This is a genomic window from Dyadobacter koreensis (genome assembly GCF_900108855.1).
GTDB lineage: Bacteria > Bacteroidota > Bacteroidia > Cytophagales > Spirosomataceae > Dyadobacter > Dyadobacter koreensis.
This window is the reverse complement of sequence record NZ_FNXY01000010.1, coordinates 128,704-186,374: the sequence shown is the minus strand read 5'-3', so window position 1 is coordinate 186,374 and position 57,671 is coordinate 128,704. Positions and strand designations below refer to the sequence as shown.

The window sequence follows — 57,671 nt, the reverse complement described above, 5'->3', positions numbered from 1 at the left end:
ATACACGAAGGGAACGGTTTACCTCTACAGTAAAGTCAACGTGACCCGGTGTATCGATAATGTTAATGTGATATTTTTCACCGCGGTAGTTCCAGTCAACTGTTGTAGCCGCCGAAGTAATGGTAATACCACGCTCCTGCTCCTGCTCCATCCAGTCCATTGTAGCAGCACCATCATGTACTTCTCCAATTTTGTGGCTTACTCCTGCGTAATAAAGGATACGCTCGGTGGTTGTAGTTTTACCCGCATCAATGTGCGCAGCAATACCAATATTTCTTGTTAATCTTAGATCACGTGCCATGGCAAATGGTGCTGTTATTTATATTCGTTGTGCAATTCAATTCTTACAGGAAGCTCTGAATAATAGTAGGGCATTTTCACACCACTGCAAAAAATTCAGAGTGCAAAAGTATAAATAGTTGATTATAAAAACAATGAATAAGAAAGTTATTTTTTTAAGAAATAATAAAAAAACTGAAAGTCCGCGACTTTCAGTTCCATCAATTCAAAATCATAGTAAATTTTTGATGCTCAGTTACATTTAACATAGCTAGCCCCAGCATCTTTCTCCCAATAAGTAAAATCCGTTTCAGTCAATGAACTCACACAAATTGTACTCAAACCAGTTCCGAGCAGTTTGCAATATTTAAGTATTTTGTTCTTACTCAAATCTAATCGGGTCACAGCCCAGTCACCGTGTCCGTAAACTTCGAGATTCGTCAGCTTTGAACATGCTGTTAGATCAAGAGCAGGTGAGGTAATTTCATAGATCAAAAGTGATTTCAATTCAGGATTATGTGAGACATCTACACCACTTGACCCAACAACACCCAACTCCCACTTTTCAAGCGCCGGAGATTTTGAAACGTCTGCTGTATAGGGGCTAGTTAATTCCACAAGTTTTGGATGACTTCCCAATTTTAATTCTACCTTTTCAAGCGCATATACCTTTTCGAGAAATGTAGATGTGGAAAGATCTAGTTTTTTTAGATACATATTATTGTAAAGAGTAACCGAGCGAAGCATTTTAGATTGAGTCAGATCCAAAGAACTGACACTTGTTCCACGTAATTCAAATTCCTGAAGACTGCTAATCTTGCCAAAATTCAAAATCTTCAGAGATGCACAGGTCATGCAATGTGCATAAGGCAGGTATTCGAAATGTTCCAGTTTAGTGTTTTTACTAAAATCGAGTGTGTCTACCATTAATCCCTCACTTTTAAAATAGCGAAGATTAGTAAATCCTTCTATCCCTTTGAGAGAAGTGCTGCCCTCTATGGGTACATCAAAATGTAATGAATCAACATCCTTAATATATTTGTATAAAACGATGCCATCCAATTCGCTTATCGGATCTATACCTTTTTCAATTAGATATTTTTCAAAGTTTGGAAATAAGCTAACTCTTGAAGTGTCTATCAGCTCGACATCAGCAATAACCTCAACCGGCGGGTCTATTGTATTTTTGTCTTTTTTACAAGAAAAAATAAACAAACATAAAAGGAAGAAATAAGGATAAAGAGATTTCATGTCTTACAACATTGAGGTGAGCAATACAGCCACTTAGCGTTTTAAGTAACCGATTGAAAAGTTAAAGTAAATTTCATTAATTACAAAAAACATTTTTCCTAAACTTCTCTAAATCTGGCATTAAACGAAAAAAGGGTTCCGGTATAAAACCAGAACCCTTTTTCAAATATTCTTCCCGAAGGAGATTTCCTAGAAACGGAAATGCGAGAATGCTTTGTTCGCATCCGCCATACGGTGCGTATCGTCTTTTTTCTTAACAGCAGCTCCTTCACCTTTCGCAGCAGCAACGATTTCGCCAGCCAGACGGTCTACCATAGTTTTTTCTCCACGCTTACGTGCGTAGTTGATCAACCATTTCATACCTAAAGCTTGTTTACGTTCCGGACGTACTTCAGTTGGAACCTGGAAAGTAGCACCACCAACACGACGGCTTTTTACTTCAACAGATGGAGTTACATTGTTCAATGCTTTTTTCCAAGTTTCTAGACCACTTTCGCTGGTTTTTTTCTCAACCACTTCTAATGCGTCATAAAAAATTGTGAAAGCAATGCTTTTCTTGCCTTGAAGCATCAGGTTGTTTACAAATTTTGTAACCTGTACATCTCTGAACTTAGGATCAGGCAGGATATATCTTTTCTTTGGTTTGGACTTTCTCATTTTTGTACTTAATGTTTTACACGAGGTTTCGTTTTGCAACTTATTCACCCTGAACAGAATCCAGGATTACTTCCCTTTTATTTATCAGAATAGTTCTTTAATAAAAGCAGAGAGAGTTACTTTTTATTTTTTCTTACCTTTTACCGGTGCTGCAACTTGTCCTGGTTTAGGGCGTTTTGCACCGTATTTAGAACGACGTTGTTTACGTCCGTTAACACCAGCTGTATCCAATGCACCACGGATAATGTGGTAACGCACACCTGGTAAATCTTTAACACGACCACCACGGATCAAAACGATCGAGTGCTCTTGCAAGTTGTGGCCTTCACCCGGGATGTAGGCATTCACTTCTTTGTTGTTAGAAAGACGAACACGCGCAACTTTACGAAGTGCTGAGTTCGGTTTCTTTGGCGTTGTGGTATATACACGAGTACATACTCCACGACGCTGAGGGCAAGAATCCAAAGCCGGTGACTTGGATTTCCATGTAATGGTCTCTCTACCTTTACGGACTAATTGTGAAATAGTTGGCATTTAATGAATTGATTTTAATCTAGTTAATCAACTAATCGATTGTTTTACAAACGGTTTTCCCGAAAAATCGGACTGCAAAAGTAACAGACTAAGACTGATTTACAAAATGTTAATACTTTTTTTTATATATCAATCATCTAAAAAATTCAGAATCGCTTCTTTTATGTAAGAAATTATTGCGATTTAGAGGTGATATTCGTATTAATCCGCCGCTGCTGCATTCGATCCGGGGGTTAAAATTATTTAACTGCAACACAAATAGTTATTAGCTCGTATTCCGTTTTAACACATAAATCATCACTTACTGCCTTGGGTAAGTTCTAACAAATTTATCACGCAAGACTGGCAACAAAAGATTATCATTAGTCAATAATTGGAATCTCATAACTATTTTATGACAATGAATGACTATTTTGGGAGCACTAAATGTTTTTTGAATAAAAAATTTTACGGTCCATATCCAGAATTTTATTTCCAAACGTTGTTTAGTAGTATTGTCTTTTGTAACCCATAAACGCCTATCAATTCGTTAGCATTTATACATAACCTTATGAAAATATTGCGGTGTTATTTTACCCTCGTTATTAGTATCCTGGTACTAGGCACGTTCCTCGCTGGCTGTAATTCTGCCATGCAGGCATATAAAGATGGAGTTAAGAAATTTGATAACGGCGAATATGACCTCGCCATCAAAGGCTTGCAAAAAGCAGAACAGGCGAACTACGAACCTTTGCAAACAAGCTTTCTGATCGCTGAATCGTATCGTTTGTCAAATCGCTTCAAAGAATCCATCCCTTATTATAAAAAGGCGCTGGACGGCGGGATCACAAACCCGGAAGCTCAATTCCAATATGCATATGCTCTGAAAACAACCGGACAATACCAGCAAGCTTCCAATCAGTTTGCGTTGTTTGCCAAAGCACCAACCAGTCCGAAGAATTTACAGGAAAGAGCACTTCGTGAAGTCGAGATCCTGAAAATCACTGACAAGCTCCGCATTGAAAAAATGCCTGACGTGCAGCTGAAAGATATTCCGTTTAATGGTACAGGCTCTGAATTCTCACCCACTGTACTGGGAAATGAATTGGTTTTTTCTTCTTCAAAAAAAGAAAAAGTATACAAAAATAATGGTCAGCCAATGCTAGGCCTTTATAAAATAGCTATTGGAAAAGATGCTGGCGACACACAAGGGACAGCTGAATTATTTAGTAAGGAAATTTTCGATCCTGAGGCAAATGAAGGCTCCCCCGCTTTCAGTCCGGATGGAAAAACACTGATTTTTGCTCGTGGAAACACGGGTAAGAAAAAAGGAACAGCTGATGTTGATTTATATCAGAGCCGCAATGTCAACGGACAATGGACAACGCCGGCCATTTTACCAATCAATGATTCTCTGGCCTGGGATGGCTCTCCTTCTTTTTCAAGAGACGGAAAAACATTATACTTTGCATCAAACCGCGCTGGCGGTGCGGGTGGAATCGATTTGTACAGAACTAATATTGATGCTTCCGGGCGTTTCAGTAAGCCTGTAAATATGGGGCGCGACATAAATACTGCAGGAGATGAAATGTTTCCATATGTAGCTGAAGGGGGAGTTCTATATTTTGCTTCTGACGGCCATCCGGGATTAGGGAAACTGGATTTATTTTCAGCGACCCGTACCCAGGGAATTATTACGATCGAAAATCTCGGATTGCCTTTTAATAGCCCGCAGGATGATTTCGGACTGGTTTTTTACAAAGATAAAGATCAAGGCTTTTTTGCTTCAAACCGTGAAGGTGGCAAGGGAGATGACGATATCTACTATTTTTTCAAACCAAAAGCACCGGATAGTACTATCGCACAGAAAGATCCGATGGATCCTTTGAATCCTCAAAATCCGAATTATATCGAAGGAAAATTGAAGTCTGTCCGCTATTTCTTGGCGGGAGATGTATATGATAATTCAACGAACCCGACACCGATTGATTCGGCTATCGTGCACATTTTGCCGGATACTTCCGATACACAAATTACCCAGCTAAAAACAAATGCTGCCGGAAAATTCGGAACTCAGCCGGTGGAGGAAGGAAGATCCTATGTTCTTTTGGTAGAACGCAAAGGGTTTATAAGCAAAAGAGAGCCTTTCTCGATGAATGGCCGCAGTATCCCTCCGATTTTCCTTACAAAGGCGGTTACAGATACTACGTTCCAGGTTTCTATCAAACTTGACAGACTGGAATTGAACAAAACTTTCGTATTGGATAACATTTATTACGATTTAAATAAATACAATATCCGTCCGGATGCGGCCATAGAACTTGACAAACTTGTCCAGATTTTGAAAGATAACCCGACAATGAATATTGAGCTGAGTTCTCACACGGATGCTCGTGCAACGGATGCATACAACATGACACTTTCTCAGAACAGGGCTGAATCCGCCATCAAATATCTGAATCTGAAGGGTATTGATGCGGAAAGATTGACTGCGAAAGGTTACGGAGAGCGTCAGCTTATTATTCCGAACGCAAAAACAGAAGAAGAACACCAGCGTAACCGACGTACAGAATTTACGATTTTGAGTTACTAAGAGCAGAAGATTAAAATTTTTCCGAATCCAACAAAGTAGTTTTTGAACGACTATTTTGTTGGATTCGTTGTTTTGTTACCTCGGACTGAAAATCGCTTGTATTAAAAGATCGGCCGGTCACCAGAGCAAAATTTATTATACTTGCAATAACAACAATAAAGTTTCCTTTCTATTATCTCCTTCAATGATTCACCGTATTATCTATTGGTTTCGTAACGACCTCCGAATTCAGGATAACGAAGCCTTTTTTGCAGCCACAGAAATTGCCCGGGAAGTTGTTCCAGTTTATGTCTTTGACCCACGTCAATTTGGTAAAACTAAATTTGGCTTTCGCCGGGCAGGAGCATTAAGAGCACAATTTTTGCTTGAATCTGTTTTGGATTTAAGAGAACGCCTGCGGGAAAAGGGAGGTGATTTATTGATCCGCGTGGGAGAACCTGAAAAAATCGTGGCCGAGCTTGCAGAGGAGTATGGAGCTCAATATATCTACACGAGTAAGGAAATTGCACCCGACGAAACGAGTGTTGAAACTTCGCTCAGCAAAAATATTAAAATTATGAACGTAGATATCAAGCTTTTCTGGATGTCTACTTTGGGAGGTGTGCTTGACCTTCCATTTTCAATCGCTAAACTTCCGCTTGATTTTCCTGATTTCCAGGAACAGATTAAGGCCCACTTTAAGGTAAAGCCTGCTATTGTTGCACCTGAAAAAGTGATTCTGCCACAGGGATATGAAGCGGGTTTGATCCCATCGCTTCCTATGTTATCGATTGATCCTCTGGAAATCGAGGCAAGCCAACAAACGTCTGCCATTAGTGTGAAAGGAGGCGAAACAACTGCTTTGGTGAAGTTGCAATCGTTTGTTGAAGAAATTATTAGATCCGGGACAGCTGTTAATTCAGGGGAACCAATAATCGATTATGGGCTCTCAACCTGGCTTTCTCTGGGTTGTCTGTCTCCGAAATCTATTTACGCAGCCTTATTACCATACCACGAAAACTCGGAAGCTCAGAAGGTAATTACCGATCTTTTGCAAAGAGATTTTTCGCACTGGACCTTACTTCGTCACGGATCGAGACTATTCAAGCCGGGAGGAATCAAGCATGAAATCAATAAACGCTGGCTTAACGAGCTCGCAGAGTTTGAAAAATGGACCAATGCGAAAACAGAAAATACCGAGGTAAATGCTATAATCGGCAAACTGGTTGCAACCGGCAATTTAACAGCCGCAGAAAGGACACTGGCTGCTGATTACCTGGCTAACGAAATGGGCATAAACTGGACTTGGGGAGCGATGTACTATGAGAGCTTCCTGACTGATTACAATGTATCAGGTAACTGGTCACGCTGGAATCATATTGCCGGGGTGGGCAGCGTCTAGGCCTATCATCATACCAGGCAACGCTACATAACGATAAGCTGCCGGTTATGTAGTTTTTCTTAAAGATTTTGCTAGCTTTGGCCAACTTTGAACCCAATCATTAACACTAAATCAAACAATTCAATGTCAAAAGGACTAATCGCAGTTGTTGTCATTCTTCTTATTTTCGGATTTGTAGGATGTGGCAAATATAATGGCCTCGTAGGAAAAGACGAGGTTGTAAAGGAATCATGGGCGAAAGTAGAAAGTCAGTACCAACGTCGTGCAGACCTTATTCCAAACCTTGTTAATACAGTAAAAGGTGCGGCAGAATTTGAAAAAAGCACTTTAACAGGCGTTATAGAAGCACGGGCAAAAGCAACTTCGACAACAATCAACGCAGATCAGCTTACACCTGAAAATATCGCGAAATTTCAGGGAGCACAAGATCAGTTAAGCGGAGCACTTTCCCGTTTGCTGGTATCTGTTGAAAGATATCCTGAACTGAAAGCAAACCAGAATTTCCTGGAACTTCAGGCTCAACTGGAAGGTACTGAAAACCGTATCACCGTTGCGCGAAATGACTTTAATACTGTTGTAAAAGATTACAATCAGGAAGTAAGAACATTCCCGACAAACCTGTTTGCAGGCATATTCGGATTTGCCCAGAAAGGTTATTTCACTGCAACCGCAGGTTCAGAAAAAGCTCCGACAGTACAGTTTTAATATCAGGGCGGCAGTGTTGACGTAAGTCAATACTGCTTGTTTTGGCTTCGCGGCGCATACTTTCCATACAACCTTTTCAACTTTCTATTCCCATGCCTACTGATTCACTTTTTTTCGGAGAAGAGGAACAAAAGCAAATTATCGCTGCCATAAAGGAAGCTGAGAAACAAACTTCCGGCGAGGTAAAAGTGCATATTGAAAAGAAATGCTCGTCATCCGACGTGCTGGAAAGAGCCAAGGAAGTTTTTGGCTTATTGGGCATGCATGCGACTAGTGAGCAAAATGGTGTGCTTTTTTACCTGGCCTACGAAGACCGGAAATTTGCAGTACTGGGAGATAAAGGAATTAATGAAAAAGTGCCTTCCGATTTTTGGAATAGTACGAAAGATCTGCTCCGATCCTATTTTTCCCAAAGTAAATATTCAGAAGGACTTTGTGCCGGAATAAAAGAAGCAGGCCTGCAATTAAAAACACATTTCCCATATCGTTCCGACGATGTCAATGAACTACCTGACGATATCTCGTTCGGGTAATAATTCTTATGAAAAAATATATCATTTTTTCTTGGCTGTTTCTGATGGTCCTTTGTCGCATTGCGGCTCAGGATATACCGGCAAAGCCAAACCCTCCGCGCCTGGTCAATGACTTTGCAAAACAGCTGAATCCAACCGAAGTCAGTGCACTTGAACGAAAACTGGTTGCCTACAATGATTCAACATCAACACAGATTGTTATTGTTGTAGTACCTACAACCGGAGATTATCCTATTGCTGACTACGCATTAAAACTAGGTAGAGAGTGGGGTGTTGGCGGTAAAGCCAAAAACAATGGTATCGTGATACTTTGGGCTTCCACAGATAGAAAAGTGTATATCAGCACGGGATATGGTATGGAAGGAGCTATTCCTGATGCCATTGCAAAACGAATTATTACGCAGGAAATCACACCTGATTTTAAAAATGGAATGTACTATCGCGGCCTTGATAAGGGTGTCGATGTGATTTTTAAATACGCAACCGGCGAATATAAAGCTGATCCAAAGGAAGAAAGTGATAACAAGGGAACATCTCCAATCGTCATTGTTATCATTATTTTCGCCATAATTCTTATCATCATCGCCAGAAACAAAGGTGGTGGAGGCGGTGGAGGTTACCGTAATTCCGGTGGTGGAATGGGACCGATTTTCTGGCCTTACACAACGCATTCGAGCGGCGGAAGTTCGTCAGGAAACTGGGGAGGTGGTTTTGGCGGTGGAGATGGCGGTGGCTTTGGAGGTTTTGGTGGCGGTAGTTTTGGTGGCGGGGGTGCAGGCGGAGATTATTAATTGAGGAATTATTCGGCAAATTGTCTGAAACATAATTTCCCGTTTTACAAAAAACGGTTATAAGAATGATTAAAACGGGTTCAAAGTTTAATCTTTGAGCCCGTTTTTGTTTTGACATGCTGAAAAAACACAAAACGTATAAGGTGGCACAGTTCTTTCATGTAACATTAACAAGATTAAGTTTAACCTAAATTAAATGTTATGGAGAATAAGAATAATACCGGTTTAGTAATTGGATTGATTATCATGACCGTAGTAGCAGCCGTTTTTGGGTATCTTTTTTATCAGGAACGTAATATCACAACAAAACAAGAGGCAGACTTAGAAGTTCGTGTAAATGAACTGGCAATGAATGAGATCAAACTTGACTCGATTGCCAAACAATTGGATGCAAAAATCATTGAAGTAAAAGGGCTTGGCGGTAATATTGAAGAGCTTGAAAAAGCAAAAGCTGATTTGATCAAAGACCGTGTGGCTTTACGCCGCGGGACTATTACTTTAGGAAACAAAATTAAGGAATACGAAAGCTTCCTGACTCAAAAAGATCAGGAGATAGCGACACTACGTGAAGAAAACCAGCAGTTAATCAGTAAAACTGAAACATTGACACAAGAAAAAGCGGAACTTGAAACGAGCAAAAAAGCAGTTTCGGATTCACTTTCAGGCGTAGTATCTAAAAACGCAGAACTGGAATCGAAAGTTACGATGGCCGCTGCCCTGAGAGCCCGCAGTGTTAAAGTGTATGCGATTTCGTCAAAGGGTAAGGTGCGTGAAGGCGAAAATGTTAAAGCTAAACGTGTTGATAAAGTACGTGTAGATTTCATTTTGGAAAAAAACCCGCTAACACAGAACGATACCAAAACAGTATATATGCGTGTAATCGATCCTAGCGGAGCAACAATTTCAGATGATGCTACCGGATCTGGCAAATTTCAGTACGAAGGGCAGGAACAAGGATATACGATCAGCCAGGATGTAATGTATAGTAATAACAACCAGGATGTAAGTATCCTTTATGACAAGAATAGTCCATTCAAATCCGGTACTTATTCTGTTGAATTGTATGCCGAAGGATTCAGAGTTGGTGAAGGATCTTTTTCTGTAAAATAGGAGATTTAGGTTCTCTTTTCAAAGCCGTATGATCAGATATTGACCTGATTATACGGCTTTTGTCTTGTAACAATTCTCGACACTGCAACACACAAAAAAGCAACCTTCTCATTTCTATCGAAATAATTGTTTAAACAAAGAATTGTTTAAAATTTAGGCATATTACACTATCTTGCGCCATTAAAATCACCTGGCAGAAACGTTATTGCCAAATAAAACACCTCTTTTTGTTTTATGACTTCGACTATATCCCAGAAGCACCCGCGCGGTCTTTATGTTTTGTTTTTTGCTGAAATGTGGGAGCGTTTCAGTTTTTATGGTATGCGGGCCATTCTTTTACTTTTTCTTCTTGATAACGTACGGGGAGGTATGGGCCTGGAAGCGGCAGAAGCTGCGGCCGTCTATGGGCTTTATACATCATCCGTTTATTTATTGACACTCCCTGGAGGCTGGCTTGCTGATAATATTCTGGGGCAAAAAAAAGCGATATGGTATGGTGGGATTGTCATTATGCTTGGTCATATTATTCTTGCAATTCCTGGAGGGACTTCAACCTTTTTTATTGGGTTGGTTACAGTAGCTATTGGAACAGGACTGCTGAAAGCTAATATCAGCTCGATTGTTGGCGAGTTATATCCGGAAGGAGGAGCCAGACGTGATGCGGCTTTTTCAATTTTTTACATGGGGATAAACCTTGGCTCCGTACTAGGTATTACGATCGTCGGTTATCTTGGGCAGAAAATTAACTGGCATATGGGCTTCGGAGCCGCTGCCGTAGGTATGTTATTAGGACTGGTCGTATTCCATTTTGGAAGTAAAAAATATCTTAAAGGATATGGTGAGGTTCCCCCCGTCAAAATCAGTACACCCGAATCCGATGCAAAATCGGGCTCGGAAAAAAAGCTGGGTTATGGTCTTGTTGCAATGCTGGTTCTATTTTTATCCGCCTTGCAGTTGAAAGGGCTGATCGATATGACCACCGCTCAGGGGCTTGCTCAAGGTGCCGGGATCATCATTGTAACGGTATCCTTATTTTATTTCATTTATATCTTAGTAGCTGGTGGTCTAACGCCTGTTGAAAAGAAAAGAATTTACGTTCTGATTGTCTTCTTCCTTGCAGCTGCTATCTTTTGGTCTGGTTTTGAACAGGCTGGTTCATCACTTCAGATTTTCGCTGAACGTTATACACAGCGTACTTTTGGAGGCTGGGAAATGCCGTCAAGCTGGTTCCAGAATTTCAACGGAACATTCATTTTGATCTTCGCCCCTGTCATGGCGAGTTTGTGGATCTTCTTATCTGCGAAAGGTTACAACCCGGCAACTCCTGTGAAGTTTGCAATCGCTCTTCTACTGGTCGGTGCAGGTTTCTTTATCATGGAAATGGCTTCCAAGATTGCAGTTACCGGCCAACTAGCGTCTCCATTATTCCTGACCTTTACCTATATGGTTCACACAATCGGTGAGCTTTGTCTTAGTCCCGTGGGTTTAAGTTCTTACACTAAACTTGCCCCAAAACGCTATGTAAGCCAGCTTATGGGAATCTGGTTTGTTGCTGCTTCTCTTGGAAATTTAATCGCAGGATTATTTGCCGGAGGTTTTGACGAAGAAAATTTACAGCAAATGCCAGCCCTGTTTCAACAGGTAACATTATTCTCAGTGGGTTTTGGAGTTTTGCTTCTGATATTCTGGAAGCCGGTTAAAAACTGGATGGGAGGGATTCAGTAATTGGCTTTTATCTGAAAGTCAGGTTTGGAGATTTAAGTTTCATAAAAACAGGGTGGCAACTTTCTAAGATTGCCACCCTATTTTATGTGATCAGGCAAGTTTATTTACCCATTGATTTATCTCTTATGGCTTTAAATTCAGAACCCGTCTTCCAGCCTGGAAAAGTTGATTCGTTGCTCAACTTGTAACCCACGTTAAACAATAACTGCATATCTTCAATAATTCCTGACAAGTCCCAGGAAGCTGAATATTCATCAGCAGGTGAATGATAACGGTTATCATTGTAATCTTTTTTCTGCGCTTCTCCCCACTCCTCTCCATGCTCAACTGATACCGAGCCGTTTTCAATATATAATGAAGGAATCCCGACTTTCGCAAAATTGAAATGGTCAGAACGGAAATACCAGCCACCAGAGGGATCCGGCTCGCCACGTGTCGTACGTCCTTGTTTTGCTGCCGCTTCATCCGCATATTCATCAAGATCTGACTGCCCCTTTCCTACAATAATTATATCTTTCATTTTGCCGAAAGGCTGCAGAACGTCCATGTTAATATCAGCAACTGTTTTATTAATCGGGTAAACCGGGTGAGATGCGTAATAATCCGAACCTAACAATCCCTGCTCCTCTGCTGTAACCGACAAAAACAAAATAGAGCGCGACGGCCGTTTTCTCTGTTTGGTGAAAGCACTGGCAATTTCCAACAAAGCCGCAGTTCCGGAGGCGTTGTCAGCTGCACCGTTGTAAATAGAATCACCATTGATCGCTTCTCCTTTTCCGAAATGATCCCAATGCGCAGAGTAAATGATATACTCGTCTTTTCGGTCTGCTCCCGGCAGCAGTGCCAATACATTATTGGAGGCCGATTTTTTTATTGTGTTATCAACAACCAAAGATGTCCGGGCTTTTAACAGCACAGGTTTAAATCCTTTTTTACCGGCAGCGATCATCAATGTATCTGAAACACCTGTCAGCTGAAACAATTTCTTAGCTGACTCCATCGTGATCCATCCCTCTACCAAAGCTCGTGATTTGTTATTATCGTCCGAATCCAGATATAACTTCGACTTCGACCAGCCACTCCTTACAACGGCCCAGCCATAACTCGCCGGTTTTGTATCATGTACGATCAGTACCCCGGCAGCTCCCTGACGCGCGGCCTCTTCAAATTTATAAGTCCAGCGGCCATAATATGTCATGGTTTTTCCTTTAAATAAAGTGCTGTCAAAAAATCCCGGGTCATTCACCAGAACTACTACCGTTTTTCCTCTTACATCCAGACCCGCGTAATCATTCCAGCCATATTCCGGAGCAACAATGCCATAGCCTGCAAAGATCAATTCAGAATCCGCAAGTTTTACCTGATCCTTGACATGCCGAGAGGCTGCTACGAAATCATCCAGATAATTAAAGGCGACAGAACCTTTATCATTTTTTATAATCAACTGCCCGACCGGTTTCGAAAGTATATCCACCATCGGCACCTTTTGAAAATAGCTGTCACCGTTTCCAGGTTTTAATCCCAGCTTTTCAAATTCTGTTTTAAGATATTGAATCGTTTTTTCTTCTCCGGCAGAAAAAGGTTTCCTGCCTTCCAGAGAATCCGACGCTAGAACTGCAATTTCCTTTGCAAATATTTTGCCATCGATATCGGAAGCTGTCTCTTCCTTTTTTTCGTTTTTTGCACAACCGGCAGAAATCAATCCGGCCAAGAAGAGGATGTAAAAGGAGTTTTTTATTCTCATATTAAAGTAAAATGGTTAGCACGAAAATGTGGTTAAGGTACATTCAAGATTTTTGATACCGTAATACATAAAGATAAACCGATCGTCACTATGTTAATAAACATATTTGACGAAATAATTACATTTGTTTATATAGAACACCCAAACCAAATAATCATCACATATGAAATCAGCTTTTTTAAAGTGGTCCCTGATGGCATCCGTTGTTGCAATGACCTCCTGCGGCAGCGACAAAGAAAATACCACTTCGGTGGAAAAAGTACCAGGATTTGATTTAAGTTCTCTTGATTCTACCCAAAAAGCGTGCGACGACTTTGACAGCTACGCCAACGGGGGATGGAAAAAGAAAAACCCGATTCCAGGAACGGAAAGTCGTTGGGGCGCATTCGGAATTTTAGATAAAGAGAACAAAGAAGTTCGCCTGAAAGGAATTATCGAAGAAATTACAAATCTGAAAGATCGTAAAAATGGTAGCGAAGAACAGCAGATCGCAGATTACTATAAATCATTTTTAGATACTGCAACGGTTGAAAAACGTGGTCTCGAACCGTTAAAACCATATCTGGATAAAATTGAGTCAGTCCAGTCGCTTAAAGATCTTGCTTCGGTAACAGGAGAACTGCAAAAAGTAGGCGTTTCAACTGTTCTCGGTTTCGGCGTTGAAGGCGATTTGAGAAATAGTAAAATGAACGTGCTTTACGAAGGACAGGATGGTTTGAGCCTTGGTGAAAAAAGCTATTACGAAAGAACGGATTCCAGCACCGTCAAGGTTCGTAATGAATTTGTAAAACACGTCGATACCATGTTTGGTTTTGCAAGTTTTAAAGATGCTGATCCTGGGAAGACGGTCCTTGATTTTGAAACAAAACTGGCCAAACTTCAGCTAACCAATGTCGAGCTGCGTGATCCTATTAAGACATATAATAAAACGTCGTTTTCTGATTTTACGAAGTTAGCTCCTGACTTTGATCTGAAAACATTTGCGGACAAACAGGATATCAAAACGGATACGGTCATTGTCCAGAATGTTGCTTATATCAAAAATGTGAATGCTTTATTGAAAGCAACTCCGCTTGCAACATTGAAACTTTACACGCGCTGGCAGTTGCTTTCTAACTTTGCTGGTTACCTGCCAAAAAGTTTTGATAAAGAAGATTTTCGCTTTTTCAGTACCGTTATGCGTGGTACAAAACAGCAGAGAGCACGCGTAGAAAGAGCGATTCGCTCGACCGATGGTCTGTTGGGTATGCCACTGGGCAAACTTTTCTCTAAAAAATATTTCCCGGAAGACGACAAGAAAAAGGTGTCTGAAATGATCGAAAATGTGCGTACCGTTTATGGCGAAAGAATTGACAAACTTACCTGGATGAGTGATTCGACCAAGGCAAGAGCACATAAGAAACTGAAAGCTTTCACGTATAAAATCGGTTATCCTGATAAATGGAAAGATTACTCTTCTATTAAAATTGAGGGTGATAAATTATTTGAAAATGTGATTGCAGCTTCCTTGTTCCAGAATGAAGAAAATGTAAAAAAAATTGGTAAGCCTGTTGACAAGAGTGAGTGGCATATGACACCGCAGACGGTGAATGCTTACTACAATCCTTTAAATAATGAAGTAGTATTCCCGGCGGGCATTTTACAACCTCCTTTCTATAACCGCGATGCGGACGATGCGATCAATTATGGTGGTATTATTGCTGTAATCGGTCACGAGTTTACCCACGGATTTGATGACCAGGGTTCACAGTTTGACGAAGAAGGAAACCTGAAAAACTGGTGGACCGCTTCAGATCGCGCTAACTTTGATAAATTGACAAAAAAATACATCGACTATTTCAGCGGTATCGAAGCACTTCCTGGTTTTAAAATAAACGGAGCTCTGACGATCGGTGAAAATGTGGCGGATTTAGGGGGGCTTACGCTAGCTTATTACGCTTTGGAAAAATCGTTGAAAGGCAAGCCCGAACCAGCTCCGATCGACGGCTTTAACTGGAAACAGCGTTTCTTCTTAGGATGGGCGCAGGTTTGGCATATGAACACAACAGATGAAGCCTTACGTAACCAGGTGCAAACGGATCCACACGCCCCGGCGAAGGATCGTATCAACGGACCTCTTCCCCATTTGAAAGAATTTAAAGATGCATGGAGTTGTGGTGAAGGAAGTAAAATGGTTTTACCGGAAGCGTCGAGAGTCGTGATCTGGTAATTAAAATACTATTCTAACAAAGACAGGAGCGGGCTTTTGAAAGCTGGCTCCTGTTTTTTTTTGTCAATTCATTTTATTTCCCGGCCAGATGTTTATCTCGATACTCGCTTGGATTACATCCCTTGACCTGCCGAAACTGACGGGCAATATTTTTGCTGTCCGACAACCCCATATCGAGGGCGATCTCAAAAACGGACATATCGGTATCGAGCAGTTTTTGCGTAAATTTTTCGATGCGCAAATTATAAATGTACTTATAGATCGGATAACCCATCACTTCAATAAAACGTTTTTCGAGTGCTCTCCTCGACAAAGGAACTTGTTTTACGACTTCATCGACATGCAGATTTTTATCAATATTCTGATGTATGTATTTTAAAGATGAAGCGATATGCTCATCGTTGGTAGCATAAATATCTGTTGAATGTCGCGTAATTACCTGTGTTGGTTTGACTACAATATCATAAAAATCCCGCATCCCATTTTTAATCAGATGATCCAGTAATTTTGCTGCATCATAGCCGCCTTTTTCCGCATCCTGGCCAACACTTGACAACGGAGGATCGGAAAAATCGCAGATCATTTCATCGTTATCGACACCTAAAACGGCCATTTCTTCCGGAATCCGGATACCATAAAGGCGGCACGCCTCAGTGATATGTTGTCCCTGATTATCATCGCAGGCCATCAAAGCAATTGGCTTCGGCAAAGATTTCAGCCATTTGCCGATAGAAGCCGGCCGGTAAAACCATAGCTCCGACGGACGCGCCATTTTATGTTCAAAATAATGCACCTTATATCCCGCACGCGTTACTCTTTCCTCAAATCCCTCTGCCCTTTCCTGTGACCAGACGATATCTTTAAATCCATAAAACGCAAAATTCTTAAATCCTTTTTTCAGGAAATAATCCGCACCCATTTCTCCAGCTTCATGGTGAGCTCCCGTGATATTAGGAATTTCGTCAAAACGTTTTTTGAAATCCTGCGCGATAACGGGTATGCCTGCATCAATGATTTTCCCAATATTCGGATCATTGTAAAACTGGCCAATGATACCATCCGCACCCCATTCCAGCGCCCATTTCAAAATACCTTCAATTCCCACGGTTTCCCTGTGAAACAGCGGCATCCGGCAAAATATCCACGGCCCGTGCTCTCTGGAATATTTAGCAATTCCTTTCAAAAGTGCCTTACTATATTCCTCAGCAAAATCGATTAGTAAAATAATTTTATACATATCAGACTACCCGATAATGAATTTGGAAGAAGTTAAGAATCAATAAATGGATTGTTATGCAAACAATTCTTTCAGGTTTTTTACTGTATCATTATTGACCAAAGGCTTTGCCCAAAGACCAATACTCAAAATATAACCCAGGGTTACTAACAGAAAAAGCATGGCTAATTGTAAACCGACTATTTCCCCCAAACCGCCGATGATCAAGGGTACAACTGCACCTCCCGCGATACCTGCACATAAAATTCCTGAAAATGTTCCGTGGTGATCAGGCACCGAATTAAGTGCGAGAGAGAAAATAACGGAATACATAACCGACGCGAAAAAGCCGGTAAGCGGAAATGCATACAGGCTCATTTCTTTCGATCCGAATAATGCAGCGAACAAGGAAACGATAGCACCGAGTGTAAAAAATATTAATACTTTTCTGCTGTCCAACAATTTCAAAAGTATAAGTCCGAGAAAGCAGCCGATTGTGAGCAATCCCCAAAAGTAAGAGATTACCAAAGCACCTGTTGTGGCCGGATCAACGTTATGATAAATTTGCAGAAATTTGGAAATCCAGTTTGCTATACCTTGTTCAGTGCCGACATAAGCGAAAATCCCGAGAAAGAAGAGCCAGACAGAACGGTTGGATGAGAGGTCTTTAAAAGCTTTTCCTACATCAATTCGCTCGTCTTCTTTCAGATCTACTTTCGGAAATTTCACCAATGCGATGACAAGTACCATCAGCATTGAAATTATAGCGAAAACCCAGTACAACGAAACCCATTTCAAGTTTTCCGGAACGAGTTTGTTAAGTGTTTCAATAAAAAAACCAGAATTCCCGGAATGAACATTCAAAACGAGATAACTATATAGAAGCGGGCTCAAAAAAGACGCAGCTCCGAAAAATAATTGAGCCAGAACTGAATTAAAAGCAAATTTCTCTTCGCCGCCAGCAACGCGAAGCAACGGATTGATCACGACCTGCAACATGGCCATTCCGACACCAATTAAGAAAAGAGAGCATAAGGCAACGGTAAATCCTGGGTTAACGGCAAAAAGTAAAGCGCCTGCAAAGGCAAGCGTAAACGCAATCAGCAGAACTGTTTTTTCACCATATTTTTCAACCATCAATCCGGCTGGAATCGACATTACTCCATAAGCGACAAAAAAAGCGAAGGGAAGAAATCCGGCCAGACCGATACTGAGGTCGAAGCTTTGAACGATATCGGGAATAATCGGCCCCAGGATATTGGTCAGAAACGATATCACGAAAAAGATTAGCAATATCAGGATAACGATAAATGCGTTTCGCTTCATAAGTAGGTTTGGAGGATGGGCTTGAAGTTATAATGTACTTGAAATAGGGAATTTTAAAAAGCAATTTATTGCATGCATAAAGAGCCCATGCTATTTTTCCATCAAAGCGGCTGCGCCTAAAAGTGCTATATTTTCATTCTCAGAAAGCAATAGTGTGAGTTTTTTTATGGATTCGGGATAGGCAAAATCTTTCAAACTTTCCAGCATACTGGGTTTGAAAAATCGTTCGGCTTTGGCAATGGAACCGCCCAGCACAATGGCTTCCGGATCGTAGGTATAAAGAATAGTTTTTACGACGACCCCCAAATGAATCCCAAATTCCTTCCAGGTCCTTATCACTTTTGAATCGCCGCGAATTGCCGCTTCATGCGCTTCGTAAGCATCGCATCCCAGGGAATCCTCAAAAAAACGATTGCAGACATAGTTTTCCAGAATTGAATCGCGATAAGGCAACATCCCTATTTCTCCGGCACCGCAATTGTTTCCTGAATAAAGTTCGTTATTAATAATGATGCCGGAACCTAGCCCGGTACCAATGGCCATACCGACAACAGATTTATACTTTTTGGCGAGCCCGAAACGATGCTCGCCAAGTGTAAAACAATTCACGTCATTGTTAATGAAAACAGGTAGGTTGAATTCTTTTTCAACGATATCGCGCAGCGCAACTTCTTCCCAGGAAGGAATATTCATCACATTGTAAACAATTCCTTTATCCACATCAACTACCGAAGGAACACCAATTCCGATTCCCTTAACCGGATATTCTGTAAAGGGACGGATCAAATCCATGAGTTGTGACAAGGTAGAGGAAAGCGATTCTTTATTTTCAAGTAAAATATTGCTTTGTCGCGTGATAGACCCACCCAACTCAATTCCTGCCCGCATATTAGTGCCTCCGATATCTACACCTATATTCATTAAAAACTGACTAATTAATTTCGTGTGTTTTTATCATTTAATACAAATTACACTTACTTGCCTTCTACAATGCTGGTCCGGCTTGATTTCCCGGCTTTATCAAAACTTTTCAGCTTAACGGTTCCAGACACCTTTACGGGATTGCTGTACAATGCAGACTGGACAGTAGGCTCAGAACCGTCCGTTGTATAACGAATTGCCAGGCCTGGTAAATCAACATTTGCCTTCAGCATACCATTTTCCACAATAGCCCCCGGCAAAGGAAGCCGGTAGTTGTAGCCGCCGTTCAGATAACTCAATCGTGGAATTTCCTTGCTGGCAATAGAATTGGCAAATATATTCCAGCCAGCCGCGATCGATTTATCACGTGCCACTTTGTCTTCGATCGTTTCCCAGCTTCTTTGAGCAGACCAGGCGCTTTCTGCAAATCCGAAAAGCTTAGGCAGAATAGAGTACTCCATCATATCACGACCTTTAATTGTTTCGCTCCAGAGCTCCGCTTCCAGACCGTAAATATTCTTCCTCGCTTCCGGTTTTAACTTTTCTTTTCCCACAAATTCTTCCGCCATCGGTTTTCCCAATGCAGTTGTGTAAGTTGTTTTAAACATATCGAACGGTGCGAAGGCCCAGTTGTCCCAGGTATTCACAAAACCTCCCCAATACAACCCGGGCTCTTTGGGATCATTGTTATAAGCCATATCGAAATAGAAATTGGTCACGTTGCAAAGAATCACCGGATATCCTGCATTGGCTAACCGGTTACCCAAATCCACATCAAATACGTTGTTCCAGATATAAGGGACTACTTGTTTTCCAATAAATTCCGGATTCGCAAGATATTTACCATCTGCCGTTTTCGTTAAAGCAACCTCTTCCCAGCCGTGGATTTTCAGATTACGCTTCGCAAGTCTGGGAACCAGTCTTCGGAAGAAATAGGATTGAAGATTTTTAGCACCTTTTATTTCAGGATTTTCTTTCAGCAATTTTGCCGCCATAGGTGATTTTTCCCATACGCCGTCAGCAACCTCATCGCCGCCTGTATGGAAAGTATCCATCGTCAAACCGGCTTCTTTATACATCTTGGCCATTTCATCCACCACTTTTTCAAAGAAGTGATACGTTGACTCACGGGCTACACTGACCACATTATCCTTGTAACCCTGCGCAGAAATGTATACCGATTTGTCGTCGGGATCTATCAGGCGATATTCATTCGCTTCTGTCTCTTTTCCTTCTTTCATTAAACGCTCATAGCGCGCTTCCATCGACTTGATCGCAGCACGTGCATGGCCTGGAAAATTCAATTCCGGAATCACATTGACATGCCTTTCCTTTGCATATTTCAAAATCTCTACAAAATCAGATTTGGTATAATATCCGGCGCCAAATTTCCCTTCTTCATTAGCCACAGGGCCAGATCCATAAGACGGATGCAAAACGGAGGTATTCATACTGGTCGTATGCTGACGTTGTGCGCCGACTTTCGTTAATTCAGGCAGCCCGTCAATCTCTACGCGCCATCCTTCATCTTCCGCTGTGTAAAACAAAATGTGGTTAATCTTATAGGTAGCAAGCAGATCGATAATACGTTTTACAGATTCTTTGGTTTGGAAATTCCGGGCTACATCCAGGTGCATACCACGGAAATAAAATCTTGGAGCATCTTCAATTTGTGTAAAGCCAAAATTAATCGAGGCCGCAGGTTTTTGAAATGCTTCTAACGGAACAAGTCCCAGCAAACTTTGCACACCGTAAAACACACCAGCAGCATCGCTCCCAGTAATCGTAATCCCGTTTCCATTGATGCCAAGCGTATAGGCTTCTCTGGAAATACCGTTAACCTGAACTTTACCCGATTTTAGAATAATGCTGTTGGCTGCGACCATTGTTGGCAGACCACTTTTTGCCTGGAACTCTTTTCCGGTAACCGTCTTTAATTTTTCACTTAGATATTTTGCTTCTCCCTCGAGCCCGGCTTCATAATAAAGTGCCGTTTTGTTGTTAAGCGTAAAAGTCCCGGCACTATTCGTGATTTTCACCGGTGCCGGAATAATCTTCTGAAGCTGATTGGAATCGATCGCCGACATAACCAGATTTTGGGTATATCTCAATGCAGCCGTTTGGATAGGTTCCAGATCTCCTTTTCCCCGCAGAATCTGCTCTTTTGTAAGAAATGGCTCGATCGTATAATTTGCTACCTGAACGATATCTTTTTCTTTGCCTTCATCATCATAAAAAACGAAATACAACCCAAGCGGCGCATCCGTTTCTTTGATCACGCCACTAGTTCCGGTATAGTTGACTGTTATTGAATCACCGGCATTTAGCTTGAAGTCTTTTTCCGGAACCATCTTATACCAGTCCCCATTGATATGCTCAACTTTTGCGGGTTCAGGAGTTTTATTTGCTTGAATTGGCCGTGGCGACATACTGAAAAACAACGTCCAGTTTTTGTCATTTAGAACGACATCTCCACCATTTTTCAGGGTAAATTTTGCTTTAAACGCCCCGTCAACTTCCGTGAAGTTGGTGACTAATTTCCATGAAACACCAATCTTCTGTGCTTCTTCTTTAGAAAATTTGCCGGAAGGACTGCAAGCCGTCAGAATGACAAATGATGCAATAATTAATAATAACGATTTCTTCATCAGGTAAATTAATTGGATTCTTTAAGCGTTTTCGAAGTTGTTTTTTAAGAAATAAAAACATCCTGACTATCTTTATTTATAGTACTGCAAGATGGGCAAAACATACCATTTAATAAAAGATTTTAAGATGTTCTCAAAACAAATTATCAGCTTAATTAGCAGTTTACCAAACTATTTCCCGTCACCCTTATGCATCATCAGGGTCTCAATTACCAACGACAGATCCTTGAAAGACATTTCCTCGGTCAGATAGGCATGCGGCCCCATAGGATCATCACGCCACTCGTTACTACCGCCGTTGATTATAATTTTACCTCTTTTTAAATCAAAATAATGCTGAGCTCCCCGAATGGCGACTAAAACTGCCGTCTGGTCCCAACTCATGCGACCTTCCTGATCATTTTTACTAAGTGGAATGGCGAGTGTATAAACGTCCTTGACAGGACTTTGCAGACTTTCATTTGATACAACTTTAAGACCCGTTTTTATACCATTCCCAATCTCGAAACCGCTGAAAGTGATCTGCGTCGGCCATTTGGTGAACACATTTTCAGAGGCAACCGAATCGATCATGATATTGAATTCACGGCCTTTCGGGAAACCTCCGGCCATGGAAACTACTTCCTTCACTTTCCGTTTGATAAGATCCAAACCTGATAGTTTCGAGATCTCGTCCGGTTCTGATTCAAGCAGATTCGATAAATTCGTAAGAAAACCAATTGTCACAATCGTCACGCTTTGGTCTGGTTGAGCTGCTAAAATTTTTCTATAAGTCTGAACAGCATCCGGTACTTCGTCGGTTGACTTTATTTTATGAGGATATTTCTGAACCAGCATTTCAGGCCACTTCTGAGATGCACCCATATCTGGTGCTTTCCCTTTTGGTGCCGCAATCGGAAGGTCAGGGCGACCAAAATAATTGTTTATAATTTCTATCGTAGGTGCAACGAGTGCATTTTTATTACTCGCAATCACCGCAAGCGGCTTCACTTCACCCCGGTCTGCCAAAGCATGCATGACGGCCATTGCGCCCACATCGTCATAATCCGGACCGATATCCGTATCAAGAATCAGCGAAACCTGTTTTGTCCGTGAAATCTGAGCGGACGTATATAGACTCGTAAAAAGAAAAAGAGCTGATAGCAGATACTTCATGGAGGTCAATAATTTAGTAATGATTTGTTAAATGGTATTTTCAAAAGCCGATCTGTCTGGTTCCTATACTTCGAAATACAAACATTTTTTGTTGCAAGTTTCATGATTAATTCCTGCCGTAAACTTATATTTAGGATCACTCATATTATCACCATCTTATGCAGCGCAGGAAATTTATTCACACAGGATCATTCGCAAGTTTGTCTCTTTTAGGAATCGGGCTGTTTGGCTTCCAATCCAGTTCAACAAATGGTATAAGCAAACAGGAAAATGGTTTTAAGCTGGATGAACTTGGTGTTGAGGATCTGCAAAAAATGATGAAGAGCGGCGCAATGAATTCTCAGCAAATTGTCAAACTTTACCTCGACCGTATCGCTGAAATCGATAAAAAGGGACCTGGAATAAATTCCGTCATTGAGCTGAATCCTGACGCGTTAAAAATTGCTGCCGAACTGGACAAAGAACGATCGGCGGGTAAAATCCGGGGACCTCTACACGGAATTCCAATTCTGATTAAAGATAATATTGATACAGCAGACAAAATGCAAACGACTGCGGGTTCGATCGCTTTGGAAGGGAATATTGCAAAAAGCGATTCATTTCTGGTAAAACAATTGCGAAAAGCGGGTGTTGTGATACTTGGGAAAACCAATATGAGCGAATGGGCAAATTTCCGTTCGACACGCTCGTCAAGCGGATGGAGCAGCCGCGGCGGACAAACCAAAAATCCTTATATTTTAGACCGGTCGCCCTGTGGCTCCAGCTCTGGTTCGGGCGTTTCGGTTGCGGCCAATTTATGTGCGATTTCTATAGGTACGGAAACCAACGGCTCCATCGCATGTCCGGCGTCCATGAATAATGTTGTTGGCATAAAACCAACCGTCGGGCTTGTCAGCAGATCCGGTATCATCCCGATTTCAAAAACCCAGGATACTGCCGGGCCCTTGGGCAGAACGGTGCGGGATGCGGCGTTGCTTTTAGGCGCCATGACGGGTGTCGATCCTGATGATGAAGCAACTTCGGCAAGCCAGGGAAAAGCATTTTCGGATTACACACAATTCTTAAAAGCAGATGGATTAACCGGCAAAAGAATTGGTATAGAAAAAAGTTTCCTGAAAAAACATGAAGGAATGGATGCGCTGTTCAGGGAAGCTATTGAAACAATGAAAGCCAAAGGCGCTACAATTGTGGAAGTTGATTTCATCAAATTCAGAAGCCTTGGCAGTGCGACCGGAGAAGTGCTGGAATATGAATTTAAGGACGGTTTAAATGCTTACCTCGGAAAAGCAAACGGGAAAGTAAAATCTTTGGAAGAACTGATAAAATTCAATACAGATAATTCTGCAAAAGCAATGCCGATTTTTCAGCAGGAGCTTTTGGAAAGTTCTCAGAAGAGAGGTGATTTGAAAAGTCCGGGGTATCAGGAGGCATATGCAAAAGTAACCGGCGTCCGAAAAATGATCGATGATTTGTTGACGGAACAAAATCTTGATGCGCTTTGCGGACCTGCAACAGGCCCTTCATGGTGCATTGATCCTGTGAACGGAGATTTTTGGACAGGTTATGGATCTTATGGTCCGGCAGCTTTGGCTGGTTATCCATCCGTTACGGTTCCTATGGGTTTTGTCAGTGAAATCCCCGTCGGGATTTCTTTTTTGGGAAAAGCCTATAATGAAGGACCACTGCTTTCAATTTCTTATGCATACGAACAAATGTCAAAAAAACGCAGAGCACCTAAATTTATAAGAAGCATCTAGTATTCCATTAAAAAAGTCCAAACAACTGGATTGTCTGGACTTTTTTAATTTTTGTTTGTTCAGGTTTTAAAGTTTGACCAATCTGAAAACTTCTCTCCGTTTGCCTGCAACAACTTCAACCATGTACAAACCAGGCGCAAAAGTGGCGGAACCCAAATCGATCTGATATTTTTGAACTGAGCCGGACGCGGAGAAATTCCCTTTCGCCGATATTCTTCCGGTCAGGTCGATGACATTGACCCGGACCTCCTGGCCAGCACTTCCCTGATATACGACATTGAAAATATCTTTCGATGGATTCGGGTAAACCTGCCAATCGATTTTTTCCTGTATCACAACAGGCCGTATCAATGAATATTTGAAAGTTTCGTCCTTATCCACCATTTTCAGGCGGTAGTAACGCACATCAGTTTTGTCTTTTTCATAATCAGTGAAAGAATAATACTGGCCTTTATTAACCCCGCCATCTGCTAATATCTCCCCGATTTTCCTAAATTGACCCAATTTCAATTCATCATTTCCTTTGGCAACTTCGAGCTCAAAATGGCTAAAATTGACCTCCGACGTTGTCACCCATTCAGTTATTACGTCAGGAGATGATTCAGTACCGTCTTTCCTTTTGGCAGTAAAACTCAACAACTCAACCGGAAGTGGAGTTGCAGCTCCCATTGCATCGCGACTGAGCCAAAATTCGGATAAACTTTTCACCTTAAATTCTGCATAGTATCCTTTATCAAAAGGCACTTTTTTCGTCTTTTCTGCCGGGATAAAAAGCCAGCCCGTTGTGGTATTATTGGCGACTGTACCATCTTCGTTAGCATCATTTGAATCGCTGTATTTAGAAATTCCAAGTTCCGCAACCGAAGCTGGCTTAATACAGGAAGTGCAACCTGTAGCAGCAATGAGTCTTTCAACATCAGAATCCAGAAAGAACAATCTCACGGTGACAGAATCCGAAAAATTGTAATTTGCCGGCTTTATCGTTGCATTCCTATTTAGATAATATTGCCCGTTAGTATTACGAACAGCACCAGAATTGACATAAATACGAACATCAGTATTTCCTAAATTCTGATTGTTATTGTATACAGATGCTACTAACGCACCGTTATTTGTGTAGTTTGTCCATTGTTTTCCTCCGTCAGAGCCTTGTGCAGCAGCAGACATGCTATTTCCGTCATAAATTCCATTCCGGTTATCATAAACGTGGATATCATCAATCGCGATTCCTTCGCGCATCTCGGTTTCATCAGTCCGCAATACAAATCTCAAACGAATACTTGCGCTACCGGCCGGCAAAGCAACAGTGGCCACGTGCCAGCGGGTATAATCCTGTGCACTCCATCCATTGTCGTTAGCATTTGCCTTATTATACCAGTTCGTTCCCTGACCATTTGCACCCAGGCGCCTCCAAGCGGATCCGTCTGTGGAATATTCCATATAAGCAATGTCACAGATATTTCGTCCGCAATCTTCAATATCCAAAGCAACATTAAAACTGATTGTAGGAACTAACATTTCTCGCAGATCGAAGCATGGAGAATAGAGATATGATACTTCATTCGCATTGTACTTTCCAGTCAAACTTGTTTTCCATGCTTTGCTTCCGCTTGCAGCTCTGTTTATTTTACTGGCATTGGGTGTTCCAAATTTCCAGGAGTTGTTCGTGCCGCCGCTATACCAAAAACCTGTTCCGTTCTCAAAATTTTCCAGATAAGGGAAGGAAGAAATTAAGGGTGAGTTAAAAACTTCGGCAATAATTGTATTGTTGGCAACATTGGAATCTGATTGTAAATCCACCCATACTTTTAACGTATGCGTTCCAGGACCCGACAAATCTGCACGACTTTGAAAAGTATACTCGCTGGTAGTATTTCCTCCAAGTGAAGCAATACTTTCGACAAAAACAGCTCCGTTATCAACTTGGAATTTTACAGGAATATTAGTCAGCCCGGAAGGGGAATTATTACGAACCGACACTTTCACCTGTTCAGCGCTACCTATTCCACAACCAGATAGTGCAGGACTGTTTATACTAACAGCCTGTACATCATTTGCAATCTGTGTCAGCCTGATATCATCAAAACTATAACCCGCGCCGCTGTATGAATCAGCTACCATCACCTTGCCATACTGACCAAAACGGACCTGAAAGCTTGAAGAAAAATTCTTGGAATTAGTATTTAAAATTTTGCTTATTTCAATATCGGAAGACTGCTTGTAAGACCCTGTAACGCCATTTTGATTTGAATACAGATTATAAACTTCAATCCAGGCGTCCGTATCCTTTCCCCGGATCCAGACACGATTGTTAGAATTGCTGGACTGTCCGTGATTCTTGTACCTGAAGTTCAGTCTAATGTCATCATTTGCAGCATTATAGGCTGAAAGATTAAAGGTTCCAATTAAATAATTGGTGTTACCATTCTCAACATAACGGTCTGCATCCAGCACTAACGCACGCTCACCTGAACCAGCTGCTCCCGAACCAGCAAAAGTTCTGATACGACCAAAAGCTGTATTACTTGAAAAATCATATCGGTCAGAATTTTCAAGCCCGGCCTGAACAGCAAAAAATTCCTGTTTTGGAAGTGATTCCATATCATCTAAAAATGGCATTGAAACCGGATTATTACTCATTTGCTTGATAATCGAAGTCATAACATTGTTTCCTGCTATGATATCTCCTGGCTTTTCAACTTCGACTTTTAGCGCATAAGATCTTATCTCAGATAGATTAGCAAGTGACGAAAAAGTAATATCATGTGTGGAGCCGCCCAGGATTGAAGTTCCGACTGTCTCCTCTCCTTTCAATACATCATTAATAAAATATTTCACCTTAAAATCTCCCGAAGAGCTGACATCGTCCAGATTTTTAATCCTTATCGTTATTTTCGAACTCGCTGACAACTCCGTTGCTGTAAATTTTCGCCCTGAATAAGCAGGAGATATGATCGCGTCTAGTTTAAAATCGTTATCAGAAATTGTTCCGCTGCAATTTCCATTATCGGGTTTTCTTGAAATTGCGGTGGCTCGCCGACCCGGACTACCATTTAATCTTGCTCTCACAGTTATCCAGTACGTGAGGTCCTTTGATAAAGCTGACAGATTATAGTTCGTCGCGGTGGTCGTGCCAATGGAAACCATATCCTCTCCCTGCAACATCATCACTTCATAATCGGTGGCACCAGCTACTGCATCCCACTGAACTGCGGCATATCCTTCGCACTGCACGGGAGACAAGGAGATTGTTGGAACCCCCAAAATGGTAAAAGGCTCACTTACACTGATGTTACCAGTTCCATTTTGTATAATTTTCACTCTTGCCTTTGATGTTGTAACGTTCGGTACAACCCAACTTAACTGGCGAAGATTCGCATCAACGGAAGTATTAATATCAGCCCATGAATTACCGTTATCCGTTGAATACTGTATCGTAAAACCGTTTGCATCATTTCCAAAAGAATCCCAGCTGATATTGATAGCATCACCCTGTTGAACTCGTTCTGTCCCGATTGGGTAAGTAATTGTCGTTTCAACCGGAATTACATCATAAACCACAAAATATTCCTGTTCGGGATTTTGATTAACAGCAGTTCCTTTTATAGTAAGAGTATAATTGCCCGCCACAGGGTTATCAATTACTACCTGCTCTATGTTATTGATATGATCAGCGCCCGTAGTTGCCGGATTATCGACTTTTAGCGGAGCGGCATCTAATATTTTTGGTAACGTTTTAATTTGTGAAGGATTAAAAACTTCAATATCCAGGTCATTAACTAAGGTATGGCTTGCCTGAATTGCTGCTGCCGGATCGTTCCAGTAAAGCATCACTTTCAGTTGAGCGGTGTTTTCAGGAATCGTGATAGAATGGTTTTTCGACGCTTTGTTTGAAACTGCTGCATTTATATAACTTCCGCTCTCCAGCATTTTTACAGCACGAACAAGATTTAGCCAACCGAAACCGTATTTATAGTCAGGGCCCGCGTTGCCTTTGTCCATGCCACTATTACAGATCAATGCCTTCATCAAAGCATTTTTAGGATTCGCCCCTCCGTTCAATTTTCGATATTGTTGATATAAAAGTGCCAGACTTCCCGAAACGGCGGGAGCGGCCATACTTGTTCCGGATCCCAGCCCATACTTATTGTCCGGCACTGTTGATCTTATTGTGGTGCCCTGAACGACAATTTCCGGTTTTATTCTGCCATCCTTCGCCGGACCGCGACTGGAGTACACAGAAAGCTGTCCGTCTACCTGGGTGTTACCCACAGTAATAATGTTTTTAGAAGCCTGATAACCTCCTAAGACAGTGGCAAATCCAGCTGGAAACGGACTACACGGAACGGCTCCGCTATTGCCAACAGCAAAAACATTTTCCAGATAAGGCATATCAATAGCCTGTTGATCCAGAATTTGTGAATACAAGTCATATGTTCCAAATGACGTACAGCTCGTCACATCATTTCCGTAAGAATTGTTAGTAACGACCATACCATAGTCTTTGACATAATTTGGCAGGTTTATCAATAAGTTGGAAAAATGGTGCGCAATGATTTTCGACTTGGGGGCGTATCCTTTGTAACGTTCATCTATCACACCGGCACCACCCATTGTGCCCATCACATGTAATCCATGTGACTCACTTGTTTCCGAAGCAAAACGATTAATGATTCTGTTATTAAAGTCTACGTGTAGCATAGGGTTTGCATTGTCCCCAATACCAACGACAACACCCTCCCCATGCAAGTTGCGGTTCCCGGAAACAGTAGAACTCAAAACGTTGGCTCTGGAATTTTCTTCGCTGTGATCATTAAAAGCCTCATCACGGGCCGGAATCGGTTGCACATATTGCACAAAAGGAAATGTGGTAAGCTCAGCAATACGTGTAACCGGTATACGCAATTCCAATACGCCGTAGTTTTTAAAAGTTTCTGCAATAATCAATAAATTTTTATTGCGCAGTTCTTCCCCTACCTCTTCAAATGAGAACGTCTTTGGGAAACTTATCCAGACATCTACCATGCCAGGCGTTTTTACAGCATGAGAAGGAAATTTTCCGTTTGCCAACGATACATGCAACTTTTGACTGCTCGTCAATTGAACAACCGATCTTACTCCCGCGACTCGTAAAGAACTGTAATTCAAAGAATTGGTAACAGTTGCAGTATATGCGTTATCAGGAATATAATCCAGTAATTCAATTCCTTCATTTTTCAGTTGCCTTTTTTCTCCCTCTCCCGGAACACCTTCAAATTGAATGACAACGAAAGATTTACGGTTCAGGGTCCTGAGTTTTCGGTTGAATTCGCCAATTTTTTCAGGAAAGATGTTGACTTCCGGGGTGAAAGGGCCATCACGAAGCATAATTCGATGCTGTCCAAAAGTAGTAGTAGTACAAATCGCAAAAAATGCGACAAATAAGTAGAGGTTCTTTAATTTCATATGATAGCCGGGTAGAAGTACTTTATATCAATAATACAGAAATACTTCGAATTATAAATAAAAAAATCATTCAATTCAAAAAAAACATACTATAACACAATATTATCGACACAATCTGTTCTACAAATAATATCAAGAAGTTTGTCGTATTAGTTAACTTTTCTACATGATACTTTTAGTGAGGCATCTTTCATTTTTTGTTATTGAAAAAAGAGTGAACTAACTTCGCCGCTCTTACATTAGTTTCCTGAGAGCAACAATGCGTTTTCCACTTCACAGCCCTGCCTTGAAACATGGGCTGCGAACATCCAATAAATAGTTATGAACTTGTACGGCCTGATCGGTTTTCCACTTACTCATTCATTTTCCAAGCGATATTTCACCGAAAAATTTATCCGTGAGAAGATTCACAACTGTGGTTATGATCTGTTTGAAATGGAATCTCTGGAAAAACTCCCTGAATTGTTAAGAAAACATCCTGATTTGAAGGGACTTAATGTAACTATTCCTCATAAGCAGGAGGTTATAAAATATCTGGACGACCTGGACGACGCTTCGGCTGAACGCATCGGGGCAGTAAATACAATTAAAGTTTTTGCTGACGGAAGTACGAAAGGATACAATACGGACTATTATGGTTTCCGTCAGTCCATATCGGAGTGGATGGATCGCCGCGGCGAAGCTTGCTGTAATTTTAAGGCTTTGGTTCTGGGCAATGGAGGAGCCGCACAGGCGGTAAAAACTGCGCTCGAAGATATGCAGACGGAATACAAAATTGTTTCCCGTCAGAGAAATAACGATTCGCTTTTATACGAAGACCTTACGCAGGAGATTATGGAAAGTCATCTTCTGATCATCAATACCACGCCGCTCGGCACGCATCCAAATGTAGATGACTGTCCGGAAATTCCATATCAATGGATTTCAAAAGGACATTTTTTATATGATCTGGTTTACAATCCAACCACAACGCTTTTTATGAAAAAGGGTTTCGATCAAGGTGCAGCTGTTCATAATGGATTAAAAATGCTAGAAATGCAGGCCGAAAAAGCCTGGGATATCTGGAACTCAGAAGAAGATATGTGGAGCGTTTAAACTCTTGAATAAAAACTCCAAAAATCTTCTTCAACCTGTTCCGAACCTGTAAAAATTCCTTCCGGCAGCGGCGCTTTAATGCCGCTGCCTATTTTTTTCAAGCTCTGACATCTCCGGATTTCGTCCCACAAGCCTGCCTTCAGAAAGGAAGTCAGAACCTGCGCCCCACCTTCAACCAATACCGACTGAATTCCTCTTTTAAAAAGCTCCTGCAAAATTTGATCAATCTCGTTTTCACCAGGACTTATTTTAATGTACGAAGTATTTCCATATCCGGCATAACGTCCGGAAGCACTTTCTTCAACGGTTTGTTCCTGATAATTTATTACGAATGTTTTTTGAGAATTATCAAATAAATTTATAGTATTTGGCAGGCGAATATTTCTATCCAGTACAACACGGACAGGGTTACGGCCTTTCCAGTGACGCACATTTAATTTGGGGTTATCGTTTAGAGCCGTGTTAAGTCCTACAAGGATCGCATCTTCTTCTGAACGCCATTTATGAACGTGAACTCCTGACAACTTGCCACTTATTTGTACTGATTTTCCGCTTGCCTCCGCAATAAACCCATCCGCTGTTTCTGCCCATTTTAAAATAACGTAAGGTCTTTTTTCCAAAAAACTTTTAAAAAAACGCTTATTTAATTCTTTTCCCTGTTCTGAAAGTAATCCTTGAACAACCTCAATACCAGCGTCCTGCAAACGCCTTATTCCTCTTCCCGAAACCAGAGGGTTAGGATCGCCGTTGCAGACTACAACCTTTTTTATTCCACGACTAATAAGAAGATCTGCACAAGGGGGCGTCTTTCCGGTATGTGAACAAGGTTCGAGTGTAACATATGCCGTTGCTTCCGAAAGCAAATGTCCATTACTCCGTTTATCGACATCCTCCACAGCACGTACTTCTGCGTGCGGGCCGCCATAATTCCGGTGCCAGCCTTCGCCGATAATTTTATCGTCATATACGATTACGCATCCAACCATGGGGTTTGGACTAACACTTCCACGTCCATATTCTGCAAGCTGCAACGCCCGCTGCATCCACTCTTTATCTTTGTTCATTTGACAAAAATACAAACCTCGTTTCAATCTCAACTTTCGTGAGTTCTTATAATTTGCTAACTTTCCGACATCAGAATAAAAAATCAACTAAAAATGACTTCGGCTCGTCAGTTATATCAACATATTGTTAGTGGAATTAATGTTTATCCGCCTAAAGAATCCCAGGCCATAGCCTTCATGCTTCTGGAGCATTATATGCGGTTAAGAAATATCGATGTGCTGGTTGACAGGCCAGTTCCTGAAAATACGGCGCAGCCCGACTGGGAAAATATAATTTCAAGATTGAACAATAACGAGCCTGTTCAGCATATCATCGGAACGACAGAATTTTGCGGTCTCGAATTCCGGGTTTCTTCATCTGTTTTGATTCCACGTCCGGAAACGGAAGAATTGGTTCAGATGGTTACACGGGATTATGCCGAACCGGATAAAGACGTATCGATCCTGGATATTGGTACAGGAAGCGGATGTATTGCCATCGTTCTCGCGCGTTTTCTTCCTCATGTTACAGTTCATGCGTGGGACGTTTCGGATGAGGCGCTTTCGGTTGCTCGTGAAAATGCCCGCCAGCTTATCGCAGACGTTCAGTTTGCAAAGCAGGATATGTTAAATGTAACCTTTCCGTTACCCGGCAATGTTATCAAATTTGATTGTCTGGTAAGTAATCCACCATATGTAACCTACTCGGAAGCAGAACATATGCGTCCCAATGTACTTCGTTTCGAGCCACATGAAGCACTTTTCGTGGAAGACAGCGATCCATTGCTATTCTATAAAGCCATTGCTGATTTTGGTGTGCACCATATCAAGCCCGGAGGAAAATGTTATGTTGAGATCAATGAACATTTTGGCGCAGGAACCAGGCAGGTTTTTGAAGAGAGAAATTATCAGCAGGTCGAGATCCTGCGCGACATTCACGGAAAAGACCGTTTCGTAAGAGCTGTCTGGAAATAATTTTTTCAACGGCCTCTCGAATTATTTCCGTGCTAACCCGGTATACTCCGTGTTAAAAATAACGCCTCATGTATTTAGAAAAAATAAAAGAAGTACTTGATGAAATGGGTAAGGTGGTGGTTGGGCAGGACAGATTGCTCAATCGCCTGCTTATCGGACTTTTTACCGGTGGCCATATACTCCTGGAAGGTGTTCCCGGACTAGCCAAAACACTGACGATCAATGTCATGGCAAAAGTTCTGCAGCTGGATTTCCGACGTATCCAATTTACACCTGACCTTCTGCCAGCTGATTTGATCGGAACCATGATTTACAAGCCCAAGATTGGAGATTATGAAGTAAAGAAAGGACCGATTTTCTCAAACATCATTCTGGCAGATGAAGTAAACCGTTCTCCCGCAAAAGTACAATCGGCTTTACTTGAAGCAATGCAGGAAAAACAGGTAACCATTGGCGATCAGACATATCTGCTCGACAAACCTTTTGTCGTTTTAGCTACGCAGAATCCGGTGGAACAGGAAGGAACATATCCACTTCCTGAGGCTCAGATCGACCGTTTCATGATGAAAGTTTATGTCGATTATCTCAACAAACAGGAAGAACTTGAAGTGATGCGCCGCATGTCTGACATCACATTTGATTATCAGATTCAGCCCATTTTGAACAAACAGGATATTTTTGCGATCCGGGAAAATGTCAATAAGGTAAATATCTCGGAAACACTGGAACGATACATTATCGAACTTGTTTTTGCAACCAGGAGACCTTTGGAATATGGATTGCGCGATGAGGCAAGGTATATTCAGTTTGGTGTTTCACCACGGGCAACTATTTATCTGAACCGCGCGGCGAAAGCATTGGCTTATCTGGAAGGCCGTGATTATGTATTGCCGGAAGACATTAAAGCGCTTGCTCCGGATATTATGAATCACAGGATCATGCTGAATTATGAAGCGGAGGCGGATGGAGTAAAAACCACAACGATCATCGACTCGATATTGAGAAAAGTCGCAATCGGGTAATTTTCGATTGTGCCTTGATCAAAAATCAGGGAACTGGATCGTGACCATGTCCACCCCAGGGATGACAGCGGGAAAATCGTTTCAAACCCATTGGAACGCCTTTTATTACTCCATATTTCTGAATTGCCTGAATCATGTATTGCGAACAGGTGGGTGTATAACGGCATGAATTAGGCAGATAAGGTGATAAAACACCCTGATAAATCCGGACCAATCCAATGAGTAAAAATTTCATTTTGCTTCGTTGTGTAAAATATTAACTTTGACAATTAACATCATAAACGCATGATTTCCTATATAATTTGGGACGTAAATCCCGAAATCTTTACAATACCTCAATTTCTGGGTTTTGGCCCTTTCCCGGTTCGTTGGTATGGACTTCTTTTCGCAGCCGGCTTTTTGATCGGTCAGCAAATCATGATCCATATTTTCAAAAAAGAGAAAAAACCGCTTGAAGATATTGATGCGCTAACATTGTATATGGTGATATCAACCGTTGTGGGAGCCCGTGTTGGTCACTTTTTATTTTATGAACCAGAGGTTCTTTTCAAAAATCCGCTTGAAGTAATTCTTCCGCCATACGCCGGACTGGCCAGTCATGGAGCAGTGGTCGGGATCGTCCTGGGACTTTTTCTTTATTCCAGAGCACGGAAAGCAACTGGACAGACCTTTCTTTGGGTCGCTGATCGGATGGTTATTCTGGTAGCACTTGCCGGCTCGTTTATACGGATGGGAAATCTTATGAATTCAGAGATTGTCGGTCGTCCTACTGATGTGGCCTGGGGATTCATTTTCATGAAAAATACTGAATTTTTACAAATTCCAAGACATCCGGCTCAACTCTACGAATCGATTTCCTGCTTTGTGCTTTTCTTTATTCTGCTTGCTTTGTGGAATAAGTTCAAGGAAAATACACCCCGTGGCCTCCTGGTAGGAATTTTCTTCGTGTGGGTTTTCACACTACGATTCCTGTATGAATTTTTGAAAGAAAATCAGGAAGCTTTCGAAGCAAATTATGCTCTCAACATGGGACAGATATTAAGTATTCCTGTTGTAATTTTAGGTTTGTATTTCATTATCCAGTCCAGAAATCATACGATCCAGAAGGTCGGTTAATGCTTACAGGATTGCGGTTAACTAAATGATAATCAAATAGAGTAGTTTTTTAGTCCAATCGTATTTAACCTGTATAATCAATCCTCTGTTCCTATGAAAAAGAATTTTTTTTTAACGATGACTGTCGCCTCCGCGATCCTTTTTTCCAGCTGTGGCGGAAACAAGGAGACGGAGGAAAAGGAAGAGTCTAAGAGTACAGCCGATGCATTGCAGCAGTTTGCCGATAAAGCTAAAGAGATGCAAAGCAAAGAGCCGGTCGATCCTATTGACTTTCGTAAACTGAAAGAATTACTACCGGAAACAGTCGAAGGATTATCAAAAAAAGAATCTTCCGGAGAAAAAAACGGAGCGATGGGTTTCACTATTTCCAGAGCTGAGGCCAGGTATACAGATGACTCGGATGCTTCTGTTCACGTTGAAATATTCGATACCGGCGGCGTTGCAGGCGTTGCCACCATGGCGCTCGCAGCATGGACGATGGCCGACATCGACAAAGAAACCGATAACGGATATGAAAAAACAACCAAGCTGGAAGGTTACAAAGGCTTTGAAAAGTACAATAACGAAAGCAAATCCGGAGAGCTGAATGTGCTCATCGGCGATCGGTATGTTGTTAATGTTAACGGAAATAATATTACGATGGATAAATTGAAAAGTATCCTGGCCGATCTGGATCTGGAAAAATTATCCGAACTGAAATAAAATTAATTTTAATATTCTTAGTACAAAAAAGGAGCCAAATGGCTCCTTTTTCTGGGTTTAGGAATCTTTCTTCGTGTAGAGTTGTCGTGGGAGTAATATATTTTTTGTTGATGCGATCTTAAACAGTCGCAAAATCAACCTTTTCTCTTAATATCTGTTTGGCTTTGACCAGTTGATTCTTAACAGTATTTTTTGAAATTCTTAAAAACTCGGCAATTTCCTGATAAGACTTCCCTTCTTCAATATTCAGCCTTAATATCTGCTTTCTTTTGAGAGAAAGAGAATCAATTGCAGTTTGGATCAGATGAATCCGGCGCTCCTTTTCTTCTTTTTCATCATCAGCTGCAACTTTCATCACCTCCATATACTGTTTACGCAGAAATTCATTTTTTTCGAGCTTTTTGAAATGATCGAAAGCCATGTTACGAAGACAAGTAAAAAGGTATGAATTGAAGTTGTAATCCGGTTTGATATGATCTCGCTTCATCCAAATTTTCAAAAATACATCCTGCACCATATTTTCAGCCTCTTCTTCATCTTTCAATAAGGAGATTGAAAACCGCAATGCCGGTACTTTGTAATAATTATAGAGCTCTGCAAATGCCGATTCATCACCTTGCGTGACTTTAATCAGCGTATTTTCGTCAGGATGGGCCACGATAGTAAAGGTTTTATCAAATTTAAAAAGGGTTCCTTCTAAAATCTTACAATATTACAGTAAGTGATTATTCTTATTTTTTAATAAATTAATGCAATTAAAATCATCGAAAAAATCAATATTCAAAGCACTCTATAAATGGGAATATGACTTTTATTATGAAATAAATTTGCAAAAAAGCTCCATTATTAAAAGCATATTTTGCTGTTAGTAATTAGAATAACATTAAATTTTGATCGGTGCCAGTAGAATTGTGATTATAAATTTACAGTCACAATTTCAAATTCAGATCGCAACTTGCGTAAAAATATCTTCAATTTGCGCAAACGAGATTTTTTTAACGAAATCATAATGATAATTTTTCATTAAACACTTAAACCCTCTTTTTCTGCATTCTTTTAAGGCGTTAATTCTAATATTTAAAAGTATTTTTTACCCCAAAACCTCAGAGAAATTCATCTGAAATTTTTAAAATTAGGACCCTCTAAATAGCCCACCTCTGATAAAGAAGAGTATTATCTCAAACTGAAAATTGCCGGGTATCCAAACCTTTGGCTCAGCAACCAAATCGTAGAATCGCCGATGAATCAAATTCAGATCGAAAATATCCTGAGGAAAATCTCAGCTGTCAAGATTGCAGTCTACGGCGATTTTTGCCTGGATTCCTACTGGATTATGGACAAACGCGGTTCAGAAATTTCAATCGAAACCGGTTTAAAAGCGGAAGCTGTTTCTAAGCATTATTATAGTCCGGGAGGTGCCGGAAATGTTGTGGCCAATCTGGCTGCTTTAAAACCTGGAAAAATCAAAGTTATCGGTGTAGTCGGTGATGATATTCATGGAAGAGAGCTGACGTTGCAATTACAAAATCTGGGTGCGGACACGACTTCTCTTTTTATCCAGGATAAAAATTTTGACACTTATAGTTATTTAAAACGCCATGTCGACGGCAAGGAACAACCTAGAATTGACTTCGGGCTGTTCAATGAGAGAAACCTTGAAACGGATCAAAAAATTTTACAGTCCATTGAAGAAACGCTGGAAGAATATGACGCACTGATTTTTAATCAGCAGGTTCTGGGAAGTATAAATAATGAATCGTTTATAAAAAAAGCAAACATCATTTTTGAAAGGTATGACAAAAAAATTGTGATGCTGGATTCACGGCACTACAATAACCGATTTGAGAATACCTATCGGAAAGTAAATGATCGGGAAATTGCTTCTTTGCTCGGCATCTCTTTTAGGGCAGGTGAACTAATCTCTACAAGCAACGTAAAAAAATACGGTGCTGCGGTTTTCAATAAATCGCAGAAACCAGTTTTCGTTACCTGCGGAGAACGAGGAATTTTGGCTTTTGACGCAACAGGCAGTTATGAAATTCCGGGTCTGCAATTAAAAGGAAAACTGGACACTGTTGGAGCCGGAGACACGACGATCAGTGCTATTACGCTTTGCCTGGCTGCAGGGATTTCAGTCGGCCAGGCAGCAATGTTTGCCAACTTTGCTGCAGCCGTCACCGTTCAAAAACTATTTACAACTGGCACCGCGACTGCCGGGGAAATTCTAAAAATAAGCCTTGAACCTGATTTTGTCTATAATGCAGATCTGGCTGAGAATGAACGTCAGGCAATTTATCTCGAAGGCACCGAATTCGAGATTTGTGATTCCGAAATTATCAATCATTTAGGAAAAATCCGCTATGCCGTTTTCGATCATGACGGAACAATCAGTTCTCTGCGACAAGGCTGGGAAGAAATTATGGAGCCCGTTATGATGAAATCGATTCTGGGCGCTCAGTATAGTTCGGTCGATCCGGGAATATTTCATAGTGTCCAGGAGCGCGTACGGGAATTTATTCAAAAAACAACCGGTATCCAGACGATTTATCAGATGGAAGGTCTCATAGAATTGGTCCGTGAGTTTGGCTTTGTCCCTGAAAGTGAAGTTCTTGACAAATATCAGTATAAAGAATTGTACAATACCGGGTTAATGGAAATGGTCAGCAAACGGGTACAAAAACTACAATCCGGAGAATTGGGCCAGGAAGATTACACGATAAAAGGTGCTGTTCCTTTTCTGCAAAAACTGAAAGAGCGTGGCGTTAAACTATATCTCGCCAGTGGGACGGACGAGCCGGATGTAATCAAGGAAGCTGAAATGTTAGGATATGCGCGTCTTTTTGACGGTGGAATTTATGGTGCGTTGAAAGACTATACTAAGTTTTCTAAAAAAATGATCATTGAAAAAATCATCAAAGATAATCATTTGGAAGGCAACGAGCTGGCCGTTTTTGGCGATGGGCCAGATGAAATAAGAGAGGGCCGACGTGCAGGCGGGATTTCAGTTGGTATCACAAGCAACGAACTGCAGCGTTTTGGTCGCAACCCGGCGAAAAGACCTCGCCTTGTACGTGCCGGAGCTCAATTATTAATTCCTGATTTTTCACAGTATAAAAAATTACTATCACTTCTGTTTCAGGAAAATATCGATTTCGCTTCAAAATCCTGACCAAGTGCCCTCTACTCTATGAAAATTTTTATTGCGCTTTTTATTGGCTGTCTGCTGGTACTAACTGAATCATTCGCACAGGACAAGAATGTTGTCCATGACATGTTAATTTTCCCCCAGCAGGAAAAACACGTTCATGCAAGCAGCCTGGTTCATTTACCAAATGGAGATTTTCTGGCCGCCTGGTTTCAGGGCAGTGGTGAACGAACCGCCGATGATGTAAAAATCATGGGTGCCCGTTTAAAAAAAGGAGGAAAAGTGTGGAGTGAGCCATTTTTGATGGCAGATACGCCGCTAATACCGGATTGCAATCCCGTGTTATTCTTAAACGCCAATGGAAAACTTTTTTTGGTATGGATCGCGGTTCAGGCAAATCTCTGGGAACAATCGATTCTACGTGTTAAAACTTCAATTGATTTTGAAAAGCCAGGCGCGCCTGTTTGGAACTGGCAGGATAATATTTTACTAAAACCCGACAAAACTTTTTCAGAGGAAATTGTAACAAAATTTAAAACAATGCCTGAATCAAACGTTGGCTGGGCAGGTTATGCGCCGAAATACGACGACATGATTATCGAAGCAAGTAAAGATATTACAAAAAGAAGTATAGGCTGGATGACGCGTATCAAACCACTTTTGATGGATAATGGCCGAATTGTTTTACCACTCTATTCTGATGGTTTTAATCTTTCCATGATGGCAATTTCCGATGATAACGGCGAAACCTGGCGCCCCGGATTGCCGGTAGTCGGCCGCGGACCGATCCAGCCGGCTCTGGCCAGAAGAAAAAATGGAAATCTGGTGGCCCTCATGCGTGATAGCGGCGACGATCCGAATCGTGTTCATATCAGCGAGTCAAAAGATAAGGGTGAAAGCTGGACGGCAAGTTCGAAAACAGATATACCTAATACGGCAAGTGTGGAACTTCTGGTTTTGCAGGATGGAAAATGGGCGTTTCTGGGAAATGATATCGATGACGGCAGACATCAACTGAGCTTACGGATTTCGGATGACGAAGGTAAGACCTGGAAATGGAAAACTTTTGTTGAAAATGATTTATCTGAAAAAGGTAGTTACTCTTATCCGTCTCTGATACAGACCGGCGATGGGTTATTGCATATGACCTACTCCTACCATCCTGAAAAGCAGAAAAAATCAATAAAATATGTTGTTGTTGATCCCAGAAATCTGATCAGAAATTAAAATTCTCTTTTACCTCTTCTATATGCGAAATTTTTTTTCTTTCACTCTCGTCGTCTGTTTTACCGCGGTCTGTTTTTTGTCATGCAGCAAGCCTTCGATGAAGCAGCCAGTCCACACGGACAATCCCTTTTTGCAGGATTATAGTATCAAATATTATTCTGATACGACCAAAGTAACGCTTCTGAAAGCTTATTCAGATCGCAATGGTTCAATAAAAATTCTCTCAAAAGAAGGACTTAAACATCCCTTTGGAGGCCAGTTTTTATACCATGGGTCGGTTCTGCCTGATAATTCTTACCGGTTTATGGGCGACAAGAAAATTTCTGCCACCGGAACTTATCAAAATCAGTTTGTTTACCTGAGTGATTCTGTAGTTTTCAGCAATGCCTGGGCCGGAAAATTATTTTCAAGACACACTTTGACTGCCGCTAGAATCTTTGAAGGTGGTAAGGACTTTTCTTTTCTCGTTTCAGACGGAAAGACGCTTCAACTTATAAAAGATTCAAAAAATATTTGGACCGGATCTGTTCAGGGAGACGAAATTCTGGCAATACGTTATGACGAAAAAGCAGGCACATTTTGGATTCTCGGCAAAAAAACTATGTCGCAGTTATCAACTGACAATGAGTTTTCAACAGTTTTGAATGGTTCAAATTTCACGTCTTTTGACATTGTAGAAAAAGGCCGGAAAATTATTATCGGGACAACAGATGGGTATCTGACGTTTGACCCTGCAACTAAAAAACAAACAGGCGAAATCAATAAAAAACTTCCCGTTACCAATATTACCGCCATTAAGGAAGTCAATGGGAAAATATGGTTTGGATCAAATGAGGGCGCTTTTGCCATGCGTGACAGCGGAAAATACGATTATTATAATGGCGAAAGATGGTTACCGGGAAATAAAGTAATTCATATTTCGGCAGGACCTGGTAGATCCGTTCTAGTTTTAACCACTGCCGGTTTGGGCCAAATTGCGTTTAAAGAAATGACGCTCGAAGAAAAGGCTGTTTACTTTGAAGAACAAGTACGGCTAAGGCATATCAGGAATGGATTTAACGCCGCGCTGGACAATATGGAAAGAGGAAATCTGGCGACCGGTTATATGTCCGACTCGGACAATGACGGGCTTTGGACCTCGATGTATCTGGGTGGAGAAATTTTTCGGTACGCTGTAACAAAAGATTCCTCCGCGCTTCAAAATTGCCGAGAATCCCTTGAAGCCATGGAAAGACTATACACGGTAAATCCTGTCCCAGGTTTTCCTGCCAGGTCTTTTGAACGAAGCGGCCATATCGAAAGTCTTTCTGATTCGGAACGTTGGCAGCACAGCACTGAAAAGGAATGGGATTGGAAATCTACGACGAGCAGTGACGAAATTATAGGCCATATCTTTGCCTTCGGTGCCATGGCCGAACTGGTAGATGATCCTTCGATGAAAACCCGGGCAGTTACCCTGATCGATACAGTAATGTCACATATTTTAAAAAATGATTTGTATCTGATCGATTTTGACGGAAAACCTACGATGTGGGGAAAATGGAATCCAAAGTATGTTAATTCGTTCCCGACCAATGTTGGCGACAGAAAACTGAATTCTTCCAATATTATTTCAATGCTGCAAACTGCTTATCATTTTACCAACAAAGAAAAATATAAGATAAAAGCGTTTGAGCTGATGAATAAATTCGGCTATTATGAAAACATGATGCGCCCGATGAGTGAGATCGGAAAAGCGCCGGAAGATGCCGATGAGCACGCAAAACATATGTCAGATGGCTGGAATCATTCAGATGATGAAATGTACTTTGTGGGATACTGGGGTTTATATCGGTATGCATTTAACGACACGTTAAAAACTGCATATAAAAAACAGATCATTGACCACTGGCAGGCGGAGCGTCCTGAGAAAGAAGGTGCATGGAATATTTTTACAGCATTGACCGGAACGGATGAATTTGATTTAAAAGAAGCGGTCTGGTATTTACAGGAATATCCACTTGACATGATCAATTGGTCGATTAAAAACAGTCATCGAAAAGACATCGGTCTCATTGAGCCAAACTTCCGTAAACAAACGACAAAAGAAGTATTGCCGCCAGACGAAAGACCAGTTAAACGCCACAACAGCAATACTTTTGACCTCGACAGAAATGGAGTTGGTGGTACTTCCGAAGAAAGTGCGGGTGATATCTGGCTGCTGCCTTACTGGATGGGAAGATTTTTGGGCATCATCAGCGCACCTGCCAAATAGCACCAAAGCCATGAACAGCTTATCTTTGTATCTGTATTTATTAATTTTCTCCATGTCTACCTTCCAACCAAAAAAAGAAACCGACGAAAAACAGATTACCAGCGATCTTGCATACAATCATGATCTGGATAACAATGATAATTTTTCACCGGATGGTAATTGGCTGGTTTACGACACAAGAACTGATGATGGAGGAATTGCTGCTTCGGCCAGAATCGAAAAAGTGCATATTGAAACAGGTGAGATAAAAGTACTTTTTAACATTAAAAATAACGAATTATGGGGTCCTGGCGCGGGTGCAGTTAGTTTCAGTCCAAAAAGCAATTCGGTTGTATTTATTCATGGACTAGCAAATAGTACCAGGGAAAACCCCTATCAGCAATGGCGCAGAACAGGTGTCATTATTGAAGATTCCAATCCTCACGTACCGATCTATATGGATTCCCGGGATGTTATTCCTCCTTTTACGGCCGGAGCTTTGCGGGGTGGAACCCATCGGCATGAGTGGAGCGGAGATGGGAAATGGATTGGCTTTACTTATAACGATGCGATTCTGAAAGCTTTGGAAGACTCCACGGGAATCAGAAGAAATCTGAGAACAATTGGGGTTTCGAAAAAAGTAAGTCCGGTATCGGTCGATAAAAATTCTGAAAATATCTCCGGGGAATGGTTCAGTGCACTGGTGGTTCGCGTAGTGCCTGAACCTAAACCTGGTAGTGATGAAATCAGTCACGCCGCCAGTGACAGCTGGGTTGGCTCGAATGGCTATCGTGGCCCTGATGGAAAAATACAACTAGCCAGAGCTTTTCTTGGTACGGTTGCGGATAAAAATGGAAAAAGTATATCCGAAGTTTTTATCGTAGATATTCCGGAAGATATTACCATACCCGGCGATCTGGGACCGTTAGAAGGAACTGTTGATGATTTCCCTATGCCGCCCAAAGGAGCCGCTCAACGCAGATTAACCTTCACGGCTAATCAAAAATACCCTGGATGCTCAGGAATCGTCCGTTCTTCTCCTGACGGAAACTTCCTTGCATTTTTCGCAAAAGATGAGAATGGCCTTGAACAGGTTTATGTGATTTCCTCAACTGGCGGCGAACCCTTTCAACTAACTGAACATGAATCCGGTGTATCGGGAAATTTACGCTGGCATCCCGACGGAAAACATATTAGTTATGTTTGGAACGGTAGTATTATGTTATGCAAAGTTGAAAAAAATCCCTTCAAAGATCGCGTCGAAATTTTAACAAAATCTACAAATCCAGCTCCGACCAATATTGTCTGGGCACCTGACGGAAAAATGTTTGCTTTCAATAGACTTGTAAAATCTGAAAATGGGAGAAAAACAACTTCGCAGATATTTATAAAATTATATTCATTAAAATAACAAACTGTAAATATTATTGACACAAATATTATACAGTGCAGTATTTTAATCGAATGATTCTTAAAACTTTTCGAGAGAATATAAAGTAGCATGATGAGTATGCTATGCGCTTCGTGGACAAGCTGATCAAAATTTTTATTATATCGGGATCAGAGCAATGGATACGGTTTCATATTGAAGTCCAGCGTTACAACAACAGACATTTTGCCGAGAGAATGTTCATTTATACCGGATTTTCGATAAATACAAAAAGCCAATTACTGCAGTTGCGATTTTCATGGATTATTACACACGATTTAAACCAAATAAATTTGAACAGAATTTTCCTGGCACTGAAAATTGCATCCTTAGTAGGTGTTTCTGTGGAGATGGTAGAGAAAATAAATACGGAATTAGAGCGTAACTAATAACTAACCGCCATTTTCGTGGACGACCCTCTGATTATCAATTCAGATCGTAAGATAATTGTCTCCGAAACATCTATTGGCTGCGTTCCTTTTAAATGATTAATCAGACTACGAACCGCGACCTCTCCCATCTGCTGTCCGGGATAGTAAACAGTTGTCAGATTAGGTTCAATAACCTGCGAAACCGGGTCATTATTAAAGCCAACCACTGCGATATCGTCTGGTATTAAATAGCCTTTTTCCTTTAATGCCTTCATGCATGTTACAGCACAAAGGTCATTGGAAATAAAAATTCCATCCGGCTGAAATTCCATTTCACTGATTCTCTGCGCTACAAATTTTCCTGCTTCCTGAGACAGATCTGTGACCACGACAAGGTCATCATCTAATTTTAATCCATGTTCAAGAACTGCATTTTGAAACCCTTTTAGCCGCCCGGAGTAAACATTCCTTTTGAGATTTCCGGTAACGTGCATAATGCGACGACACCCTTGGCTGATCAAATGAGACGTAACTTCGTAACCGGCCAGGACATTATCAATTGCCACTCCACTGCATTTCGGATGGTCGATGATCCGGTCGAAAAACAAAACCGGAACTCCTTTTTTTATGAAATTTTCGAAATGCTCAAAGGTTTCCGTGTCATAAGCCACGGATGCCATCAGACCATCAACACGGCTGTTAAACATCGTTTTGGCATTAGAAATCTCCTTCTTTGCCGATTCCAGAGACTGGCTGATCAGTAGATTATAACCCGACTCGTTTGCTTCCTGTTCCATTCCTGCCAAAACGGCGGACATAAAATGGCTATTTAAACGAGGAACAATAACGCCTAACGTATTGGTACTACGACGTCGAAGATTACTCGCAAAAGTATTTGACCGGTATCCCATTTCCATGGCTTTCGCACTGATCAACACTTTTGTTTTACTGTTTATGGCCGGATGATCATTTAAAGCTCTGCTCACCGTCGCCGGAGAGATCTCCAGAATTTTAGCAATATCATATATGGTAACTTCTTTTTCCATTGCAGCAACGACAGTTGAGATTTGAAATGAAAGATAGCAACAAAATGATGGTTTAAAAAATTTAATGCAATCGGTTGCAATGCAAATTAATATTTAGATATTTATACCTGAAAACAAATTTCCGTTATTACCTACTCATTCGTTCAGGTAAATCACGCATATGAACTAACAACCAATTTCAATACGAAGCATGATACATACTATGCGGTGGTTCGGCCCAAATGATCCGGTTTCATTGATGGATATCCGCCAGGCAGGATGCAGCGGGATTGTAAGCGCTCTGCATCAGATTCCGGTTGGAGATATCTGGAGCTCCCAAGCCATCGGAGAAAGAAAAAGGCTTATTGAAGAAAAGAATGGCCAATATTCTCCCTTGAAATGGCTTGTTGTCGAGAGTTTACCAGTACATGAGGACATAAAAAAAGGGCTTCCGTCACGCGAGCTCTATATTGACAATTATAAAAAGTCTTTGAAAAACCTTGCCGCTTCCGGCATAAAAGCCGTCTGCTATAACTTCATGCCTGTGCTTGACTGGTCCAGGACCTCACTTGATTATGAAATGCCGGAAGGTTCAAAAACCCTTCGTTTCGTTTGGGTTGATTTCGCCATTTTTGATTTATTTATATTAAAAAGGCCAAACGCAGAAGAAGATTATGAGCCGGAAACACGTATCGCGGCAGAAAGTAAATATCAGAGCATGTCATCTTACCAGCTTTCTGTGCTTACGAATACTGTTTTATTAGGATTGCCAGGTTCAGAGGAAGCTTTCGATCTGAACATATTTCAAAGTCTGCTGGATCAATATGCTGAAATTGACGACGCTCAATTGAGACAAAATCTTTATCATTTTATTTCTCAGGTTGCCCCTGTCGCACAGGAGGCAGGAATTAACCTTTGCATACACCCGGACGATCCGCCAAGGTCGCTACTGGGACTTCCTCGTGTTGTAAGCACGGAGTCCGACTTCTCGAAATTGATGAAGGCCAGCAACGTCAGAGCGAATGGAATTACTTTTTGCACGGGTTCCCTGGGCGTTAGAGAAGACAATAATCTTCCAGGAATGATTGAAAAATTCGGCGATCGAATTCATTTTGTGCATTTACGAACTACAAAACGCGAAGAAGGCACAAGGAATTTTCATGAAGCGCCACACTTGAATGGTGACGTGGATATGTATGAGGTTGTGAAAGCGATATTGAAGGAAGAAAAAAGACGAAAAAAAGCCGGATATTCAGATGATAGCCTGCCAATGCGCCCGGATCACGGTTTCCAGATGTTGGATGATTTACAGAAAAAAACTTATCCTGGCTACTCCGCTATCGGACGTTTAAAAGCCCTTGCCGAGCTGCGCGGATTGGAGCTGGGAATATCAAGATCTTTATAGTCAGCAGTCGGACACATAAATTTTACTATTCACTATTTTAATAAAATGCCTGAATCATTAGTTAAAGAAGAAACTTTTCAATCCTCAATTTTTTCTCTAACGGGGAAAACTGCGCTGATTACCGGCGGCGGAAGTGGCATCGGTTTTTACATTGCCGAATGTATGGTACAGGCTGGTGCCAGTGTTGTTTTAACTGGCCGGCGAGAATCCGTTTTACAGGAAGCTGTTGAAAAATTAGGGGGAAAAGCAACTTATTTCGTCAATGATATTACGCAGCTAGACACGATCCCAGCGCTTGTTGAGACAATTGAAAAGCAATGTGGTGTTATTGATATTTTGGTAAATAATGCCGGGATCAATATGAAAAAATTTGCGGTGGAAGTTACTGACGCCGATTTTGACCGGATCGTTCAAACCAATTTGCATGCTGTTTTTTCAATGACCCGCGAATGCGGAAAACGTATGATCGAACGAAAATCCGGTTCTATCATTATGATTACTTCGATGGCCGCTTTATACGGTATTGATCGTGTTGTTGCTTATACGGCATCCAAATCAGCTGTGGGCGGAATGGTGAAAGCCCTGACCACAGAATTTTCACCTTATAATGTCAGGATAAATGCAGTAGCACCCGGATTTATCGAAACACCTATGATGCTGACTGCCATGAACGGCGATCCGTCACGCAGGGACAAAGCGATGGATCGCACTCCGATGGGGACTTGGGGAAAACCGGATGATATCGGATGGGCGGCAGTATTTCTGGCCTCTAGTGCAGCCAAATTCATTACGGGTGTTTCGCTCCCGGTTGACGGTGGGAATTCCATCGGTTTCTAAGACAATTTATTCCTTAACCTTATAAAGATTCCAGTAATGAAAAAAACAGTTTATGAAAAGTTAACAAGTCTTGTCTTACTGCTTGCACTGGCACTTTTCAGCTTTCCAGTTCAGGCACAAAAAATTAAATGGAACAAAGTAAAAATTCTGGTTTATACCAAAAATGGTAAAGGGTATGTGCATGACAATATTGCCAATTCTGTTGAAGCAATTCAGGCATTGGGAAAACAACATGGCTTTGCCGTTGATGTGAGTGAAGATCCGTCCAAATTCACAGATGAAAATCTCGAACAATATGACGCTTTGGTTTTTTCAAATACCAATAACGATGTTTTTGATACGGATGCGCAACGTGTTGCCTTGATGCGATATATTCAGGCCGGCGGAAATTTCGTCGGACTACATTCTGCATGCGGTACGGAAAGAAGCTGGCGATGGTTCAAGAATATGCTTGGCGGAACGTTCTTCTGGCACGAACCCGGACAAAGCTTTTCAGTGAATATCCTGGATTCAAAAAATCCTTCACTTTCACATTTGCCCCAAAAGTGGAATCGTGAAAAAGATGAATTTTATTTCTTAAAAGAAATGAGTGTAAATCTGAATGTATTGGCGGTTAACGATCATACCACAATTCAGAAACCAGCCGGAAAGGCACTGGATACTTTTGGTACTGTGTTCCCGTCCGTTTGGTGGCATGAATACGATGGCGGAAGAGCATTTTATACGTCTATCGGACATGAAAAGGAAGATTATTTAAAGGAAGATCTTCGTAAACATATTCTTGGGGGAATCGAGTGGGCGATAGGATCGCAAAAGCCACGAAATTATGGCAAAGCCTATGCCAAATCTCCAACGGACGACATTCGAACGAATTAGGCCTGAAAGGCCGGCATATCTTAACATGGGGCAGCGCCCTATGGAACGACCATCTGACAAATCCCCTGATATTCGCATCACTATCTGATCCGATCAACTCTTAAACCTCTGAATCCAATGAATAGCTCAGAAGAAAAAAATCAAAGCAGAAGATCTTTCCTTAAAACTGCTGGAACAGGCACAGCTGGAATCATTGCCGCTTCTATGTTCCCGACCATTGTTCCTGCCAGTGTTTTCGGAAAAAATGCGCCAAGTAATAAGATAAATATCGGGCAAATCGGTTTTGGTCGTATCGGATCGTCTCACGATTTACCGGAGGTAATAAAAAATGAAGCGGCGCATGTTATTGCTGTCGCAGACCTTGATAAAAATAGATTGGCACAAGGAAAAATATGGATTGAGAAAAAATATGCAGAACGCACCGGGAAGGAAAAATACCTGGATGTAAAAACATACGACGACTATCATGAAATTTTGTCAAGAAAAGATATTGACGCGGTCATAATCAGTACGCCCGATCACTGGCATGCGCAACCGGCAATGGAAGCGGCCATAGCAGGAAAACATATTTATATGCAAAAGCCAACTTCTCTGACGATCAGGGAAGGGAGGCAAATGGCAGATACGGTGATCAAGAAAAAGGTTATTTTCCAACTTGGAAGCCAGCAACGTTCGATGAACCCATGGCCACAATTTAAAAGAACTTGTGAACTGGTCCGTAACGGAAGAATTGGAAAACTAAAAAAAGTATATGTGGGTCTTCCAGGCGATCCTGCCGGAGGCAATCCCGCGAAAATGCCAGTTCCTTCTAATTTGAATTACGATATGTGGCTGGGCTCAACTCCTGACATTTATTACACACTGGATCGCGTACACTCTCAAACAGATATGCTGAACGAGCGCCCTGGCTGGCTTCGACTTGAACAATTCGGCGCTGGAATGATCACAGGATGGGGTTCTCACCACATTGATATTGCCCATTGGGGAATGGATACTGAACTTACGGGCCCAATTGAAATTGAAGGAAAAGCCACATTCCCCGCTCCGGGGTCGGGCCTGTGGGATGTTCACGGCGATTTTTTAGTGAACGCAAAATACGCGAACGGCGTCGAAATGGAAATCGGGGGAACAAATCCAAACGGCGTAAAATTTGAAGGAACCGAAGGCTGGATCTTTGTTTCGCGTGGAAATGTGGGAGTAACCGCATCTGACCCTGGCGCAGCGGCGGCGGCAAAAGAGAACAAGGCATTTTATGCAAGTGATCCAAAAATTCTAGGATCAGTAATCGGGCAAAATGAGGTTCATTTGTACGAAAGTCCTGAACAACATCAGAACTGGATTGAAAGTATTCAGAGTGGTAAGCAAACGATTAGTCACGCAGAAATTGCGCAACGTTCCTGCTCAGCTTGTCTGATTGCTCATACAGCTATGAAACTTGGCAGAAAACTCAAATGGGATCCTAAAAAGGAAGACTATATCGGAGACAAAGAAGCAAGTGCAACTTTATCAAGGCCTCAGCGAGGACCTTATGGAACTACGAAAGTAAGAGCATAAAATTATAAAAAAGTTCGAATCTATTTCGTCCTGAAAGTATCTATCTTTTTCATTTAATTTGCCTTTCAAGCTGACATGCAGTCCATGTATTTTTCACACTTTCAAGAATATAATATTCTCTCCTATCTTCATTTTCGATTGGTAAAAGAAGCTTATAATGAGTCCAGCTGAATTGTGTCCGCAGTGCGGACACAATTGGAAACAGGCGGTAAAACTGCCGGTACCAGTTCAATTGCCGATAAGAAAAACCACTTCCAAATTCTGGTGAAAGCTCATTTGCAAGTGACTTGATTAAATAAGTTCCTTACTCAGCTCTGTCTTTACCTTTCTGTTCTTCTTCAAAAATACGCTTACCAATATGCCAATACATCAGCACTCTGGCATTATCCACTGCTCTGATTGCCGTTTCACGGCTTTGCAGAATCATTAATTTAATTTCCTGAATCAAACTTTTATTCAATTCCATATCAGTAAGGTCTGGTTCCGCAGATTCAAAATTTTCTGCTCTTCCTACTGACGGAAAATTGTAGTTAATGTAACGAATCAATCATAATTCCCTTTATACTCGCGCGGCGTATGTCCGATATATCTTTTAAAATTTCTGTTAAAATTGGAAAGCGAATCGAACCCGCTGTCGTATGCAATCTGCGCGATTGTCCATTGGTCCTCCAACAACAATTTACAGGCGTGGCCGACGCGTATTTCGTTTACAAAGTCAATGAAAGTTTTATTTGAACGCGCTTTAAAATAACGGCAAAAGGCAGCTTCACTCATCCCGGCAAGCGATGCAACATCTCCCAACCGGATTTCCTGTGCAAAATGCTGAAGAACGTAATTATGCACTTTTTGCATGCGTTCCGTTTCCGAAACTTTATAGGTATTAACATAGCCGTAACTGGCAATTGGGCTGCCCGCATCACCGTGGGCAAGTTTATCGAGCAAAGTCAATAATCGTAAAATCCCGTGGAAGCCTTCTGCATTTCTTAATTCCAGAAGTTCTTCCCGGATATGATCCCGTAACGCTCCTTTATATTCAACTCCTCGTTTTGAATCAATTAAAAGCTGCTTTAAATGAAGCATTTCTGGCTTTTCAAAAAAATCTTTACCAAGAAAGTCTTCCTGAAAATAAAGAACGACTCCATGGGTAAACAGATCGGAATTACCTCCAAAGTATGCCGGATCACTCCGCCATAAATGCGGGATGTCCGGGCCGAGAAAAACGGTATCGCCTGGTTCAAAAGTTTGAATAGAATCTCCGATCAGTCTTTTCCCAGTGCCTTCCAAAACAGTAAATAGCTGATAATGAGGATGAAAATGCCAATTTGGATCAAAGTGATGTTCTCGAAGTTCATGAACCGTTACTGACCTTACCGGACTTTCTACATTTTTATGAATCGGCGCTTTCATAGGAATTATTGACTTGTCTGAATTTTGCCAAAATTAATGAACATATTTAAACAAAAGTCAAAATACAGCTAGTTCTAATCAAAAGAGGAAAAGTATTTAGTATTTTGTTGTTGTAAAATTGTATTAAAAAAAATAATCTGCATGAAGTATAGCATGAATCTCCTGTTGTGGGGAAATCAAATTGACGATAAACTCTTTCCTACCCTTGAACTGATTAAAGAAATAGGATTTGACGGCATTGAGGTGCCAATATTTAATACCAATCCTGAACATTGGTTTAAATTCCGTAAAAAGCTGGATGATATTGGATTATCTTGTGAAACCGACACAATTTGCGGTCCCGATCATCATTTGATCAGCCAAGACCCTTCCATGCGGAAAGCCACCTTGGAACATTTGAAACGTGCATTGGACTGCTCACTTGTTTTGGGAGCTACCAAATTAATGGGTCCTTATCATTCAGCATTAGGTGTTTTCACCGGACAGCCAGCCACAGCGGATGAATGGAAATGGGCGGTCGACAGCATCAGAGAGCTAGCCGATTACGCTGGCGAACTTGATATCACTTTAGGCCTGGAATATCTAAATCGATTTGAACTATACCTAACAAGTTGCGGTGATGAACTCATCCGTTTTGTCGATGACGTTAATCACCCTAATTGTAAGATTATGTTTGATACGTTTCACGCCAATATCGAGGAAAAAAATATCGGCGACACGATGCGCAAAATGGGAGATCGAATTTCCTTCATACAGCTTTCAGAAAATGACCGGTCGACGCCAGGAAAAGGAAATGTCGATTGGGAAGGAATCTTTGGTGCAATCCGCGATCTGAAATATGACGGCTGGATTAGTATTGAAGCATTTAGTCCAAAACTACCTGTTGCTAACATCTGGAGAAAAATGTTTGAATCGGAAGAGCAGTTAATGCGCGACGGTTTGTCTTTTATCAAATCCAACATTGAGAATCCTCAGATTGTAAAACCTGTCGCGTTTTAATAGTATCTTTTTTACCGGTCGGACGGCGAAAAACCCGTCCGACCGGCCGCTCCGTTCGATGGCTTTTTCCGCCATCGGACGGATAAAGGACAGTTATGTAACCTATGCGACTATCTGAACAGCGGAAACATTAATTCGCACTAAACTTTTAAACAAAACGAGTTCCGATTTAAATTTCGATGCTCGTTCTGTTATAGGAGATATTAACCCTAGTAAACCTTCGCCAGAAGATGCGGTCGTTCTTTTTCCAGCTTCAAAATCAACTCACCAAAAAGTGTGTTAACCCAGGCAAACCACTTGCGTGTGAATTTTGACTGGTCGTTTTTGTCGAACGATTCGTGCATAAATCCTGTATGATTATGCGTATTTTTCAACATTTTCAACTGCGCTTCAATTTCTTTATCATCCGTTGAAGTGATCGCGCGCGCTATAATTCCCATTGGCCAGATCTGGTCGATCAAAGTATGCGGACTTCCCAAACCCTCCCCTGCTTTTCCTTTGAAATAATACGGATTAGAATCACTCAGTACAAATTTTCTTGTGTTGACATAAATCGGATCTTTAACCGACATTGCGTTCAGATATGGCATACTGATCAAACCAGGAATTCCGGCGTCGTCCATCAATAAATAATTTCCAAATCCGTCCACTTCGAAAGCATAGATTTTACCGAATTGCGGATGTGGATATACGGCATATTTTTTCAATGCATTTTCAACTTCCGTGGCAAGTGCCTTAAACTCGTTAGCGAGCTTAGTTTCTTTCGCTATTTTCTCCAAAAGTTCTGCTACCTCACGGAAAGATACGACTGCAAAAAAATTTGAAGGAATGAAAAATGGATAAACCGCAGCGTCATCCGATGGACGGAAAGTACTTGCAATCAGGCCAACCGGTTTAATGGGATTTCCATATCCATTCCCTGGAACTGTATCCGTAGACCACGCCGTACTACGCCCAAATGTATAAGGACCACGATTTTCTTTACGTTGCTGCTCCTTGCAGGTTTGTAAAATCAATTGAACGGCCTTTAACCAGTCGGCATCAAAGGGTTTGATATCTCCCGTCGTTTTCCAGTAATTATATGATAAACGAATGGAATAACACAGAGAATCAAGCTCCCACTTTCGCTCATGAAGCATTGGTTTCATGGCCGTCCTGTCGGACGTCCACTCACTTTCTTTCGGCTGATCATAAAATGCGTTGGCATATGGATCAATCAAAATACATTTTGTCTGACGGTTGATCAGCCCGGCGACCATTTCCTGCAATTGCGGATCATCTTTCATCAACGGCAGATATGGCCAAACCTGCGCCGAACTATCGCGGAGCCACATCGCATCGATATCACCGGTAATAACAAATGTATCCGGTCTGCCATCAATCGGCTTGAAATGAACCGTTGTATCGAGAGTATTTGGAAAACAGTTTTCAAACATCCAGGCGAGTTCGGGATCTTTAATCACCTTTTTCATTCTTGTTATCGTCGCTTCAACGGCGGTACTTTTAAAACTGCGTTGATCAGCAGCTATTCTTACGGTTGGAAAATCATCCGGACTTCCCTTAGCAAACGACCAGTTTCCCGCGGCAATTCCCGCAGCAGCCAGAGCAGAAGTTTTCAAAAATGTTCTACGTTCTATCATTCGAAATTATGCGTAATCAGACTTTTTTAAATTTTTTAAAAAAGCAATTTAGGCAAAATTTCAACACAGAACTCTAAACCCTGAACACCAGTTTTTTACGGTAAAGGATATACAAGATCACATACCATAAAGTCAGATAAGTCAGTGCGTAAGCAAGTGACGCATTGACCGGATTTGAAAAAAGTGGCGAAAGAATAAACTGATAAAAATAAGTCTGTAAAGTGATAGGATCATGGTCCGGCCCTCCCGGATTATCGATCAGTATGCTACTCAAAACTCTGGGGATAATTCCGGAAAAGAAAAATACAACCATAGGATTGACACCAAATATTACAAAGAATTTTGTCCATCCGGAGATACCTAAAACGTCGATTATATAATACAAAACCACCAGACATGCAGATGCAATTCCAGCCGCATACAATACATATGAACTTGTCCAAAGTGATTTATTGATAGGAAAAACAATATTCCATAGCAAACCTAAAACAACTGCAAAGACGGATCCGATAAGCAGATATAACGCCTTTTTGTCTTTTGATAAATGATTTGTCAATAATGTTCCGACGAGAAGTCCGGCAATACCCGTGCTGATCGCGGGGAGCGTGCTAAGAATCCCTTCCGGATCCCAGGTTTTTGAAGTTGCCCACAAATGCCCGGGAAGCAAATAATTATCCAGCCATGCAGCCAGATTTGTGCCTTTCTCAAAATTGGGACCGCCAATTCCGGGAATGGGAATTAAAGTCATCAGGGCCCAATAGACTAGCAAAACAATCAAACCGAAAACAGCCTGTGTTTTCCAATTCGTTTTTAAATACAGTAAAGAGACAATCAGATATACAATCGCGATTCTTTGTAAAACACCTGGAATTCTCACGTTTTCATAATGAGCAAATCCACCGAAAGCGAGTAACATCATGATTGTAAAAATGCTCACTGCCGAATAAAACTGAAGTCTTCGATCATAGTCCCTAAAAAGAAGTGCTACAATGATGGCTGTTATTATTAATCGAACGCCGAGCAGAGGTAAACCTTCCAACCCAAAAGCCTGAATTTTCGAGAAAAAACTTAGAAATAATCCAAGACAAAAAATCCGTAATGTCCTGGTGAGTATTTTTTGTATTGCGTTTATGTTCAGGCTTTTATTCGAAGTTGCTAAAACAACAGACACCCCCACAATAAAAAGAAAGGTAGGAAAAACCAGATCCGTCGGTGTACAACCGTGCCATTCCGCATGAAGCAAAGGAGAATATACATGTCCCCAGTCACCGGGATTGTTAACGATCGTCATGAGGATGATTGTTAGTCCACGCAGGACATCCAAAGATATAAGCCGCGATTTCATTAAATTTTCTTCTTAAAAGTTAGAAGACACAAGTTACTGCTTTTCCTCTCCAACTAAATCTATTTAGCGGTTAGTAATCAGCTGTTGGCTTTTCCTTAGTCATATGAAAATACTGATGTCCCATAAAATCCCTTTTTCCTACCTGTTGAAAACCAATGTTTTCGTACAATTTTTTCGCTGACGGATTTCCCGTATCTACAATAAGCCCAACCCGGTCAAAGCCGAGAGAAAAAGCATGTTCGCAGAATGCAGTAATCAATTTTTTACCTATGCCTTTCCCTTGCTGGCTTGCGTTGACATTTACACAATCAAGATAATATTCCCCCGCTTCAGTTTCATCATTCGGGTAAAAATCAGGATCCGATTTATGCAATTCATCCAGGATAGGCTGTCTTAATTCGTGGAGTAGTTTCCCATCATAACCAGTGACGGCACCAACAATCCCTGATTCATTTTCATACACCAGGGTATTCGCATAACTGTACTGGTTTTTATCTTGTCTGAAAAAATTTTCAACAAACGGGATGCCATCATCAGGATTTTCTGAACCCCCAAAAATACCCGCAATATGCCCGAGAGCAAGAATCATTAATGGTGCAACGGTCGGTGCATCCTCAGGTTTTGCCGGTCTGATCATGTTTTTCTCTTGCGGATAATTTTTGTTAAAAAGAATATTACTCATTTTTTCATTATAGCTTTATTTTGCTTAAAAGGCGACACGAATTTAAAAACAAGTCAAAATACAGTTAGTACTAATCAAAAGACGTAAAGTTTTTAGCATTATTTTGCTGTAAAATTGTATTGTTAATAATAGAGCAAGGCAAAATACAATTCGTTCCTCAGGGTTACATCGGAAATGTCCTGAAAAGATCACGCTGGTGCTTTCAATTATAGCCTTACAACCTTATCCGAATCTTTAATCCTTTACTATAATATGTCACAAAAAATTAACATTGCCATTGTAGGTCTCGGTTTTGGAGCTGAATTTATTCCTATTTATCAGCGTCATCCGAACGCTAATATGTATGCAATCTGCCAGCGTACCGAGTCAAAATTGAACGCAGTAGGCGACCAGTATGGAATTGATGTTCGTTACACAAGTTATGAAGACCTTTTGAATGACCCAAAGGTAGATGCGGTTCATATTAACTCACCAATTCCAAATCACGCGGAGCAAACACTGAAAGCCCTTCGTGCCGGCAAACATGTGGCTTGTACTGTACCGATGGCAACCAGCGTTGAGGATTGTATGGAAATTGTTAAGGTTTGCAAAGAAACAGGCAAGAAATACATGATGATGGAAACGGTGGTTTATGCCCGTGAATTTCTATTTGTGAAAGAATTATACGAAAAAGGAGAACTGGGTAAAATACAATTCCTGAAAGCCAGTCACCAACAGGATATGGAAGGATGGCCTGACTACTGGCCAGGTTTGCCTCCAATGCATTACGCGACGCATTGCGTTGGGCCGGTTGCAGGATTATTAAAACTGGAAGCGGAATATGTATCCTGCTTCGGTTCTGGAACGATCAGCGAAGATTTAGCAAAAATCCATAATTCTCCTTTTGCCGTAGAATCAGCACACATCAAGTTCAAGGATAGCGATTTATCGGCGTATGTATACCGCTCACTCTTTGATGTGGCGCGTCAATACCGCGAAAGTTTTGAAGTTTACGGAAGCAAAAAATCTTTCGAATGGCCGTTGATCGAAGGAGAAGATCCTGTGATACATACTGCTAAAAAACCTGAACATGAGATCGCTGAGCATGTAAAAACGCCGGATTACGCGCATTTGCTGCCGGAAGAAATTCAGCAGTTTACGGGACATGGTGTGTACGATGCTGACGACAATTCACACCTGTCATTTGTACAAGGAGGCGGCCATGGAGGATCACACCCACATTTGGCTAATGAATTTATTGCCGCGCTTATCGAAGATCGTGACCCGTTCCCGAATGCATGGCAATCTGCAAACTGGACAAGTGTTGGTATCCTCGCGCATGAATCGGCTTTGCAAGGCGGCGCTTTGATTCAATTGCCTGATTTTAAAAACGCATAGATTGGATATACAATAATTATTTCGGTGCTCCGCACCTTCGGAAGATTGATTTAAGATGATGGATTTCTACAAATATTAGGGTGCTCTGCACCATTAGAGGGGTACGAAGTTGATATGTTCAATAAAGGTGCAGAGCACCGAAGTATTTGTAGAAACAAAATAATTAAAACAACAGAAAAGGTGCAGAGCACCGAAATATTTGTAGAA

Annotated in this window: 45 protein-coding genes (1 of these 45 running past the window's edge); 24 read left to right on the top strand and 21 right to left on the bottom strand. The window is 41.3% G+C overall.

Annotated elements, in window-relative coordinates; genetic code table 11:
* From fusA to rpsL, 4 genes are all read right to left on the bottom strand, one after another.
* On the bottom strand, window positions 1-301 hold the beginning of the coding sequence (gene fusA / locus BMY70_RS27625; RefSeq protein ID WP_090341147.1) for an elongation factor G. The gene continues 1,820 nt to the left of window position 1, outside the view; only the first 301 of its 2,121 coding nucleotides appear in the window; it begins with the start codon at window positions 299-301; its stop codon lies off the left edge, out of view.
* A 230-nt stretch (window positions 302-531) separates the two neighbouring features.
* Window positions 532-1,530: a hypothetical protein gene (locus tag BMY70_RS27620; protein ID WP_090341142.1), complete on the bottom strand. Its 999-nt coding sequence runs from the start codon at window positions 1,528-1,530 to the stop codon at window positions 532-534.
* A 189-nt stretch (window positions 1,531-1,719) separates the two neighbouring features.
* Complete coding sequence (gene rpsG, locus BMY70_RS27615; protein ID WP_090341140.1) at window positions 1,720-2,187, bottom strand: 30S ribosomal protein S7; 468 nt, start codon at window positions 2,185-2,187, stop codon at window positions 1,720-1,722.
* 123 nt (window positions 2,188-2,310) lie between these two features.
* The gene (gene rpsL, locus BMY70_RS27610) at window positions 2,311-2,721 is read right to left on the bottom strand and encodes a 30S ribosomal protein S12 (RefSeq protein WP_090341137.1); all 411 of its coding nucleotides are present in this window, start codon (window positions 2,719-2,721) and stop codon (window positions 2,311-2,313) included.
* 550 nt (window positions 2,722-3,271) lie between these two features.
* Here rpsL and BMY70_RS27605 point away from each other — a divergent pair.
* The 7 genes from BMY70_RS27605 to BMY70_RS27575 all read left to right on the top strand — a co-directional run bounded on the left by BMY70_RS27605 (window position 3,272) and on the right by BMY70_RS27575 (window position 11,538).
* Window positions 3,272-5,293: a CHU_0125 family OmpA-like outer membrane integrity protein gene (locus tag BMY70_RS27605; protein WP_445438684.1), complete on the top strand. Its 2,022-nt coding sequence runs from the start codon at window positions 3,272-3,274 to the stop codon at window positions 5,291-5,293.
* 184 nt (window positions 5,294-5,477) lie between these two features.
* On the top strand, window positions 5,478-6,674 hold the full coding sequence (locus BMY70_RS27600; RefSeq protein ID WP_090341133.1) for a deoxyribodipyrimidine photo-lyase: 1,197 nt from the start codon (window positions 5,478-5,480) through the stop codon (window positions 6,672-6,674).
* Between the two features lie 123 nt (window positions 6,675-6,797).
* Window positions 6,798-7,379 (top strand): LemA family protein, encoded by a 582-nt coding sequence (locus tag BMY70_RS27595; protein WP_090341131.1) that lies wholly within the window; start codon window positions 6,798-6,800, stop codon window positions 7,377-7,379.
* Between the two features lie 92 nt (window positions 7,380-7,471).
* On the top strand, window positions 7,472-7,912 hold the full coding sequence (locus BMY70_RS27590) for a TPM domain-containing protein (RefSeq protein ID WP_090341128.1): 441 nt from the start codon (window positions 7,472-7,474) through the stop codon (window positions 7,910-7,912).
* Between the two features lie 8 nt (window positions 7,913-7,920).
* Window positions 7,921-8,703, top strand: a complete 783-nt coding sequence (locus BMY70_RS27585) for a TPM domain-containing protein (protein ID WP_090341126.1) — start codon at window positions 7,921-7,923, stop codon at window positions 8,701-8,703.
* A 201-nt stretch (window positions 8,704-8,904) separates the two neighbouring features.
* Window positions 8,905-9,813 (top strand): DUF8428 domain-containing protein, encoded by a 909-nt coding sequence (locus BMY70_RS27580; RefSeq protein ID WP_090341124.1) that lies wholly within the window; start codon window positions 8,905-8,907, stop codon window positions 9,811-9,813.
* A 234-nt stretch (window positions 9,814-10,047) separates the two neighbouring features.
* Entirely contained in the window at window positions 10,048-11,538 is a 1,491-nt protein-coding gene (locus BMY70_RS27575) for a peptide MFS transporter (protein WP_090341122.1), read from the top strand.
* 100 nt (window positions 11,539-11,638) lie between these two features.
* On the opposite strand, the gene BMY70_RS27570 is transcribed toward BMY70_RS27575, so the two are convergent.
* The gene (locus tag BMY70_RS27570; RefSeq protein ID WP_090341120.1) at window positions 11,639-13,282 is read right to left on the bottom strand and encodes a M28 family metallopeptidase; all 1,644 of its coding nucleotides are present in this window, start codon (window positions 13,280-13,282) and stop codon (window positions 11,639-11,641) included.
* Between the two features lie 163 nt (window positions 13,283-13,445).
* On the opposite strand from BMY70_RS27570, the gene BMY70_RS27565 reads away from it, so the two are divergent.
* A complete protein-coding gene (locus BMY70_RS27565) occupies window positions 13,446-15,491 on the top strand; it encodes a M13 family metallopeptidase (protein WP_090341118.1) in 2,046 nt (681 codons plus the stop codon).
* A 73-nt stretch (window positions 15,492-15,564) separates the two neighbouring features.
* Here the strand turns inward: BMY70_RS27565 and BMY70_RS27560 are convergent, their stop codons facing one another.
* The 5 genes from BMY70_RS27560 to BMY70_RS27540 form a co-directional block, all read right to left on the bottom strand.
* On the bottom strand, window positions 15,565-16,728 hold the full coding sequence (locus BMY70_RS27560; protein ID WP_090341116.1) for an AraC family transcriptional regulator: 1,164 nt from the start codon (window positions 16,726-16,728) through the stop codon (window positions 15,565-15,567).
* A gap of 54 nt (window positions 16,729-16,782) precedes the next feature.
* A complete protein-coding gene (locus BMY70_RS27555; RefSeq protein WP_090341113.1) occupies window positions 16,783-18,033 on the bottom strand; it encodes an MFS transporter in 1,251 nt (416 codons plus the stop codon).
* A gap of 90 nt (window positions 18,034-18,123) precedes the next feature.
* Window positions 18,124-18,954, bottom strand: coding sequence for an ROK family protein (locus BMY70_RS27550; protein ID WP_090341111.1), 831 nt, complete (start codon window positions 18,952-18,954; stop codon window positions 18,124-18,126).
* Window positions 18,955-19,007: 53 nt separating this feature from the next.
* On the bottom strand, window positions 19,008-21,602 hold the full coding sequence (locus BMY70_RS27545) for a family 20 glycosylhydrolase (protein ID WP_090341109.1): 2,595 nt from the start codon (window positions 21,600-21,602) through the stop codon (window positions 19,008-19,010).
* 171 nt (window positions 21,603-21,773) lie between these two features.
* The gene (locus BMY70_RS27540) at window positions 21,774-22,757 is read right to left on the bottom strand and encodes a nucleoside hydrolase (RefSeq protein WP_090341106.1); all 984 of its coding nucleotides are present in this window, start codon (window positions 22,755-22,757) and stop codon (window positions 21,774-21,776) included.
* Window positions 22,758-22,915: 158 nt separating this feature from the next.
* Here BMY70_RS27540 and BMY70_RS27535 point away from each other — a divergent pair, with 158 nt between their 5' ends.
* The gene (locus BMY70_RS27535) at window positions 22,916-24,514 is read left to right on the top strand and encodes an amidase (RefSeq protein ID WP_090341104.1); all 1,599 of its coding nucleotides are present in this window, start codon (window positions 22,916-22,918) and stop codon (window positions 24,512-24,514) included.
* 66 nt (window positions 24,515-24,580) lie between these two features.
* Here BMY70_RS27535 and BMY70_RS27530 read toward each other — a convergent pair whose 3' ends face one another.
* A complete protein-coding gene (locus BMY70_RS27530) occupies window positions 24,581-29,959 on the bottom strand; it encodes a S8 family serine peptidase (protein ID WP_090341102.1) in 5,379 nt (1,792 codons plus the stop codon).
* A 321-nt stretch (window positions 29,960-30,280) separates the two neighbouring features.
* On the opposite strand from BMY70_RS27530, the gene BMY70_RS27525 reads away from it, so the two are divergent.
* Window positions 30,281-31,054, top strand: coding sequence for a shikimate dehydrogenase family protein (locus tag BMY70_RS27525; protein WP_090341100.1), 774 nt, complete (start codon window positions 30,281-30,283; stop codon window positions 31,052-31,054).
* Here the strand turns inward: BMY70_RS27525 and ribD are convergent.
* On the bottom strand, window positions 31,051-32,118 hold the full coding sequence (ribD, locus tag BMY70_RS27520; protein WP_090341098.1) for a bifunctional diaminohydroxyphosphoribosylaminopyrimidine deaminase/5-amino-6-(5-phosphoribosylamino)uracil reductase RibD: 1,068 nt from the start codon (window positions 32,116-32,118) through the stop codon (window positions 31,051-31,053). The two genes, BMY70_RS27525 and ribD, sit on opposite strands and share 4 nt — an antisense overlap.
* 93 nt (window positions 32,119-32,211) lie before the next feature.
* Between ribD and prmC the strand changes: the two genes are divergently transcribed.
* Both prmC and BMY70_RS27510 read left to right on the top strand, forming a co-directional pair.
* Window positions 32,212-33,072 (top strand): peptide chain release factor N(5)-glutamine methyltransferase, encoded by an 861-nt coding sequence (gene prmC, locus BMY70_RS27515; protein ID WP_090341096.1) that lies wholly within the window; start codon window positions 32,212-32,214, stop codon window positions 33,070-33,072.
* 68 nt (window positions 33,073-33,140) lie between these two features.
* The gene (locus BMY70_RS27510) at window positions 33,141-34,094 is read left to right on the top strand and encodes an AAA family ATPase (protein WP_090341094.1); all 954 of its coding nucleotides are present in this window, start codon (window positions 33,141-33,143) and stop codon (window positions 34,092-34,094) included.
* 25 nt (window positions 34,095-34,119) lie between these two features.
* On the opposite strand, the gene yidD is transcribed toward BMY70_RS27510, so the two are convergent.
* Window positions 34,120-34,329: a membrane protein insertion efficiency factor YidD gene (gene yidD, locus BMY70_RS27505; protein WP_090341092.1), complete on the bottom strand. Its 210-nt coding sequence runs from the start codon at window positions 34,327-34,329 to the stop codon at window positions 34,120-34,122.
* Between the two features lie 50 nt (window positions 34,330-34,379).
* Here yidD and lgt point away from each other — a divergent pair, with 50 nt between their 5' ends.
* Entirely contained in the window at window positions 34,380-35,210 is an 831-nt protein-coding gene (gene lgt, locus BMY70_RS27500; RefSeq protein WP_090341090.1) for a prolipoprotein diacylglyceryl transferase, read from the top strand.
* 93 nt (window positions 35,211-35,303) lie between these two features.
* Window positions 35,304-35,912 (top strand): hypothetical protein, encoded by a 609-nt coding sequence (locus BMY70_RS27495; protein ID WP_090341087.1) that lies wholly within the window; start codon window positions 35,304-35,306, stop codon window positions 35,910-35,912.
* 118 nt (window positions 35,913-36,030) lie between these two features.
* Here the strand turns inward: BMY70_RS27495 and BMY70_RS27490 are convergent, their stop codons facing one another.
* Window positions 36,031-36,570, bottom strand: a complete 540-nt coding sequence (locus BMY70_RS27490) for an RNA polymerase sigma factor (protein ID WP_090341086.1) — start codon at window positions 36,568-36,570, stop codon at window positions 36,031-36,033.
* 582 nt (window positions 36,571-37,152) lie between these two features.
* Here BMY70_RS27490 and BMY70_RS27485 point away from each other — a divergent pair.
* From BMY70_RS27485 to BMY70_RS27470, 4 genes are read left to right on the top strand one after another with little or no spacing between them, the layout of a single operon-like run.
* Entirely contained in the window at window positions 37,153-39,081 is a 1,929-nt protein-coding gene (locus BMY70_RS27485; RefSeq protein ID WP_090341083.1) for a PfkB family carbohydrate kinase, read from the top strand.
* 18 nt (window positions 39,082-39,099) lie between these two features.
* Window positions 39,100-40,284, top strand: a complete 1,185-nt coding sequence (locus tag BMY70_RS27480) for a sialidase family protein (RefSeq protein WP_090341081.1) — start codon at window positions 39,100-39,102, stop codon at window positions 40,282-40,284.
* 22 nt (window positions 40,285-40,306) lie between these two features.
* Entirely contained in the window at window positions 40,307-42,538 is a 2,232-nt protein-coding gene (locus tag BMY70_RS27475; RefSeq protein ID WP_090341079.1) for a ligand-binding sensor domain-containing protein, read from the top strand.
* A 10-nt stretch (window positions 42,539-42,548) separates the two neighbouring features.
* Window positions 42,549-43,928, top strand: coding sequence for a DUF3748 domain-containing protein (locus tag BMY70_RS27470; protein ID WP_090341077.1), 1,380 nt, complete (start codon window positions 42,549-42,551; stop codon window positions 43,926-43,928).
* A 403-nt stretch (window positions 43,929-44,331) separates the two neighbouring features.
* On the opposite strand, the gene BMY70_RS27460 is transcribed toward BMY70_RS27470, so the two are convergent.
* Window positions 44,332-45,363: a LacI family DNA-binding transcriptional regulator gene (locus tag BMY70_RS27460; protein ID WP_090341071.1), complete on the bottom strand. Its 1,032-nt coding sequence runs from the start codon at window positions 45,361-45,363 to the stop codon at window positions 44,332-44,334.
* Between the two features lie 190 nt (window positions 45,364-45,553).
* On the opposite strand from BMY70_RS27460, the gene uxuA reads away from it, so the two are divergent.
* The 4 genes from uxuA (at window position 45,554) to BMY70_RS27440 (ending at window position 50,014) form a co-directional block, all read left to right on the top strand.
* Window positions 45,554-46,747, top strand: coding sequence for a mannonate dehydratase (gene uxuA / locus BMY70_RS27455; protein WP_090341067.1), 1,194 nt, complete (start codon window positions 45,554-45,556; stop codon window positions 46,745-46,747).
* Window positions 46,748-46,792: 45 nt separating this feature from the next.
* Window positions 46,793-47,584: an SDR family NAD(P)-dependent oxidoreductase gene (locus tag BMY70_RS27450; protein WP_090341065.1), complete on the top strand. Its 792-nt coding sequence runs from the start codon at window positions 46,793-46,795 to the stop codon at window positions 47,582-47,584.
* Window positions 47,585-47,620: 36 nt separating this feature from the next.
* The gene (locus BMY70_RS27445; RefSeq protein WP_090341064.1) at window positions 47,621-48,460 is read left to right on the top strand and encodes a ThuA domain-containing protein; all 840 of its coding nucleotides are present in this window, start codon (window positions 47,621-47,623) and stop codon (window positions 48,458-48,460) included.
* 117 nt (window positions 48,461-48,577) lie between these two features.
* Window positions 48,578-50,014 (top strand): Gfo/Idh/MocA family protein, encoded by a 1,437-nt coding sequence (locus BMY70_RS27440; RefSeq protein ID WP_090341062.1) that lies wholly within the window; start codon window positions 48,578-48,580, stop codon window positions 50,012-50,014.
* 49 nt (window positions 50,015-50,063) lie between these two features.
* Here BMY70_RS27440 and BMY70_RS31770 read toward each other — a convergent pair whose 3' ends face one another.
* The 3 genes from BMY70_RS31770 to BMY70_RS27430 all read right to left on the bottom strand — a co-directional run bounded on the left by BMY70_RS31770 (window position 50,064) and on the right by BMY70_RS27430 (window position 51,421).
* Complete coding sequence (locus BMY70_RS31770) at window positions 50,064-50,306, bottom strand: DUF1016 N-terminal domain-containing protein (RefSeq protein WP_218148687.1); 243 nt, start codon at window positions 50,304-50,306, stop codon at window positions 50,064-50,066.
* 12 nt (window positions 50,307-50,318) lie between these two features.
* Window positions 50,319-50,480: a DUF1016 N-terminal domain-containing protein gene (locus tag BMY70_RS31765; RefSeq protein WP_218148685.1), complete on the bottom strand. Its 162-nt coding sequence runs from the start codon at window positions 50,478-50,480 to the stop codon at window positions 50,319-50,321.
* 77 nt (window positions 50,481-50,557) lie between these two features.
* Complete coding sequence (locus BMY70_RS27430; protein ID WP_090341060.1) at window positions 50,558-51,421, bottom strand: AraC family transcriptional regulator; 864 nt, start codon at window positions 51,419-51,421, stop codon at window positions 50,558-50,560.
* Window positions 51,422-51,562: 141 nt separating this feature from the next.
* Between BMY70_RS27430 and BMY70_RS27425 the strand changes: the two genes are divergently transcribed.
* Window positions 51,563-52,420: a sugar phosphate isomerase/epimerase family protein gene (locus BMY70_RS27425; RefSeq protein ID WP_090341058.1), complete on the top strand. Its 858-nt coding sequence runs from the start codon at window positions 51,563-51,565 to the stop codon at window positions 52,418-52,420.
* A gap of 209 nt (window positions 52,421-52,629) precedes the next feature.
* Here the strand turns inward: BMY70_RS27425 and BMY70_RS27420 are convergent, their stop codons facing one another.
* From BMY70_RS27420 to BMY70_RS27410, 3 genes are all read right to left on the bottom strand, one after another.
* Window positions 52,630-54,060, bottom strand: a complete 1,431-nt coding sequence (locus BMY70_RS27420; RefSeq protein WP_090341055.1) for a glycoside hydrolase family 125 protein — start codon at window positions 54,058-54,060, stop codon at window positions 52,630-52,632.
* A gap of 73 nt (window positions 54,061-54,133) precedes the next feature.
* Window positions 54,134-55,405 carry an acyltransferase family protein gene (locus tag BMY70_RS27415; protein WP_090341052.1) on the bottom strand — a complete coding sequence of 424 codons (1,272 nt, stop codon included), beginning with the start codon at window positions 55,403-55,405 and terminating at the stop codon, window positions 54,134-54,136.
* 70 nt (window positions 55,406-55,475) lie between these two features.
* Complete coding sequence (locus BMY70_RS27410) at window positions 55,476-56,087, bottom strand: GNAT family N-acetyltransferase (protein WP_090341050.1); 612 nt, start codon at window positions 56,085-56,087, stop codon at window positions 55,476-55,478.
* Between the two features lie 252 nt (window positions 56,088-56,339).
* On the opposite strand from BMY70_RS27410, the gene BMY70_RS27405 reads away from it, so the two are divergent.
* Entirely contained in the window at window positions 56,340-57,464 is a 1,125-nt protein-coding gene (locus tag BMY70_RS27405) for a Gfo/Idh/MocA family protein (RefSeq protein ID WP_090341048.1), read from the top strand.
* Window positions 57,465-57,671: the final 207 nt, after the last annotated feature.

Coding starts and splice junctions, on each gene's coding strand:
- BMY70_RS27620 (WP_090341142.1), bottom strand. CDS start 1,530: ATGAAATCTCTTTATCCTTATTTCTTCCTTTTATGTTTGTTTATTTTT.
- rpsG (WP_090341140.1), bottom strand. CDS start 2,187: ATGAGAAAGTCCAAACCAAAGAAAAGATATATCCTGCCTGATCCTAAG.
- rpsL (WP_090341137.1), bottom strand. CDS start 2,721: ATGCCAACTATTTCACAATTAGTCCGTAAAGGTAGAGAGACCATTACA.
- BMY70_RS27605 (WP_445438684.1), top strand. CDS start 3,272: ATGAAAATATTGCGGTGTTATTTTACCCTCGTTATTAGTATCCTGGTA.
- BMY70_RS27600 (WP_090341133.1), top strand. CDS start 5,478: ATGATTCACCGTATTATCTATTGGTTTCGTAACGACCTCCGAATTCAG.
- BMY70_RS27595 (WP_090341131.1), top strand. CDS start 6,798: ATGTCAAAAGGACTAATCGCAGTTGTTGTCATTCTTCTTATTTTCGGA.
- BMY70_RS27590 (WP_090341128.1), top strand. CDS start 7,472: ATGCCTACTGATTCACTTTTTTTCGGAGAAGAGGAACAAAAGCAAATT.
- BMY70_RS27585 (WP_090341126.1), top strand. CDS start 7,921: ATGAAAAAATATATCATTTTTTCTTGGCTGTTTCTGATGGTCCTTTGT.
- BMY70_RS27580 (WP_090341124.1), top strand. CDS start 8,905: ATGGAGAATAAGAATAATACCGGTTTAGTAATTGGATTGATTATCATG.
- BMY70_RS27575 (WP_090341122.1), top strand. CDS start 10,048: ATGACTTCGACTATATCCCAGAAGCACCCGCGCGGTCTTTATGTTTTG.
- BMY70_RS27570 (WP_090341120.1), bottom strand. CDS start 13,282: ATGAGAATAAAAAACTCCTTTTACATCCTCTTCTTGGCCGGATTGATT.
- BMY70_RS27565 (WP_090341118.1), top strand. CDS start 13,446: ATGAAATCAGCTTTTTTAAAGTGGTCCCTGATGGCATCCGTTGTTGCA.
- BMY70_RS27560 (WP_090341116.1), bottom strand. CDS start 16,728: ATGTATAAAATTATTTTACTAATCGATTTTGCTGAGGAATATAGTAAG.
- BMY70_RS27555 (WP_090341113.1), bottom strand. CDS start 18,033: ATGAAGCGAAACGCATTTATCGTTATCCTGATATTGCTAATCTTTTTC.
- BMY70_RS27550 (WP_090341111.1), bottom strand. CDS start 18,954: ATGAATATAGGTGTAGATATCGGAGGCACTAATATGCGGGCAGGAATT.
- BMY70_RS27545 (WP_090341109.1), bottom strand. CDS start 21,602: ATGAAGAAATCGTTATTATTAATTATTGCATCATTTGTCATTCTGACG.
- BMY70_RS27540 (WP_090341106.1), bottom strand. CDS start 22,757: ATGAAGTATCTGCTATCAGCTCTTTTTCTTTTTACGAGTCTATATACG.
- BMY70_RS27535 (WP_090341104.1), top strand. CDS start 22,916: ATGCAGCGCAGGAAATTTATTCACACAGGATCATTCGCAAGTTTGTCT.
- BMY70_RS27530 (WP_090341102.1), bottom strand. CDS start 29,959: ATGAAATTAAAGAACCTCTACTTATTTGTCGCATTTTTTGCGATTTGT.
- BMY70_RS27525 (WP_090341100.1), top strand. CDS start 30,281: ATGAACTTGTACGGCCTGATCGGTTTTCCACTTACTCATTCATTTTCC.
- ribD (WP_090341098.1), bottom strand. CDS start 32,118: ATGAACAAAGATAAAGAGTGGATGCAGCGGGCGTTGCAGCTTGCAGAA.
- prmC (WP_090341096.1), top strand. CDS start 32,212: ATGACTTCGGCTCGTCAGTTATATCAACATATTGTTAGTGGAATTAAT.
- BMY70_RS27510 (WP_090341094.1), top strand. CDS start 33,141: ATGTATTTAGAAAAAATAAAAGAAGTACTTGATGAAATGGGTAAGGTG.
- yidD (WP_090341092.1), bottom strand. CDS start 34,329: ATGAAATTTTTACTCATTGGATTGGTCCGGATTTATCAGGGTGTTTTA.
- lgt (WP_090341090.1), top strand. CDS start 34,380: ATGATTTCCTATATAATTTGGGACGTAAATCCCGAAATCTTTACAATA.
- BMY70_RS27495 (WP_090341087.1), top strand. CDS start 35,304: ATGAAAAAGAATTTTTTTTTAACGATGACTGTCGCCTCCGCGATCCTT.
- BMY70_RS27485 (WP_090341083.1), top strand. CDS start 37,153: ATGAATCAAATTCAGATCGAAAATATCCTGAGGAAAATCTCAGCTGTC.
- BMY70_RS27480 (WP_090341081.1), top strand. CDS start 39,100: ATGAAAATTTTTATTGCGCTTTTTATTGGCTGTCTGCTGGTACTAACT.
- BMY70_RS27475 (WP_090341079.1), top strand. CDS start 40,307: ATGCGAAATTTTTTTTCTTTCACTCTCGTCGTCTGTTTTACCGCGGTC.
- BMY70_RS27470 (WP_090341077.1), top strand. CDS start 42,549: ATGAACAGCTTATCTTTGTATCTGTATTTATTAATTTTCTCCATGTCT.
- BMY70_RS27460 (WP_090341071.1), bottom strand. CDS start 45,363: ATGGAAAAAGAAGTTACCATATATGATATTGCTAAAATTCTGGAGATC.
- uxuA (WP_090341067.1), top strand. CDS start 45,554: ATGATACATACTATGCGGTGGTTCGGCCCAAATGATCCGGTTTCATTG.
- BMY70_RS27450 (WP_090341065.1), top strand. CDS start 46,793: ATGCCTGAATCATTAGTTAAAGAAGAAACTTTTCAATCCTCAATTTTT.
- BMY70_RS27445 (WP_090341064.1), top strand. CDS start 47,621: ATGAAAAAAACAGTTTATGAAAAGTTAACAAGTCTTGTCTTACTGCTT.
- BMY70_RS27440 (WP_090341062.1), top strand. CDS start 48,578: ATGAATAGCTCAGAAGAAAAAAATCAAAGCAGAAGATCTTTCCTTAAA.
- BMY70_RS31765 (WP_218148685.1), bottom strand. CDS start 50,480: ATGGAATTGAATAAAAGTTTGATTCAGGAAATTAAATTAATGATTCTG.
- BMY70_RS27430 (WP_090341060.1), bottom strand. CDS start 51,421: ATGAAAGCGCCGATTCATAAAAATGTAGAAAGTCCGGTAAGGTCAGTA.
- BMY70_RS27425 (WP_090341058.1), top strand. CDS start 51,563: ATGAAGTATAGCATGAATCTCCTGTTGTGGGGAAATCAAATTGACGAT.
- BMY70_RS27420 (WP_090341055.1), bottom strand. CDS start 54,060: ATGATAGAACGTAGAACATTTTTGAAAACTTCTGCTCTGGCTGCTGCG.
- BMY70_RS27415 (WP_090341052.1), bottom strand. CDS start 55,405: ATGAAATCGCGGCTTATATCTTTGGATGTCCTGCGTGGACTAACAATC.
- BMY70_RS27410 (WP_090341050.1), bottom strand. CDS start 56,087: ATGAGTAATATTCTTTTTAACAAAAATTATCCGCAAGAGAAAAACATG.
- BMY70_RS27405 (WP_090341048.1), top strand. CDS start 56,340: ATGTCACAAAAAATTAACATTGCCATTGTAGGTCTCGGTTTTGGAGCT.